We start from the raw sequence: 55376 nt of genomic DNA on the forward strand, positions 1-55376 counted from the left end.
GAGCCCAAAATGCGATAGCGAGGCCGCCTTGGCCAGCGCCGCATGCTCCAGCGGCATGGCAAACAGCGCCAGCAGCAGCAAGCCGCCGAACATGGCCGTGAGCTGCCAGCCGAGCGAGAACTGCATCAGGCCCTTAACCTCTTGCGCGTCGGCCCCAGCGGCGCGCCCAAGGGTGCGCAGCGCCAGCGCCGTGAGCAACAGCCCGCCCATGAACACCGCCAGCGCCGCCCCCCACAGCAACTGCCCCTGCTCCATGCTGATGGCCAGAATGGAGAAAACGAAGAGGTGGCCGATGAAGGGCACGTTGATCATGATCGGGGCGCGCTGCGCCGCCGTGGGCCCCAAGTCGCCGGCGGTGCAGGCCCCGGTGAGCCCGGCGTGCGAGAGTGCACCGGCCATGCCCGGGGCCAGGTTGCGCACCTGATTGGTGCGCCCGAGCCACATCAGCAGCGCAATGCCGCCAAACATCCACAGCATCTGGCCAAAGAAGCCGTAGGCCAGCACGGCGTCCATGCCCTCGATAGCAAAGGCGTCTGCGATGCGCGAGCCGCCAATCACAAAATTGGCCGCCAGCACCACCGGGATGCCGGCAAACAGCAGCGCACGCAGCGTGGGGCCGAACTGCCAGCGCCAAGCCAGTGCGCCCAAGCCACAAGCCAGCAGCATGGCAAAGAAGATGGTGGGCAGCGCGAGCAGCGGGCGCAGCGTGTGCGCCAGCAGCCCCGCCAGCAGCAGCACCAGCGCCAACACCCCGATCTCGACCAGCCCCCGGCCCAGGTACTCGCGCTTGTTGCGCAGCGTGGCCTTGTGGTCGATCAAAATAAAGGCCAGCAGCAGGCCGATGTAGGCGATCAGCGGGTAGTAGGCCACCAGCGGGCCGCTGTCGGCCCCCATCAGCACGCGCCGCGCGGCTTCGATGCCGAGCAGCAAAAACACCGAGCGCAACACAAACATGAGCTGGGTGCGGTTGGTGCCCAGCAGCGTTTCTTCGGTGCAAGGCTGCATTGAGTCATCGGGCGGCACCTGCAGCGCGCCAAAAAGGCGCCGCAACTGCTGCCCACCGGCAAAAAAGGCCGCTGTGAGCACCACCACCGTGGTGCCGCTGAGCAGCGAAAGCAGCGTAAAGCCGGGCAGGCCCGGTTGCGCGGCCCCGGTGGCCACCAGCACATGGCCCAGCGCCAGCCCAAAAATGACGATGATCAGGATGGGCGAGTAGCAACTGCCCGCCACCACGGTGCGCGCAATCAGCACCATGGGGATGACCAGAAACAGCGTCAGCCAGAGCTGGTTGAACAGGTCGAAATGCGGGGCGGTGTGCAGCAGCGGTTCCATGCGGGCATGGTAGCAGCCCGATGCAAGGCCCCGATGACAGCGCGCCGCCTGCCCATCAAGGGCCGGTGCGCGCCCTGGCCAGACGGGAAGCGCGAGCGCTCAAGCCGACGGGCTGCCCCCTCAGGAGACGATGTAGGCCGCCGCGCCGGTGGCCAAGAGCTTGCCGTCGGCAGCATGAAAGCCCATGCGGGTGGAGGCCACGCGCGAGCCCAGGCGCAGCACCTCGGCACGCAACTCGAAGCGCTCGCCGATGCCGGGGCGCAGGTAGTCGATGCGCAAATCGATGGTGCCCAGCTTGCCAAAGCGGTGCAGGCGCGCCAGCGGCGGCTCGTCGAGGTGGCGCGCCCCGATGGCGGCCATCACCGCCAGCCCGCCCATGGCGTCGAGCCCGGCGCTGATCACGCCGCCGTGGATGCGGTTGTGGGCAAAGTGCCCGATCAGGTCGGCGCGCATGGCGATTTGCGCCGTCACGGCCTCGGGGCTGATGTGCGTGATCTGCAAGCCCAACAAGGCGTTGAACAGGATGCGGCGCTCAAAAATTTCGCGCACGCCCTCGATGAATTCGGGTTCGAACACGTGCGCCTGTGGGGCTGCGCTGGCTGGGCTTTTGCTCATGGATGGGTCTGCGCGGCTCAAAGGCGTGAAAAATCGGGCTGGCGTTTTTGCAAAAAGGCGCTGAAGGCCTCTTTGGCGGCGGGCTCGCGCAGCATGCGGCCAAACACCGTGGCCTCTTGCACGATGGTCTGCTGCACCAGCGCCTGCTGGCCCTGCTTCATCAGGCGCTTGGTTTCGAGCAGCGAAGTGGGCGGCTTGGCGGCGAGCTTGCGCGCCACGCTCTGGGCGTAGCCGTTGACCTCGGTTGGGGGCAGCACCTTGTTGAGCAGCCCGGCTTCGAGCGCGGCTTCGGCATAGAAGGGTTCGCCCAACAGCAGCGCCTCGGCGGCGCGCTGGTGCCCCATGAGCTGCGCCAGCAGCAGGCTGGAGGCCCCTTCGGCGCACAGCCCGAGGTTGACAAAGGGCATCGAGAAGGCCGCGTTGTCGCCCGCATAGACCAGATCGCAATGCAGCAGCATCGTGGTGCCGATGCCCACGGCTGGGCCGCACACCGCCGCCAGCAAAGGCTTGGGGAAATCCGCCAGAGCGCGCAGGAAGCGCAGCACCGGCGAATCGGCCCCCATGGGTGGCGAGTTCAGGAAGTCGTTGAGGTCGTTGCCGGCGCAAAACACCGCCACATCGCCTTGCAGCAGCAGCACGCGCACCTTGGGATCGGCTGCCGCCTGCTCCAGCCCATCGGCCAGGCTGGTGTACATGGCGCCGGTGAGCGCGTTTTTGCGCTCAACGCGGTTGATGGTGAGGGTTTGCACCCCGTCTTCGAAGTGGCTCAGAATGTCGGACATGGTTTTAGTCTCCTTGCAATAAAAAAACGGCGCCGTGGTCTACGGCACTCCAATGAAATCGGTGGCCTTCAATCTTGGCCCAGCGTCACAGGCCGCTGCAGCAGTTCGGCCAGGCTTTGCTGCAGCAGCGGCCACAGCCCGGCTTCGTGCTCGGCCTTGAACGGCCCAAAATGCCCAATGCGCCGCACGCCCACATCCGCCGGGACGATGCGGCGCACCTCGCGCGGGGCGTTTTCGTACCAGCCCAGCAAGCTGCGCGTGCCTTGCAGGGTCATCATCTCGTCGTCGCTGATGGAGAGCGCCAGCACCGGAAAGCGCACACCGGCGTAGCGCAGGCGCGCCGCCTCGCCCTCGACCCCCACGCCGTAGCGCGGGTGCAGACACCAGCGCCGCCACTGCCGCATGGCGGCGGCGGGGATGTCACCCACCAGGCGCAGACTGCGCCCAGGAAAGTAGCCGCACAGGCGCGTGGCCAGCGGCACCACGAAAAACCAGAAGTAAGGCACCACGAGGCGCAGCCGCGGCGTGTTTTCGCGCCAGTAGCCGCTGCCCGCAGCCACACAGAGCAGGCCGCTGACCTTGTCGGCATTGGCCAGCAGGCCCGGCAGTTGAGCGCCCAGGCTGTGGCCCAGCAGCAGCAGCGGCAGCTTGGGGCGCTCGGCGTGGGCCAGGTCGATCACGGCCTCGTAGTCGCGCACCCAGTCGTGCAGATCGGCTTGGAAACCACGCAGCCGCACCCCGGCGGGCAGGGAGTCGCCCATGCCCCGGTAGTCGAAGGTGAACACGCGCCAGCCCTGCGCCGCCAGCCACTGGGCCAAGGGGGCGTAGAAATCTTGGCGCACGCCCATGGCCGCGGCGATGACGACGCTGGCGCGCGCCTGCCCCTTGGATTCGAACACCCGCACCCCGAGCTTGTGGCCGTCGCTGGCCTTGATCTGCTGCGTTCTCACCTGGCTGGCACCTCGCGTGAATAAAACAGGCCGCCTGCAAAGGCGAGGCGGCCCGGTGCACCATCTTAAACCGGGCTTAAACCCGCTCGAAGATGCCGGCGGCACCTTGCCCCATGCCCACGCACATGGTCACCATGCCGTAGCGCAGCTGGTGCCGCTGCAAGGCGTGCACCACGGTGGCGGCGCGGATGGCGCCAGTAGCGCCCAGCGGGTGCCCGAGCGCAATCGCCCCGCCCATGGGGTTGACGCGCGCCGGATCCAGCCCGAGCGTGTTGAGCACCGCCAGCGCCTGCGCGGCAAAAGCTTCGTTGAGCTCGATCCAGCCCAAATCGTGCTGGGCGATGCCAACGGCCTTGAGCGCAGCCGGAATGGCCTCGATCGGGCCGATGCCCATCAGGTGCGGCGGCACGCCGCGCGAGGCGTAGCCAACGAAGCGCGCCAGCGGCTTGAGGCCAAAGCGCTGCACCGCGGCACCACTGGCCAGCACCAGCGCCCCCGCACCGTCGGAGGTCTGCGAGCTGTTGCCCGCCGTAACCGAGCCGAGCCCGGTTGGGGTGCCGTCGGCACGGCGTGGCACCGCAAAGGGCGGTTTCAGCTTGGCCAGCCCTTCGAGCGAGGTGTCGGGGCGGGCGCCTTCGTCTTGGCTCACCACGCGCTGCTTTTGTTGCACCTGGCCGCTGGCGAGGTCGAGCGTGCGCTCGGTCACCGTGACCGGGGTGATTTCGGCGCTGAACTCGCCGGCGGCCTGCGCCGCCAGCGCGCGCTGGTGCGATTGCAGCGCAAAGGCGTCTTGGGCCGCGCGGCTCACCTTCCACTGCTGCGCCACTTTCTCGGCCGTGAGGCCCATGCCGTAGGCGATGCCGTAGTCTTCCACGCGCTCGGTGTTGTGAAAAGCGGCGGGCGAGAGGCTGGGCGCATTGCCCATCATGGGCACCATGCTCATGCTCTCGACCCCGGCGGCGATCATCACATCGGACTCGCCCACGCGGATGCGGTCGGCGGCCATTTGCACCGCGCTCAAGCCCGAGGCGCAAAAGCGGTTCACGGTGATGCCGCCCACGCTGTTGGGCAAGCCGGCCAGCACGGCGCCGATGCGCGCCACGTTCAGGCCCTGCTGCGCTTCGGGTATGGCGCAGCCGCAGATCACGTCTTCAATGGCGGCCGGGTCTAGGTTGGGCACCTCGGCCAGCACGGCGCGCAGCACGTGCGCCAGCAGGTCGTCGGGGCGGGTGTGCTTGAAAAAGCCACGGTGCGATTTGCCGATCGGCGTGCGCTTGGCAGCGACGATGTAGGCGTCTTGTAGGGGTTTCATCGGGGAGGGCTCCGGGTTTTTTAGTTGCGCAGCGGTTTGCCGGTTTGCAGCATGCCCATGATGCGCGCCTGCGTTTTGGGGTGCTCGATCAGGCTGCAAAATGCCTGGCGCTCCAGTTGCATCAGGTACTCTTCGTTGACCAGCGTACCGGCTTCGACCTCGCCGCCGCACAGCACGTTGGCAATCAGGCTGGCGATGTGGAAATCGTGCTGGCTGATGAAGCCGCCGTCGCGCATGTTCAGGAGTGAACCCAGAATGGTCGCCTTGGCCGAGCGCCCCGCCACCGGGAACAGGCTCTTGTGCGGCGGCCGGTAACCGGCGCGTTGCAGCGCCTGCGCTTGGCCGATGGCCACATACAACAGCTCGTCTTTGTGCGCCACGAGGGTGTCGCTGGGCAGCAGGTAGCCGAGCTTGCGGCTTTCCAGCGCGCTGGTGCCCACGCTGGCCATGGCGGCGGCCTTGAAGCCTTCGCCGAGGAAGGGCAGCAAGTCGGTGCCGGTGCTGGCGCGGGCATTTTCGGCGGCGCGGCGGGCGATGTAGGTCAGGCCGCCGGCGCCGGGGATCAGGCCCACGCCCACTTCCACCAGCCCTATGTAGCTTTCCAGGTGCACCACCCGGTGCGCGCAGTGAACCAGCAGCTCGCAGCCGCCACCCAGCGCCATGCCGCGCACGGCGGCCACCACCGGCACCTGGGCATAGCGCAGCTTGAGCATGACGCGCTGCAATTCGGCTTCCACATCGTCTATGGCCGACACGCCTGCAGCCAAGAAGGCCGGCATCACGGCCTGCAGATCGGCCCCGACGCTAAAGGGCTCGTCGCCCGACCACAGCACCAGGCCTTGGTAGTCGCTCTCGGCCAGATCGACGGCGCGGCTCAGGCCCTCGGTGACACCGGGGCCAATGGCGTGCATCTTGCTCTTGATGCTGGCGATCAGCACCCCGGCCTGCTCGGGCTGCTCCAGCGTCCAGAGCCGGATGTCGGCGTCTTCAAACACGGTGCGGCCGGCGCGCTCGAAGCGCGTGGCACCCTCGCCGAGCAGGGTTTCGCGGAAAATCTGGCGCCCATACACCGGCAGCTCGCGCCGGGGCTGGAAGCGGCCCTCGGCCGGGTTCCACGAGCCTTCGGGCTGGTGCACCCCGCCGCGCTCGGCCACCGGGCCATGAAACACCCAGTCGGGCAGCGGCGTGCGGCACAGGGCGTGGCCGGCGTCGATGTCGGCTTGCACCATCTGCGCCACTTCGAGCCAGCCGGCCTCTTGCCAGAGCTCGAACGGGCCTTGCTGCATGCCAAAGCCCCAGCGCATGGCCTGGTCCACGTCGCGCGCGCAGTCGGCAATCGTGGCCAGGTGCAGCGCGGCGTAGTGAAAGGCGTTGCGCAAAATGGCCCACAAAAAGCGCCCTTGCGGCCCTTCGGCGTTGCGCAGCAGCTTGAGGCGCTCGGGCGCAGGCTTTTTCAGCATGCGGCCATAGACTTCGTCGGCCTTCTGGCCCTTGCCGTCGGCGCAGGGCACGTAGTCGCGGCTGGCGAGCTCGAAGCGGTAAATGTCGCGCCCAACCTTCTTAAAGAATCCGGCCTTGCTCTTTTGCCCCAGATGCCCCAGCTCCAGCAGCGCCTTGAGCACCTCGGGGGTCTGGAAGCTGGCGTAGAAGGGGTCGGTGGCGGGGCTGAGCGTGTCTTGCAGCGTCTTGATGACGTGCGCCATGGTGTCCAGTCCCACCACGTCGGCGGTGCGGAAGGTGCCGCTGCTGGCGCGCCCCAGGCGCTTGCCGGTGAGGTCATCGACCACATCAAAACCCAGGCCATAGCGCTCGGCCTCGTGCATGGTCGAGAGCATGCCGGCGATGCCGATGCGGTTGGCAATGAAGTTGGGCGTGTCTTTGGCGCGCACCACGCTTTTGCCCAGCACGCGGGTGACGAAGGTTTCGAGCTGGTCCAGCACCTGCGGGCCAGTGGCCGGGGTGGAAATGAGCTCGACCAGCGGCATGTAGCGCGGCGGGTTGAAGAAGTGGATGCCGCAAAAGCGTGCGCGCAACTGCGCTGGCAGCGCATCCGAGAGCGCACCGATCGACAGGCCCGAGGTGTTGGAAGCCAGCAACGCGCCTTCGGCCACAAAGGGCGCGATCTTGGCGTAGAGCTCGCGCTTCCAGTCCATGCGCTCGGCAATCGCCTCGATGATCAGGTCGCAGCCGCGCAGGCGCTCCAGGTGCTGGGCGTAGTTGGCGGGCTCGATCAGATCGGCCTCATCGGCCAGGCCCAGCGGGGCCGGCTTGAGCTTTTTGAGGTTGGCGATGGCGCGCTGGGCGATGCCGCTTTGATCGGCTGCACCGGTTTTGTTTTCCGGCAGGTCGAACAAAATAACGGGCACTTTGCAGTTGACCAGGTGCGCCGCAATCTGCGCCCCCATCACCCCGGCGCCGAGCACGGCGACTTGTTTGACTTGAAATCGGCTCACGGATGTTCCTTGCTTGAATGCGGGGCAGCGTTACTGCACGCGAACCCAGGTCTGGGTGCGGCCAAAGGGGCCGATGGAGCCGCGCACTTGCAGCTTGCGCCCTGCTTCGATCGGCGTCAGGCGCAGGGTGTAGGTGCGTCCATCTTCGGGGTCGAGGATGCGGCCGCTCTCCCACACCGTGCGCCCTTCGGCCTGGCGGGCACCGCGAATGATCTCCAGCCCGACCATGGGTTGGTCTTTGCGGTCGTCGGTGCAGGCGGTGCAGCGCGCGGCCGGATCGGCCCCGGGGCGCAGCAGGCGCGTGATGCGGCCGGTGAGCACGCCAGCGTTGTCGCTGATCACCACTTCGGTGCGCGGCTGGTTGGTCTGTTCATCGATGGTATGCCAGGTGCCGACCGGGCTCATCTGGGCCCAGGCCGAGCCGGCCAGCAGCAGGCCAGCGGCCAGCAGGGTGCTACGCAGTGCGTTTTTCATCGGGTTGCTCCGTAAAGGGTTCAAATGAAGATCAAGCCAGCGCGGCTTCGGTGTCCATCAGGCTGGCGCCGCCGGCGCGCGCGGTGCGCATCAGCATAGCGGTTTCGGGCAGCAGCTTGGCAAAGTAAAAACGCGCCGTTTGCAGCTTGGCGGTGTAGAACGGGTCTTGGCTGCCGGTTGCAATCTGCTTGAGCGCCACCGAGGCCATGCGGGCAAAAAAGTAGGCAAACACCAAGTGTCCGGCCACGCGCAGGTAATCCACCGCGGCTGCGCCCACTTCGTCGGGGTTTTGCATGCCCTTGAAGCCGATTTCGGTGGTGAACTTGTTCATCTGCTCGCCCAGGTAGGCCAGCGGGTTGATGAACTCGGCCATCTTTTCGTTGACGCCCTCTTGCTCCACCAGCGCCGCCACCAGCTTGCCAAACTTTTTCAGCGAAGCGCCGTTGTTGCCCAGCACCTTGCGGCCCAGCAAGTCCAAGCTCTGCACCGTGTTGGTGCCTTCGTAGATCATGTTGATGCGGGCATCGCGCACGTACTGCTCCATGCCCCACTCTTTGATGTAGCCGTGGCCGCCAAAGACCTGCTGGCACATCACGGTGGCGGTCCAGGCGTTGTCCGAGACGAAGGCTTTGGCGATGGGGGTGAGCAGTGCCAGCAGCTCGGCGCTGTCTTTGCGCACCTTCTCGTCCGGGTGGTTGATTTCTTGGTCAAGCAACAAGGCGCAGTAGCTCATCAGTGCGCGCCCACCTTCGGCGTAGGCCTTGGCAGTCAGCAGCATCTTGCGCACATCCGGGTGCACGATGATCGGGTCGGCCGGCTTGTCTTTGGCCTTGGCGCCCGAGAGGCTGCGCATCTGGAGGCGGTCTTTGGCGTAGGCGAGCGCGTTCTGGTAGGCCACCTCGGTCAGGCCCAGCGACTGGTTGCCCACCCCCAAGCGCGCTGCGTTCATCATCACGAACATGGCTTGCAGGCCCTTGTTGGGCTGGCCCACCAGCGTGCCGGTGGCGCCATCGAGCATCAGTTGGGCGGTGGCGTTGCCGTGGATGCCCATCTTGTGCTCGAGTCCAGAGCAGAAAATGGGGTTGCGCGCACCCAGCGAGCCGTCGGCTTGCACGTGGTACTTGGGCACCAAAAACAGGCTGATGCCTTTGCTGCCGGCCGGGGCGTCGGGCAGGCGCGCCAGCACCAGATGCAGGATGTTTTCGGTCAGGTCGTGCTCACCGGCGCTGATGAAAATCTTTTGCCCGGTGATCTTGTAGCTGCCGTCGGCTTGCGGTTCGGCCTTGCTGCGCAGCAGCCCGAGGTCGGTGCCGCAATGCGGCTCGGTCAGGCACATGGTGCCGGTCCACTCGCCGCTCACCAGCTTGGCCAAGTAGGTTTTTTTCTGCTCCGGCGTGCCGTGGGCGTGCAGGCACTCGTAGGCGCCGTGGCTCAGGCCAGGGTACATGGTCCAGGCTTGGTTGGCGCTGTTGAGCATTTCGTAAAAGCACTGGTTGACCACGAAGGGCAGGCCCTGGCCGCCGTATTCGGGGTCGCAGCTCAGGGCAGGCCAGCCGCCGGCCACGTACTGCTGGTAAGCCGCCTTGAAGCCGCTCGGCGCTTGCACCTCGTGGGTGGCTTTGTCGAGCGTGCAGCCCTCGTGGTCGCCGCTGATGTTGAGCGGGAACGCCACCTCGGCGGCAAATTTGCCCCCTTCTTCGAGCACCGCGTTGAGGGTCTCGATATCGGCATCGGCGTGGGCCGGGCAGGCCTTGAGCGCATCAACGGCGTGCAACACTTCGTGCAACACAAATTGCATGTCGCGCAGCGGCGGGGTGTAAGCGGGCATGGGACGGGTCTCCAGTTGAAAAGGACGGTGAAACGAAACGGGTTAGCAAAGGTGGCGCGCCAGCAGATTCTCAAAACCCTGGCGGGCGTGCTGCAGCCCCTGCGGGTTGCGCAAAAAACGGGCGTCGTAGTGCAAGGCCAAAATCAAGCCATGAATTTCAAAGGCAATCTGGTGCGGGTCGGCCTCGGGCCGCAGATGGCCTTGCGCGACCGCGGCCTGGACCGCGCGCCGCATGGCCGCCTGCCAGGTGTTGACGGTCTGCACCAGCTCGTCGCGCACCGGGCCGGGGCGGTCGTCGAATTCGACCGCGCCGCTGATGTAGACGCAACCCGAATCGATTTCGAGCGCGGTCTGGTGCATCCACAGATCGAACAAGGCGCGCAAGCGCGGCAGCCCGCGCGGCTGCTGGAGCGCCGGATAGAACACGTCGCGCTCGAAGCGCCGGTGGTATTCCCGCACCACCGCTATCTGCAAGTCTTCGCGCGAACCGAAATGGGCAAACACGCCCGACTTGCTCATGCCCAAGACCTCGGCAATGGCCCCAATGCTCAGACCCTCAAGCCCAACCGGCGCCGCCAAGGAGAGCGCCGCATCCAAAATGGCGGCGCGCGTTTGCTGGCCTTTTTGCAAGGCCCGCACGGCGCGCGTGCCCGCATTGGGCGCCACACGGGTGCGGCGCCTTTCCTCGGGCGGGACAGGCTGGGTGGAGTGGGCAAGCGTCATGGCAAAAAATACGAACGATCGTGCTATTTTATGCCGATGCGGCGGCCTGTCAAGTCGCCGAGTGCGCCCCGCGACATCGGGGTTTACCCTGATTCGAGCCGCCCGGTCAGCCCCTTGCGGGGCCAGGGTTCAATCGACGCAGATCGTGGTGCCGCAGGCTTGCTGACCCAGAGCTTCGAGCAGCATCGCATGCGGCACCCGGCCATCGATGATGTGCACCGCCTTGACACCACTTTTGGCGGCTTCCAGCGCCCCCGCAATTTTGGGGATCATGCCGCCGCTGATGGTGCCGTCGAGCACCAAAGCCTCGATTTGCGCCATGCTCAGGCGCGCCAGCAACTGGCCTTGGCGGTCGAGCACGCCGGGGATGTTGGTGAGCATGAGCAGCTTATCGGCCTGCAAAGTGGTGGCCAAGCGGGCCGCCACCACGTCGGCGTTGATGTTGAAGCTCTGATTGCCCGCGCCACAACCGATCGGACTCACCACCGGGATGTAGCCCTGGGCCTGCACGGTGTGCAGCAAGGCCGGGTCAATGGCCACGATGTCGCCCACCTGGCCGATGTCGTGCAGCACCGAGGGGTCGGAGGCGTCGGGCAGGCGCAGGGCCTGGGCCCGGATCAGGCCGCCGTCGCGCCCCGTCAGCCCCAGCGCACGGCCGCCGGCTTGGTTGATCAGGCCCACGATTTCTTGCTGCACCTGACCGGCCAGCACCCATTCCACCACCTGCATGGTTTCGGCGTCGGTGACGCGCATGCCCTGCACGAAGCGGCCCTGCTTGCCCAGGCGCTGCAACAGGCTCTCGATCTGCGGCCCGCCCCCGTGCACCACCACCGGGCGCAGGCCCAGCAGTTGCAGCAGCACCACGTCTTGGGCAAAAGCCTGCTGCAACGTGGGGTCGGTCATGGCGTTGCCGCCGTACTTGATGACCAGCGTTTGGCCTTGTTGCTGGCGCAGACTGGGCAACAAGCTGGCCAGCACGGCGGCGCGATCGGCGCTGGTGATCGGATGGGATGTGGATGCGCTGGGATTCATGGTGGATGGGACGGCGGCTACAAAGGGCTACAGGGGGCAACAGTGCGTTGTCATTGTGCCGCAATTGCCCCTTGCGCCGCGGTCGGTAGCGACCCATAATGGGCGCGCTGAGTCGGGGCGGCGGTTTTTTTCTGATCCCGAGCAGGAACCCGCAACCTTGACCGGATTCACATTGCCATGCGCGCTCCTCAAGAAATCGAACTCAAGCTGCTGGTGCCGGGCCTGTCGGCCGAAGCCGCCTTGCAAATCATGCGCCGCTCGCCCAGCTTGGCTCGGCGCAAGCTGCGCCAGCAGCAACTGGTGAGCCGCTACTTCGACACGCCCGAGGGCTTGCTGCAACAGCAGCGCTGCGCCTTGCGCGTGCGCCACTGCAGCGATGCGCTGGCGCCCACCGACGCCGAAGGGCCCCAAGGGTGGATTCAAACCCTCAAAACCGCTGGCCAGTCGCGCGGCGGCTTGAGCCAGCGCGGCGAGTGGGAGTGCAGCGTGGCCGGTGACCGCCCCGAGCGCGAGGGGCTGCGCGGCACCGCCTGGGACGCACTCGACCCGGTTGACGCGCTGTTCGAGCGCTTGCAGCCCTGCCACGAGACGCGCTGCCTGCGCAGCAGTTGGCTCATCACGCGCCGCGACGGCACGCTGCTCGAGGTCACGCTCGATGCCGGCCATGTGCTCGCCAACGGGCAGTCGCAGGCGCTGCTTGAAATCGAGCTCGAGCTGCTGGCCGGCTCACCGCAGGCCCTGTTTGACTTGGCCGACGAACTGGCGCAGCGCCTGCCCTGCCTGCCTTCCAACGTGAGCAAAGCCGAGCGCGCCGCCTTGTTGGCGGCACAGCGGCTGCACCTGCCCGTGCGGGCGCGCCAGACCGAACGCCAGCCCGGCGAAGGGTTGCATGCCCTGGCGCTGCGCGTGCTGGGTGAGATGCTCGACCAATTCATGCGCAACCTTGAGGGCCTGCTGCACAGCGACGCCCCCGAATGGGTGCATCAGGCGCGGGTGGGCTGGCGCCGCTGGCGCAGCCTGCAGCGCCTGTTGCGCCCCTTGATGGGCCCGGGCCCCGATTTCGCGGCCCTGCGCCCCCTGCTCGATGCGCTGGGTCAGCAGCGCAACCTCGACGTGGCCTGCACCGAAACCCTGCCCGCCTGGGCCGGTGCTTGGGCTTGTGCACAGGCCGGTGCAGCCGCCAACGCGGCCAGCGCGACGGCGCAGCCGGTCCAAGCCGAGGCCCCGCCCAACGCCTGGGAACAGGCCGAACAGCGGCTGCAAGCGGCGCGCACGGCGCAGCGCGAGCAGTTGCGTCAAACCTTGCTCAAGCCAGCCACGGGGCAAGCCCTGCTGGTGCTGGCGCGCCATCTGTGGCAACTGGGCCAACAGCCCGTGGCCATCAAAAAAAGCTGGGCCGGTGGGCGGCTGGCGCGCTGGCACCGCCGCCTGCACACCCTGTTGCAGGGCGAGCAGGCCCAGTTGCTCGATGTGGCCACGCTGCACGAAGCGCGCTTGTTGGCCAAACGTTTGCGCTACGGCAGCGAGGCCCTAGCCAGCGCCCTGCCCGCCAAACGGCTGCGCCAAAGCCAGCAATGGGTCAAAGACGCCACCCTGTGGCAAACCCGCATCGGCCAAGCGCGCGACGCCTGGCAACTGGCCCTGCTGCTGCAAGAACACACCGACGCACCGGCTGCCTTGTTTGGGTTCATGCAGGGTGTGGCCGCGGCCATGGAGCGCGCCGCCCAAGAGGCGGCCAGCCCGGGCTAAAATCCGCAACCCTGACCCCCCAGCCAGCCTCTGGATCTACACCACGAACCGCTGCGTCCCCATGAGCAAAAAAGTCTTTATCAAAACCTTCGGCTGCCAGATGAACGAGTACGACTCGGACAAAATGGCCGATGTGCTGGCCGCCGCCCAAGGCTACGAACCCACCACCGACGTGGAGCAGGCCGACCTGATTTTGTTCAACACCTGCTCGGTGCGCGAAAAAGCGCAAGAAAAGGTGTTCTCCGACCTCGGGCGCGTGCGGCACCTGAAAAAAAAGGGCGTGCTGATCGGCGTCGGCGGCTGCGTGGCCAGCCAAGAGGGCGAGGAAATCATCCGCCGCGCGCCCTACGTCGATCTGGTGTTTGGCCCGCAGACCCTGCACCGCCTGCCCGAGCTGCTGAATGCGCGCGCGGCGCAGCAGCGGCCGCAGGTGGACATCAGCTTTCCCGAAATCGAAAAGTTCGACCACCTGCCACCGGCCAAGGTTGAAGGGGTGAGCGCCTTTGTGAGCATCATGGAAGGCTGCAGCAAGTATTGCAGCTACTGCGTGGTGCCCTACACCCGCGGCGAGGAGTTCAGCCGCCCGCTCGACGAGGTGCTGCTAGAAGTTGCCACGCTGGCCGAACAGGGCGTGAAAGAAGTCACGCTGCTGGGCCAAAACGTCAACGCCTACCAAGCCCGCATGGGGCCAGACGGCGAGCTGGCCGACTTTGCCCTGCTGCTTGAATGCGTGCACGAAATTCCCGGCATCGAACGCATCCGCTACACCACCAGCCACCCCAAAGAGTTCACGCCGCGCCTGATCGAGGCCTACGCGCGCCTGCCCAAACTCGTGAGCCACCTGCACCTGCCGGTGCAGCACGGCAGCGACCGCATCTTGGCGGCCATGAAACGCGGCTACACCGCGCTCGAATACAAAAGCACGGTGCGCAAGCTGCGCGCAGTGCGGCCGGGGCTGTCGCTGTCGAGCGATTTCATCGTCGGCTTCCCCGGCGAGACCGAGGCCGACTTTGCCCAACTCATGAAGCTGGTGCAAGACTTGGGTTTTGACAACAGCTTCAGCTTTGTCTTCAGCCCGCGCCCCGGCACCCCAGCCGCCAACTTGGCCGACGACACGCCCGCCCCGCTCAAACTGCAACGCCTGCACGCGCTGCAAGCGCTGCTCGATGCGCAGGTGCAGGCCATCGCCGAGCGCTTGGTGGGCAGCGTGCAGCGCATACTGGTCGAAGGCCCGTCGCGCAAACACGCGCACGAACTCACCGGCCGCACCGAGTGCAACCGCAGCGTCAACTTCGACGCCGGTGCACAAGGCGCGCGCCTGATCGGGCAGATGCTGGAGCTGCGCATCACCGAGGCGCGCTCGCATTCGCTGCGCGGCGAGCTGTGCCTGAACGAGGCGGTGCTGGCAGCCTGATCCGCGGCCCGCAGCGGGGTCTTATAGCCCCGTCATCCCCAGCGCAAGGGCAGCCGCACCAGCACCACGTGCTCGCGGTCGGTGTGGTAGCGCTTGATCTGCGCGTCGGCGTCGAAATGCAGTTGCAGGCGCTCGCGGATATTGCCCAGCGCCATGTGGTTGCCCCCTGACGGTGCAGGGGCTGCTGCGCCATGCGGGACCAGCGAGTTGCGCACAAACAGGCGCAGCTCGGCACCCTCCAGATACGCCTCCAGCGACACATCCGCCCCCTCGGGCGCGGGCTCGACCCCGTAGCGCACCGCATTCTCCAGCAGCGGCTGCAGCAGCAGCGGCGGCACCAGCGCGTGCAGCGGCGCGTGCTCGGTGCGCCACTGCATGCGCAGCCGCTGCGGCCCTAGGCGCACGGTTTCGATCTCGATGTAAGCGCGCGCCAGCGCCAGCTCCTGCGCCAGCGGCACCAGGGTGCGCGCATCGCTGAGCAGCGCCCGGTACAAATCGGCCAGATCCTGCAGCACCGCCTCGGCCTGCTGCGGCTGGGTGCGCAGCAAGGCCAGCACGCTGTTGAGGCTGTTGAACAAAAAATGCGGCCGTATGCGCGCCTGCAAGGCCGCCAGCCGCGCATCGGCCAGCGCGGGTGACAGGCGCTGCTGGCGCCAGTCAAAATAAAACAGCAGCGCCCCCGCCAGCAGCAGCGCCACGCTGGCGCTGTGCGCCACCGAACCCGCCAGCGCCAGCCCCAAGCCCTGCTCCACCGCCACGTGCCAGAGCGCCGCCACCAGCGCCGCCAGACACAGCACCAGCACCAGCCCGCGCCGGTAGCGGGTGCGCGCCAGCAGCGGCTGCAGCAGGTACAGCAGCAACACCGTGGCCAGCAAGGGCGGATCAAAACGCACCGACTGCTGCACCAGTTGCTCCCACCAGGGCTGGGCGCTGGGCCAGTCGAGCACGGCATGCACCAGCCGCAGCGCCTGCGCCAGCAGCAACACCCGCAACCACACCCCCAGGTTGCGAAAGTCGGGCAAGGTGGAGGCGGTCGTCATGCGTGTCGATGGGTGGGTCGGGCTCCATTGTGGCGCATGGCGCGCATAGGGCTGTGCGCCGCGCCAGATCCGGGGTGCCCTACACTTGGCATCCATGAAAATCGCCACTTGGAACGTGAACTCGCTCACCGTGCGGCTGCCGCAGGTGCTGGACTGGCTGGGGGCGCAAGAGGCGGCCGGGGCGCCGGTGGATGTGCTGGCGCTGCAGGAGCTCAAGCTCAGCGACGACAAATTCCCCGCCGCTGCGCTGGAGCAGGCCGGTTACCACGCGGTCTGGCTGGGCCAAAAAACCTACAACGGGGTGGCGCTGCTGGCACGCCAGCCAGCGGCCGAGGTGCAGCGCAACCTGCCCGGCTTGGCCGACGAGCAAGCGCGCCTGATCGCCGCCACCTACCTCACCGGCGGCACCGAGCCCCAACCGGTGCGCGTGGTGGGCGCCTACTTCCCCAACGGGCAGGCGCTGGGCAGCGACAAGTTTGCTTACAAGCTTCGCTGGCTGGAGGCGCTGCGCACCTGGCTGGCGGCCGAGCTGGCGCGCCACCCACGGCTGCTGCTGCTGGGCGACTTCAACATCACCTTCGACGACGCCGACGTCTGGGACCCGGTGGGCCTGCACGAGTCCATCCACTGCAGCAGCGTGGAGCGCGCGCACCTGCAAGCGCTGCTGGAGCTGGGCCTGCACGACGCGCACCGGCTGTTTCCGCAGCCGCCCAAGAGCTACACGTGGTGGGACTACCGCCAGCTTGGCTTTCAAAAAAACCGCGGCCTGCGCATCGACCACATCCTGCTCAGCGACGCGCTCAAGACCCGTGCCCGCGCCTGCCAGATCGACCGCGCCCCGCGCAAAAACCCCCAGCCCAGCGACCACGCGCCGCTGTGGGTGGAGTTGGGGTGAGGAATCGACAACGTGTGACTGACGAACCTAGGCTCTGGCCGGTATCAGGCGCCCGAGCCACCCCCAACTAGGAAGGCTGGGGCCGGGCGGGGCCGGGGTGAGGAATCGGAACGTGTGACTGACGAACCCCGGCACCGCCCGGCTCCAGCCGAGGCCGCCCGCGCGACGCCGGCTGCAGCCGCCGCGCCGTTTGCTGTTGCAACTGGGCCACAAAATCCGGGCTGCCCAGCGCCCAGCCCTTGAGCGCGGCCTGCTCCAGCCGCTGCTGCGCCGCCTCGCTCAGGCCCCGCGCCGCCAGCGCCGCGTAGGCGGCCTCGCGCTCAAACGGGGTGTTGCCCAATTGCCAATAGACCGCCGGAACGCTCAAAGCCGGCTCGTGGCGCAGGCCGGCGTAATGGCCATGGCTGCTCCAGGCGTACTCGGCGGTCGTGCGCGCCAAGCCCAGCCGCACCGGCTGCGTGTCCAGGCTCAGCAGCGCCGGCAACAGCTCGGTTTCGGGCTGCAACACCGTGCCCCGAAAACGCCCCTCCCACAGCGTGCCCACTTGGCCGTGGCGCAGGTTGTAGCGGCGCACATAACTGCGCCCGAGTGCTTGCATGGCACGCGAAACAGCCCCCTCGGCCAGCGGCGTCAGCAGCAGGCGCACCTGCTGCGCTAGCAGCACGTAGCCGTGCCAGTGCAGCGGCTGCAGGCGCACGGCTTCGGTCAGCAGCTCCAAAAACGCCAAGCGGTCGCTGGCATCGGCAAACAGCTCGCCCCCGTGGTGAGCACGCCAGATCAGCAGGTGCGGCAAGCCTGGTACGCTCAGTCGGGGCAGTCGCGCCATCGGTCAGTGGCTCAGGCGTCGAACAGGCTCTGGCCGGTCAGCCGCTGGTGCTCGCGCAGGGCGTAGCGGTCGGTCATGCCGGCAATGTGATCGGCCACGCGGCGGCGCAGGCTCAGGGGCGTGGCACCCTCTGCCAGCGCGGGCAGCTCAGCCGGTCGCTCGTGGTAGATCAGGTACAACTCGGTCACCACCTGGCGCGCGCGCCCGGTTTGCTCCAGCACCTGCGGGTGGCGGTACAGGTTGTGCATCAGAAAGCGCTTGAGGGCGCTGGCTTGCTCGCGCATCGGGGCCGAAAACCGCAACAGCACCGGGCTGCACCGCACCTCGTCGACCGACTGCACACCGGCCAGCAGGATGGCGCTGCGGCTGGCCTCGATCACATCGTAGACCTGCTCCGTGAGCATGCGCCGGATCGACTCGTAGAGCAGGCGCTTGCCGCGCAGCGCCGGGTAGGCCCGCAGCACGTCGCGGCGCTGGCGCTCAAACAGCTCCAGCGCTTCGAGCTGCTCCAGGCGCAAAAGGCCAGAGCGCACGCCGTCGTCGATGTCGTGCGCGTTGTAGGCAATCTCGTCGGCCAGGTTGGCCAGTTGCGCCTCCAGCGAGGGCGATCGACCCAGCAAGAAGCGCGCCCCCACGCCGCCCGGCTCGCGCCCTTCGAGCCACAGCGCATTGGCGCGCGAGCAGTGCTTGAGTATGCCCTCGCGGGTCTCGAAACACAGGTTGATGCCGTCGTGCTCGGGGTAGCGCTGCTCCAGCTCATCGACCACGCGCAGGCTTTGCAGGTTGTGCTCAAAGCCGCCATCGGGCTCGTTGGGGGTGGGCGCATCGTGTGACGGCCCGGGATCGGGCGGCAGTTGGTGCAGGCAGGCGTTGAGCGCGTCTTGTCCGGCGTGGCCGAAGGGGGTGTGGCCCAGGTCGTGCGCGAGCGCGATCGCCTCCACCAAGTCCTCGTGCAGCCCCAAGCTGCGCGCAATGCTGCGCCCCAATTGCGCCACTTCCAGCGAGTGTGTCAGGCGGGTGCGAAACAAATCGCCCTCGTGATTCAGGAACACCTGCGTTTTATAGACTAGGCGCCGGAAGGCGCTGCTGTGGATGACGCGGTCGCGGTCGCGCTGGAATTCGTTGCGCGTGGGGGCCGCGGCTTGCGGGTGGCGGCGGCCCCGGCTGCGCTCGGGCCAGCAGGCATAGGGCTGCAAGGGGCTAATCATGGCAGATTCGGTTCTTGGAAAGCCACGGCGCTGGAGTGGCGCACTTAGGCACAGCCCGCCGCTATCACTTCGCGCACCAAGGCATCGGGCACCGGCTGCAGGTGGGGCGCTCCGGCGTCATCGACCAGCACAAAACGAAGCTGGCCCGCGTCGGATTTTTTGTCGATGCGCATCAAATCGAGGTAGCGGCTGGCATTGGCAAGCGGGTCAGGCTCCAGCATGGGGGCGCGCACGGGGAGACCGGCTCGGCCAATCAGGTCGCTTAAGCGCTGCGCCCGCTGCGCCGACAAAAGGCCCAGCCGCTGCGACAGCCGCGCCGCCAGCACCATGCCGCAGCCCACGGCCTCGCCGTGCAACCACTGGCCGTAGCCCAGCCCGGCCTCGATGGCGTGACCAAAGGTGTGGCCAAAATTGAGGATGGCGCGCAGCCCCGTTTCACGCTCGTCTTGCCCCACCACAGCGGCCTTGATTTCGCAACTGCGCCGCACCGCGTAGGCCAGGACGGCGGGGTCGAGCTGGCGCAGCGCCTTCAAGTTGGCGTCGATCCAGTCGAGAAAAGCCAAGTCGCAAATCGGGCCGTATTTGATGACTTCGGCCAGCCCGGCACTGACCTCGCGCGCCGGCAGGGTGCGCAAGGTGTCGAGGTCGCAAACCACGCGCAGGGGCTGGTAAAAGGCCCCGATCATGTTTTTGCCCAGCGGATGGTTGATGGCGGTTTTGCCGCCCACCGACGAATCCACCTGCGCCAGCAAGGTGGTGGGCACTTGCACGAAGGGCACGCCGCGCATGTAGCAGGCGGCCGCAAAACCGGTCAGGTCGCCCACCACGCCGCCGCCCAAAGCGAACAACACGGTTTTGCGGTCGCAGGCGCGGCCGAGCAAGGCATCAAAAACCTGGTTCAGCGAATCCCAGCTTTTATAGCCCTCGCCATCGGGCAGTTGCAGCACGTGGACCTGGCCAAAACGCCCGGCCAAGGACTGCTGCAGCCGGGCGGCATACAGCGGCGCCACCGTGGTGTTGGTCACGATCAGTGCCTGCGTGGCGGCAGGCAGACCATCCCACGAGGCGCCGTCGTCGAGCAAGCCGGTGCCGATCAGGATCGGGTAGCTGCGTGCACCGAGTTCAATTTGTAGGGAGATGGTCACAGCGAAGCCTCGGATGTGTGTATGGGCTTGGGGGGGGAGCGTTGCAACTCCAGTTGGGCGGCAATCCAGTTGACCAGCGACGCCACCGAGGGCCGGCCGGTCTCGACCACGTGGTGCGCGGTCTCGCGGTAGAGCGGGTCGCGTTGGGCGTACAGCTCGCGCAATTTTTGCAGCGGGTCGGCCACTTGCAGCAGCGGCCGGCTGCGGTCGTGCTGCACCCGGCGAAACACCTCTTCGGGGCTGGAGCGCAAATAAAAGACGCGGCCGCGCTCACGCAGGCACTGCCGGTTGGCAGGCCGCAGCACCGCACCCCCACCGGTGGACAGCACGCACGGGGCGGCCTGCGTCAACTCATCGATCAGCGCCTGCTCCTCGTCCCGGAAGCGGGCCTCGCCCTCGCGCTCGAAAAACTCGCGGATGCTGCAACCCAAGCGCTGCTCGATGGCGCTGTCGGAATCCACAAAAGGCAGTTGCAAGCGCCGCGCCAGCAAGCGCCCGACCGTGGACTTTCCCGATCCGGGCAGGCCGATGAGGATGATCAAAGGCCTTACCTTCTGGGCCCCAAGGCAGTGATCTCGGTCAGCACGCGGGGCGTAATAAACACCAGCAGCTCGGTGCGCCGGGTTGTGTTCTGGTTGCTGCGGAACAAATTGCCCAGCACCGGCAGCTCACCCAAGACCGGCACCCGAGCCTGGTTGTTGGTTTCCTCTTGGGTGTAGATGCCACCGATCACCACCGTGCCGCCGTTTTCCACCAGCACCTGGGTTTGCACGCTCTTGGTCTGCACCGCCGTTTGGCCGTTGAAAACGATCGGGGTGTCGTTGTTGACGCGCAACTGCATGATCACGTCGCCGTCCGGGGTGATTTGGGGCGTGACCACGAGCTTGAGCGAGGCGTCGATGAACTCGATCGTGGTGTTGCCATCGGCGTCGCGGCGCAGGAAGGGGATTTTGCGCCCGTCTTCGATGGTGGCCTCGCGCTGGTCGGCCGTCACCACGCGTGGGCTGGCGATGGTCTTGAGGCGTCGATCGGATTCGCTGGCCTCGATTTCGAGATTCAGCAGCCGCGTCACGCTGGGGTTAAAGAGCGAGAAGGCAAACGTGCCGGAGCCGATGGTGGGCGCGGGGATATTGGTCACGTTGCTGTTACCCGCGCCGGTGGCTCCGATGGAGCCAAAGCCGAGGGTGGTCTGCAACTCGTTGCCGCGATGACGCGCCAGCATCACCGGGTCGGCGATGCGCCCGCCAAAGCGCACCCCGAGGTTGCGTCCGAAGCTGTCTTCGGCTTCCACGATGCGCGCCTCGATCAACACCTGGCGCATCGGCACATCCAGGGCCTGGATCAGGGTCTGGATTTCTTCCAGTTTGGACGCAATATCGGTGACGAACAACTGGTTGGTGCGCGGCTCGGCAAACACCGAACCCTGAGAACTCAGAATGCGCACCTCGTTCTCACCCGAGCCCACGGCGGTCGTCAGGTGTTCGGCCACCTCTTGGGCGCGGGCAAAGTTGAGCCTGAAGCTCTGGGTTCGCACCGGCTCCAAGCCACGGATGGCCTGCTCGGCTTCGAGCACTTCGCGCTCCTTGGCCAAAATTTCGGCCTGAGGCGCAATCCAGATCACGTTGCCGGTGCGCCGCATGCCCAGATTTTTGGCTTGCAACACGATGTCCAACGCTTGGTCCCATGGCACATCGCGCAGGCGCAGGGTGAGGCTGCCCGTCACGGTGTCAGAGGTGATGATGTTGAAATTGCTGAAATCGGCGATCACCTGCAGCAAGGCGCGCACTTCGATATTTTGAAAGTTGAGCGAAATCTTATCGCCCGTGTAGCTGGGCTCTTGCGTCAAGCGGTTTTGGTCTTGGCGCACTTCGCGCACTTCGAGCACAAACTGGTTATCGGTCTGGAACGCGCTGTGTTCCCAGTTGCCGGTGGGTTCGACCAGCAAGCGCACGCGGTCGCCGACCTGGGTGGCGGTGACGGTTTGCACCGGCGTACCAAAGTCGCTCACATCGAGGCGGCGGCGCAGGCCTTCGGGCAACGAGCTTTGCTGAAACTCCACCACCAGGTTGCGCCCTTGTTGCCGCACATCAACCCCCACTTGGCTATTGGGCAGCTCCACCAGCACCCGCCCCGCGTTTTGCGCACCGCGGCGAAAATCGATGTCGGCCAGCGCTTGCGTGCGCACAGGACTGGCGGCCGGTGCAAAGGCCGCCCCCAGCGCACCACCAGCAACCGGCGCCGCCTGCGTGCTTGGCTGCAACTGCACCAGCAAGGTATTGCCTTCGATGCGCATCTCGTACCCAACCGATTGGTTGAGATTGAGCACGATGCGGGTGCGGTCCCCCGCCTGCACCACGTTGGCGGAACGCACATTGCCAAGGTTGAGGGCCAACAGATTCTGGCCGGTGGCGTTGCTCGCCCCCGCAATGTCGAGCGCGATGCGCGCCGGTGCCTGCATGCTAAAGCCGGCCGGCAACTGGCGCAGCGGTTCGCTGGTCTGGATGCGTATGAGCTCGCCACCCCCTTGTGCCGCCACCGTCAAAGACTGAATGGCCAATTGCGCTTGCGCCCACCCGGCCAGCACAAAGGTGCTGGCCAGCAAGGCGTAGCGGCTAAAGCGCGACAAGGTGTGTAGGGATGGGGTGGTGTGTGGGGTCGGATTCATTGGCCGGTGCCTTCCTGCAACTGCAATGTGGTGGTGCGCTCGACCCAGTCACCGATCGGGTCTTGCGCGATTTCGCGCAGGGTGATCTGGGTTTCACTGATGGCGGTGATGCGGCCATAGTTCTGGCCTAGGTGGTTGCCCCGCCGCACCTGGTGGACCAAGCCCTCGGATCGAACCAGCGCCACCGTCTCGTTGCCGCGCTGCAACAAGCCCACCATGGTGATGGTGTCGAGCGGCACCGCCTCCAGTGGCTCTTTGCGGCGGCGCAATTCGGCCGCCAACAAACCCGACACCATGGGCGAAGCGGCCTCGGCGCGCAGCAGCACCGTGAGTTTGTCGGCGCTGAAGGGCGAGACTGCACCCAAGCCTTGGTAGGCTTGGGGAACATGGGGTTGCGGCGCTTGCACCGGGGTCACGCGGGGTTGTGCAGCCGCCCGCTGCTGCTCCATCCACGCCGACAGATCGTCACCCCCGTCGGCGCAGGCTGTCAGCGCTAAGGCCGCTGCCAGCAGCAGGCCCGCTGTTGAAATGCCGGATTTCTTCATCGCTGCCCCCCGGCTGCCCGCTGCTGTTGTTGTTGCTCGCGCTGACGCTGCAAAACCTCTTCGGGATCGAGGTAGCGAAAGGTTTTGGCGGTGGTATCCAAGGTCAGAATGTCGGGCCGGTTGGCCGCAGGCGCAAGGGACAGGTTGTTTAAGGTCACGATGCGCGACAAATGCGCCACGTCGGAGACAAACATGCCAATGTCGTGGTAGCTGCCACTCACGCGCACCGCAATCGGCAGCTCGGCGTAGTGGTCGCGCAACTCGACTTCGCCGGGGCGAAACAGCTCAAACTGCAAGCCACGACCGATACCGGCTTGGTTGATGTCGGACAACAAGGCGTCCATTTCAGCCCGACTGGGCAACTGGCGCTCGAGCTGCGTGACGTACTGGCGCACCTGCTCGAGTTGCGCCCGCAGCGCCTCCAAATTGACCGCCTGCGCCACCTTGCTGGTGTACTCGGTGCGCAACTGCGCCTCGCGCTGGCGCTCGGTCTCTAACTGGGTGCGCATGCCGCTGAGCACCGCATACCACAGGCCCGCCAGCACCGCCAGCGCCACCACCAGCAGCAGCAACTGGCGCGGCAAAGCGGGCCAGCGCGAGGGGTCGTTGGGGTCGAGCCCACTGAACTGGGCCCGCGCATCTTGTTGCCAGCGGGCAAAGTCAAAAGATGCGGCTTTGGTTTTTTTAGACATGATCAGGTCAGGCCCCCGAATGTACTGGCACTCAAACCCGGCCACCCGCTGCGGGCGCCGCCGGTTGCGCAGCCGGTTGCGCTGCGGGCTGGGCTGGCGCTGGGCCTTGCGGGTTGGGAGTAGGGCTAGGCGCAAGGGTCACGCGCACAGAAAAATTGAATACGCGGCGCTGATCGCGCGGCCCCAGCGTCAGCGTGGCGGCGGTGATCTCGACCAGATGCGGTTGCGTCAGCCAAGGGCTGCGGTTGCCAAGGTTGCGCAGCAACTCCGACACCCGCTCTTGCGACTGCGCTACGCCAGTGAGCGTGATGGCCTTGTCTTCTTGGCGCAGCGCCGTCAGGTGCACCCCCTCGGGCAACTGGCGCACCATTTCGTCTAGCAAATGCACCGGCAGGTTGCGCCCAGCTTGCAAGCTCTCGACCGCCGCCTGGCGCGACTTGAGGGCATCGAGCTCTTGCTGCAAGGTCGCGACATCGCGAATCTGGATGTCAAGCTTTTGAATCTCGGCTTGGATGAACTGGTTGCGCCCCTGCTGGGCCTCGATCTGCACCTGGTAAAAACCGTAGACCAGCGCCGCCGCCAACAGGCCCACCCCCACCGCAAGCCCGAGGTTGACGAAAAACTGCTCGCGCTTTTTCTTGCGTGCGATTTCGCGGTGTGGCAATAAATTGATGGCAATCATAGGGAGTACCTGCGCATGGCCAAACCGGTCGCCACCAAGAACGAGGTGCCGCTGTCGGCCCCCTTGATCGACGCCACCGAGGACGACATGGCCATGCCCTCAAACGGGTTGACCACCTTGCACGGAAAGGAGGTTTGACTCATCACCGCCACCTCCAAGCCCGGCAGCGCAGCCGCCCCACCTGAGAGCAGCACATGATCGACCTTGTTGTGCGGAGTGCTGGTAAAAAAGAACTGCAAGGCGCGACCGATATCTTGCCCCAGATGGCTCAAGTAGGGCGTCAGCACGGCCTCGCGGTAGTCGGCCGCCAGCGTGCCGGCTTTTTTCTTGCTTTCAGCCTCTTCGAGGGACAGCGAGTAATGGCGCGCCACCAAAGCGGTGAGCTGGCTGCCACCAAAGTTTTGGTCGCGCTCGTAGACCATTTCCTCGTTGCGGATCACCTGCAAGGTCGAGTTTTTAGAGCCCAGCTCGAACAAGGCGATGAGCATGTTGCGACCGCGGTTGGGCAGCGCCTCGATGACCCGCGCCGCCGCCAGCCTGGATGCGAAGGATTCCACATCGAGCACCACCGGCTGCAAACCGGCTGCTTCGGCCAAGCCCTGCCGGTCCGAGACTTTCTCTTTGCGCGAGGCCACCAGCAACACCTCGACAAAATCGGGCAGGTTGGGCGCCGGGCCGACGACGCAAAAATCGAGGCTCACTTCGGCCAAAGGAAAGGGGATGTACTGCGCCGCCTCGGACTCGACTTGCAGCTCGAGCTCGGCCTCGCTCAAGCCGGCTGGAAGGTTGATCTTCTTGGTGATCACGGCCGAACTGGGCAAGGCCAAGGCGACGTTGCGGGTTTTGCTGCCGGTTTTCTTCACCAAACGCCTAAGGGCTGCGGCCAACTCATCGAACTGCTCGAGGTTGCCGTCCTTGATCCAACCCGGCTCCAACGGCTCCATGGCGCAGTGCAGCAGCCCCCACTGACCCGCGCGGTCGCGTTGCAACTCGACCAGCTTGAGCGAAGTGGTGCTGACGTCGATGCCCAGCAAAGGAGCCGGTTCCCGACGAAGTAGCGTTGCTAGAGAGACCAAATTACCCCCATATGCAGTTGAAGTTGGGCGCAAGGAACTTGCGCGTATCAATCCTATCAGCAAGTAGCCGCTTTGGCCAGCCTGCGGGGGCGGCTGAGCAAAATATTGTGTGATTTCATCCCCCACGCGCAACAAGTTTACAAACTTTCACAGACTCTTGCGCAGCCGGCTGCACGATCGGGGCCCTTTTTTTATAATCGTTGCGCTGTTGCAAAGGAATTCATGTCCGCCTCCACGCCTCGCGCCCCTGCGACCGGCCCCGGTCAGGGCGCCTCCACCGGCTCCAAGCCACCCACTTTGTCACACCGTCTGAAGTCGATCGCCTTCACCGCCTTCATCGCTGCGGCGGTGGCTGCGCTGGTGGGCGCTTTGTTGCTCGGCGTTGCCATTGCCTTGGCCTACCCCAAGCTGCCCGATGTCACCAGCCTGAGCGACTACCGCCCCAAATTGCCCTTGCGCGTCTATGCCCAAGGCGGCGAACTGATCGGGGAGTTTGGCGAGGAGCGGCGCAACCTCACGCCCTACGCCAACATCCCGCCGCTGATGATCCACGCCGTGCTGGCGATCGAAGATGAGCGCTTCTTTGAACACGGCGGGGTGGACTTTCGCGGGGTGGCGCGCGCCGCGCTGGCCAATGTGTTCGATCCGCTCAGCCAAGGGGCCTCGACCATCACCATGCAGGTGGCGCGCAACATGTTCCTGACCAAGGACCGCACGTTTTTGCGCAAGTTCTACGAGGTGCTGCTCACCTTTAAGCTCGAGCGGCTGCTGAGCAAGGAAGAAATTCTGGAAATCTACATGAACCAGATCTTCCTTGGGCACCGCTCCTACGGTTTTGCAGCGGCGGCGCAAACCTATTTTGGCAAGTCACTGGCCCAGCTCACGGTGGCCGAAGCCGCCATGCTGGCCGGTCTGCCCAAAGCGCCCTCGGCCTTCAACCCGATCAGCAACCCGCGCCGCGCCCGCATTCGCCAACTGCACATCATCGACCAGATGTTGGCCAATGGCTTTATCAGCGCCGAGCAGGCACAAGCTGCACGCGACGAGCCGCTGCAATTGCGCCGCATCGACCCGGAGCAGTTCATCAACGCCAACCACGTCGCCGAAATGGTGCGCCAGCAGGTGTTTGCCCAATATGGGGAAGCCGCTTACGCGCGCGGGCTGCGGGTGCACACCACCATCGATGCCAATCAGCAACGCGCAGCGGTGCGCGCCGTGCGCCAAGGCGTGATCAATTTTGAGCGGCGCCAGCACTACCGCGGCCCCGAGCGCTTCATCGAACTCCCTGCCGATGCCGCTGCCCGCGAAACCGCCATCGATGCCGCGCTCACCGCCATCCCCGACGACAACGGTTTTGTTACCGCCGTGGTGCTCGAAGCCAGCCCACGTCGCGTGCTGCTCAGCCGCGGCGAGATAGAACCGATCGAGATCACCGGTACTGGCTTGGACTCCGTGCGCTCGGGGCTGGCTGCGAATGCACCGCCCCACTTGGCCTTGCGCCCGGGCGCCGTGGTGCGGCTGGTGCGCGACGCCCAGCAGCGCTGGGCCATCACCCAAAAACCCGTGGTTGAAGCCGCTTTTGTGGCCATGGACCCGCGCAATGGGGAAATCCGGGCCTTGGTCGGTGGTTTTGATTTTGAACGCAACCAATTCAACCGCGTTATCCAGGCACAGCGCCAGCCTGGCTCCAGCCTCAAGCCCTTCATTTACTCGGCCGCGCTGGAGCACGGCGTCATGGCCTCGACCCTGGTCAACGACGCGCCCTTGTTTTTCAGCGCCGCCGCAACCGGGGGGCGCCCTTGGGAGCCGCGCAACTACGATGGCCAGTTTGAAGGCCCCATGTCCGTGCGCACGGCCTTGGCGCGTTCGCGCAACATGCCCTCCATCAACGTGCTCAAGGCAGTGGGCCCCAGCAACGCCCAGCAGTGGTTGACCCGCTTTGGCTTTGAGGCCGAAAAACATCCGCCTTTTCTGGCCATGGCGCTGGGAGCCGGCACCGTCACGCCGCTGCAACTGGCCAGCGCCTATGGCGTGTTTGCCAACGGCGGTTTTTACACCCCGCCGCAACTCATCACGCGCATCACCGACCACGATGGCCGGGTGCTGATGCAAGCAGCGCCGCAATCGCTGGCCACGGCGCAACGCGTGATACCTGAACGCAACGCCTTTATCATGACGCAGTTGATGGGCGAAATCACCCGCAGCGGCACCGCGGCAAGGGTGCAATCCACCCTGCGCCGCCCCGACCTCTACGGCAAAACCGGCACCACCAACGACGCGGTGGACGTGTGGTTCGCTGGCTTTCACCCCACCCTATCGGCGGTGGCTTGGATGGGGCACGACAACCCGCGCAACCTGGGTCGCAACGCCACCGGCGGCTCGCTGGCACTGCCGATCTGGATCGACTTCATGCGCGAGGCGCTCAACGGTGTGCCGGTGCAACAGCCCAGCGCGCCCGCCGGCGTGATGTTGACCGGGGGCGAGTGGTACTACGAGGAATTTGGCCCGGGTCAGGGTGTGGCAACCTTGGGCATGGCCAGCGAAGAAGTCGCCGCAGACGGATCAACCGAAGTGGCGCCGCCCATGGCCACCGAGGACCGACGCAACATCCTCGACTTGTTCACCCGGCCAAACTAAAACGCAGCCCGGCCCGCGCCTGCGCGCTGGCCTCCTGCGAGAGACGCTCAAAAAACTCCCCCGCCCCCTTGGTGTCGAGCCACTGCTGGCCGTCAAAGCGGTAGTGGGTGCCACCGCTGCGCGCCGCCATCCAAACCTCGTGCAAGGGTTTTTGCAGGTTGATGACGATCTGGCTGCCATCACGAAACACCAGCGTCACCATCGAGCCGACGCGCTGGTTGTCGATGTCCACCTCGGATTCGTCGTTGATGCGGTCGCAGCTGCGCTCGACCGCTTGCAGCAGCGCCTCGGCGCGGTTCAAATACTCGGTATCGTTCATTACAATCGGGCCATGCATGATTCAGATGGCATTGTAGGCCTGAGGCCGCTTTCCCGCGTGGGGGTGCCTCATCCTGCCTCATGGGCTTCATGGGGGGCCGCTAAAGCTGGTGTGCGCGTTCTGGGTCTGTCCCTTTGCCTGTGCATGGTGTTGCTGAGCCTGGCGGGTTGTGGTCAAAAAGGCCCCCTGTTCTTGCCCAGCTCCACCGTTGCGGGCACCAGCACCTAAGCGCGCCCAGTGCAACCCTTTTCATACGACAACCCCTTTATGTCAGCCCCCTGCCCTGCGGCACCCTTGGTGCCGGGACACCCGTTTTTCCACTATGCCGACGGTCACCTGATGGTCGAAGGCTTGGCGCTGACCGATTTGGCACGGCAGCACGGCACGCCCCTGTTTGTCTATTCCCAAGCCGCCCTGCTCGATGCGCTGGCGGCCTACCAGCGTGGCCTAGCCGGACGCAACGCCTTGATCTGCTACGCCATGAAGGCCAATTCCACCTTGGCGCTGCTGCAAACCTTGGTGCAGGCTGGTTGCGGTCTCGACATCGTTTCGGGCGGTGAACTGGTGCGCGCGCTGCGCAGCGGCGTCGATCCGAACCACATCGTTTTTTCGGGCGTGGGCAAAACCCGGCTTGAGATGCGTCAGGCCATGCAGGCGGGCATCGGCTGCTTCAACGTAGAAAGCCTGGCCGAACTCGAGGTCTTGAACCACGAGGCACTGGCCCTAGGGCGGCAGGCGCCGGTGAGCCTGCGCGTGAACCCGGATGTGGACGCGCGCACCCACCCCTATATTTCCACCGGCCTCAAGGCCAATAAATTTGGCATTGCGCACGAGCAGGCACTGGCCGCCTACCGCCGTGCGGTGGCGCTGCCGGGGCTCAAGGTGCTGGGCATCGACTGCCACATCGGCTCGCAGATCACCGACAGCGCTCCCTACCTCGACGCGCTGGAGCGGGTGCTCGACCTGGTGCAGGCGCTGGCGCAAGAAGGCATTGCGCTGGAGCACATCGACCTCGGCGGTGGCTTAGGGATCACCTACCAAGACGAAACCCCGCCGGCCGCCGATCATCTGCTGGCCCAGGTGCTGCAAAGGCTCGATGCGCGTGGCTTTGGAGCGCACCGGCTGCTGCTCGAACCCGGGCGCTCGCTGGTGGGCAACGCCGGGGTCTGCCTGACCGAGGTGCTGTACCGCAAGCCAGGCACCGAGAAGAATTTTCTGATCGTCGATGCGGCTATGAATGACTTGCCGCGCCCAGCCCTCTACGAAGCCTGGCAAGCCATCGTGCCGCTGCAAGGGCACAGCGACGCCGCACCCGAGCCTTACGAGGTGGTGGGCCCGGTGTGCGAGAGCGGCGACTGGCTGGGCCGCGCGCGCACGCTGGCGGTGCGCGAAGGCGACTATTTGGCGGTGTGCTCGGCCGGCGCCTACTGCATGAGCATGGCCAGCAACTACAACAGCCGTGGCCGCGCTGCCGAGGTGCTGGTAACGGGCCAGAGCGCGCAACTGATCCGACAGCGCGAAAACCCGGACGATGCGCTCCAGCTGGAGCGCGACCTGACCCTTTGATTGCTTGGGTTGGTTTAACCCAAGCTGGACCGAAGCGCACGCGTGGCTGGGAGGTGGCCTTGCGCCACCCCCTTGTCCGAACGGGTTTTACAGCGCCCCGTAGCTGTGCAAGCCGCTCAGGAAGATGTTGACGCCCAAGAAGGTGAAGGTGGTCACCACCAAGCCGCCTATCGCCCACCAGGCCGCCACGGTGCCACGCAGGCCATTGACCAAGCGCATGTGCAGCCAAGCGGCGTAGGTGAGCCAAGAAATGAGCGACCAAGTTTCTTTCGGGTCCCAGCTCCAGTAGGCGCCCCAAGCCTCGGCCGCCCACAACGCACCCAAAATGGTGGCGATGGTAAAGAACACCAGCCCGATGGCGATGTTCTTGTACATGATGTCGTCGAGCACTTCGAGCGAGGGCATTTTGTCCACAATGCGGTCGCGCACGGCGATGATGCCGCCGATGATCAGGATCGCCACGCCCACATAAACCGCCCAGAAGTCGCTCATGCCGGCGGCGGCGGCGTAGTTGGTCTCGCCGGGCGCCACGGTGTAGACGCCAAACAGGTAGGGCTCCAGCAAAAACAGCACCCCCAGCAGCCACACCGGGGCCAGCGTGTACCAGCGCAGGGTAAAGGTGCTTTGCTTGAGCAGGTAGGCAAACGCCAGCATGGCGGCGATGGTCCAGGTGCCATAGCTGACAAAGTTGGCTGGCACGTGCAGCTTCATCCACCAGCTTTGCAGCGCGGGAATCAGGGGCTGGATTTCGTGCGCCTCGCGCGAGACCATGTACCAGAGCAAAAACACCACCGAAGCGCTCACCACCAGCATGGCAAACGCGCCGATGCGCCGCGTCTGGTAGCGGTCTTCGTAGTAGAGGATGTAGAGCGTGGTCATCCACGCAAACATGATGAACACCTCGAACAGGTTGCTGATCGGGATGTAGCCCATGCCGGTGTTGTGCAGGTAGGTTTCGTACCAGCGCACGCAAAACGCCACCAGCCCCATGGTGACCGCGGCCCAAGCCAGCTTGGCACCGACGGTCTCAAAGCCTGCGGCCCCAGACTGGCTGCGTGTGAGCATACCGACCCAGTAAAAGAAGGTGCTCAGGAGCAGCAGCAGCGACATGTGCAGCACCGCCGTCTGGCTCGACAGCAGGTACTTGAGCAGGAACACCTCCTCGGCCCGCATGTAGTTGCCCACCCCATCAACCTGATACAGCCAAATACCCGTGAGCGAGAGCGCCGCCACCACCACACTCAGGTAGCCAAACGGGCGCCAAAACCAAGCCAGCGCAATCCAGCTCGGAGCAGTCAGGATCAGGACAAACAACTCGTATTGATCGAGGTGCTCGGCAAACAAAAAGTAGTTGTAGGTCAGACCCCCCAACACCATGGCGGCGAAGATCCAGTCCCACGCGTTGCGCGCCGCCCAGATACCGGGCTTCATGCGCATCGAGGAATCGGCCTTTTTCAGGTCGATGGTGTGCGTGCTAGCGTTCATGAGTTCGCCTTTGGAGGTTGGAGGAGCAGGTGCTGGCGCAGCAGCACAAAGTCGCGATCATTGTCAGAAATTTTACGGTTGGACGACATCGCCATGGTGGCATCCAGACCATCGCCCTCGGGTTTAGGGGCCAGCCAGACCCAGACCCGGCGCTCGCGCACGTAGAGCATGGCGATCATGCCCAGCGTGAGCAAGAAACAGCCAAAGTAAACGATGTTGCGCCCCGGAGCGCGCGCCACCTGGAACACGCTGGCCTCGACCTGCTCGAAGTCGCTCATCATGAAGGTCAGGGGGGCTGGGTAGAAGAAGGAGTCGCTCAGGCTGAGCACCGACTGCGTCATGAAAGTGGCGGTTTGCTCGTTGCGCGGAGCCGGCGCCAAGTTGGCCTGCTCGCGGCTGAGTTGGTAGAGCTCGAACAGGCCGCCGTTGAGGATGCGCAGCAGCACCTCACCGGCGCGCTCACGCTCGGCCTCGGGCACGTTGACTTCCATAAAGGCCGATACCGCCTGCAAGCCCGCCAGCACCGGCATGTCGCGCTGGGGCAGGTTGGGGATTTCTGGGTCTTGACCGGCGAACAGATCGAGCGCGCGCTGCGCCGACACCGCGAGCGCCTGCTGCAACTCGGGGCGCTGGCCGGCGGCGGCTTCGGCCACGTAGCGGCGCACGGCCTCGCGCCGCATGGCCGGGTCCGCCAGCGCGGCGCGCAGGCGCAAAAAGCCATCTACTTGGTCTTGGTCATCGACCGGGATGCGCAGGTAGCGAAAATCTTCGGCCTGGGTCTCGCGCACCCCCAGCACAAACACGCGCTGGCCGTCGAGCTCGACCGGGAACATAAAGTTGTGAAACTCGCGCGCCTGACCGGCCGCGTCGCGCAGCTTATAGGTGACGCTGGGGCCGACGTTGCGCATATCGGTCTCGGACACGGTGCGGTGCGCCGAACCTAGGCGACGCTGGATTTCGCTGCCCAAGTTGAAGCCCTCACCCCCCTCAACCGCCGCCGTGGCATCGGGGGTGTTGGCAAAATTCTCGACGTTGTAAAGGTTGAAGTCGGTGAACTCGAGTGTGAAGGTCTCGCCGCCGCGGGTTAAGGTGGTGGACTGGCCAATGCGCCCCGAAATATCAAAGGGTGCCGCACCGTCGCCCATGGGCAGGCCGCGCAGGCGCACCAGCGAGCCGCCGTCGTCGTAGCTAGCCTGGAAGATGGTGACGCCACGGTGATAAGCCGGGTGGTTGACCATCACGCGCTTGGGGATCACCTCGCCGGTGTAAAGGTCGTGGATCAGGATCTCGCTGGCAAAGAGCTTGGGTTGGCCGGTCTCGTAGTATTCAACGATGAAATCTTTGAGTTCGATGCGAAACGGCAGCTCTTGCAGCAGCACACCGCCCGGCTGCGGCAGGATGGCAGTGCCAGTGGTGGCCCCTTCGGTGACCAAGATGCTGCCGCGAAAGCTCGGGTTCCAGTCGCTCAGGCGGTGCTCATCGGGCACCTCAGAGATCAGGCCGCCGCCCTCGAAGGTGGTTTTGCCCAGAAACAGGGTCTGCACCTGAACCATCAGGCGCCCGTCGAGCAGGGCGCCGGCGCAAATCACGACTATGGCCGAGTGGGTCAGGATGTAGCCCAGTTTGTTCCAGGCGCCAGCCTTGGCGGCCACCATCCAGCCTTGGCCGGTTGGGGTTTCGCGGCGCTGCAAGCGCACCTTCCAGCCCGAGGCCACCAAGGTCTGACCCATGCGCTGGGCCGCCGCCTCAGCCCCTTCGGCGAGCACAGCTTGCGCCCGCAGCGGAAAGGCCTTGAGGCTTTGTTCGCGCACGTTTTCTTTGAACTGGCGAATGTCGGCCAGCATTTTGGGCGAAGTGCGCACCACGCACAGGGTGGTGCTGAGCACCAGGAAGGCCAGCATGAGCGCAAACCACCAGGCGCTGAACACGGTGTAGAGGCCCATGACCTCGAACACGCGGTACCAAAACGGGCCAAACTGGTTGATGTAGCTGTTGATGGCCTCGTTTTGCAGGATCACGGTGCCGATTACCGAGGCGATGCTGATGATGGTCAGCAAGGCGATGGCAAAGCGCATCGAAGACAACAACTCAACCAACTGTCGCACCGCCTCAGAGCCACGCTGAAGCTGAATACCTGCAGTAGAAACACTCATCTGTTGTGCGCCAATTGTGTGATGTGACCAAGCTTGGCCTTTGGAGCGCCCAACCGCTGCCAGGTTCCCAAACCGGTTGAGATTGTCCGGCAAATATCAGGATTCGCTAATATTTTTGCAAAAACCACTCACCTGAGTGGGGTCTCGGGCGCAAGGCGGCTGGGCTCAACGCAAGCCAGCGATGAAATCGGCCACGGCCTCGATCTCGCGGTCGGTCATGTGGCGGGCGATGCGGTGCATTTCGGGGCTGTTGCCTCGGGCACCGGTGCGGAACTGCTTCATCTGGTCCACCGTGTAGCGCGCGTGCTGGCCCGCCAAGCGCGGATACAGGGCCGGCATGCCGCGCCCAGCGGGGCCGTGGCAGGCCATGCAGGAAGCGATGTTGCGATCGGCCAAGCCACCGCGCCAAATGCGCTCACCGGCGCGCACCAGTTCGGGGTCGCGGGCAAAGTTGGGGGCCGGAGTCTGGGCTGCCAGCCAGTGCGAGACATCGATCTTGTCTTGGTCGGTGAGCGCGGCCGAAAACCCCGTCATGATGGCGTTTTGGCGCTTGCCCGACTTGTAGTCGCGCAACTGCTTGACGAGGTACTCGGGCAACTGACCCGCCAACGAGGGGTTCTCGGGCATGGTCGAGTTGCCCAGCGCGCCGTGGCAGGCCATGCACATCTGCATGTAAACCTGCTCCCCGCGCGCCTTGTTGGGAACCGTGTCGGTGCGGGTCGTTTGAGCGTGCACCAGCATAGAGGAAGAAGCCAGTGCAAGGGCAGCGATGAGCGTGGCGATGGGTTTCATGTCGAGTGCGAGGGACTGTGGAATCAACTGCGAAGCCAAAGCCACGCCCGCCGTGTGCGGGAGCGGCCCAAAGAACTTTGCTGATTCTACAATGCGGCCTTAAACTTGACCAAATAACCCCGGGGCCCACTCTTTGACCGAATCCACCGACCCCGCTCAGGCCGCCATGGCCTGGCTGCACACCGCCCGCTTCTTGACCGAAGCGCCGCAGCTGCAGCATTTGCCTGACCACGACCTGCCCGAAATCGCCTTCGTGGGCCGCTCCAACGCCGGCAAATCCACCTGCATCAACACCCTGACGCAGCAAAAACGCCTGGCCTTTGCCTCCAAAACCCCGGGGCGCACGCAGAGCATCAACCTGTTTGCGCTCGGCCGCCAGGGCCAGACCGACGCCATCTTGGCCGACCTGCCCGGCTACGGCTACGCGGCGGTGCCACAGCAAGCCAAGCGGCGCTGGCAAGAGGTGATGGCCAACTACCTAGTGAGCCGCCCCAACCTGCGCGGGGTGGTGCTGCTGTGCGACCCGCGCCTAGGGCTGACCGATCTCGATGACGCGCTGCTGGAGCTGATCCGGCCCCGGGTGCAACAGGGGCTGCACTTTTTGCTGCTGCTGACCAAGGCCGACAAGCTCAACCGCCAAGAGGCCCAGAAGGCGCTCTCAATTGCGCGCCTGAACAGCGCCGGCGGCACGGCGCTGCTGTTTTCGGCGCTCAAGCGCCAGGGCATAGAGGACGTGGCGCTGACCCTGCGCCGCTGGGCCTACCCCGAGGAGGCTGTACCGGAGGCCGCTGCACCGGAGGCCGCCGAGCCCGCCGAGCCGCCCCCCGCACCCTCCCCACGCGGCCCTTTGTAGCGCGCATAGCCCCACAGGTACTGGGCTGGGCAGTGCCCAATCACCGCCTGCATGGCTTGGTTGATCTGCGCTGCGGCGGCCAGCGGCTCGGGCGCCAGCGGCGCATCCACCAGATCCAGCCATGGGCGCACGCGCACCACGTAACCCCGGCCCCAACTGAGCCGTTCCGCCCAGATCAGCAGCACCTGGGTGCCCGGCACCTGCGCCAGCCGCGCCGCCAGCGTCATGGTGTAGGCGCTGCGGCCAAAAAAAGGCGCCCACACCCCCATGCCAGCGGGCGGCACCTGGTCGGGCAGCAGGCCCACCGCCTGCCCTTGTTTGAGCGCCTTGAGCAACAGACGCACGCCGCTCAGATCGGTGGGCGCCGTGCGCAGGCCGGGGCGCTGGCGCGCCGCTTGCAGCACCGGGTGCAGCGCGGCCACACGCGGAGGGCGGTAGAGCGCCGTCAGCGGCTGGGCCGGGGAGCCGTCGGCTAGCGCCTGCGAACCAAAACGCTGCGCATAGGCCTGCGCCGTGAGCTCGAAGCAGCCCAGGTGCGGGGTTAAAAACAACAGCCCGTGGCGCTGGCGCAACACCGCCTCGATGTGCTCGGCCCCGTCCCAGCGCAGCGGCACCGGCGCGCCAAACCAGATGCGCGCCAGCTCGGCCATTTGCTGCCCGGCCGCGCCCACCGAGGCCCAGCGCGCCCTCGGCCCGAGTTGCGCCTGCGCCGTGTGCTCGCGCCAGCGCCGGCGGTAGGTGGCGCCCAGCAGCCAAATCAGCCAGCCCAGGCCCCAGCCCAGAGCATGCAGCAGCGGCAGCGGCAGCCGCCCCATGAGCTTAAAAAAGGTCAACATCTTCAGATTACAATGCCGTTCCATCGCCGAGTTACTGAACAACTTGCGGGCGATTCATAAATCCTGCTAAAGCGTTCGCCGCAGCACTCCAAGCGCCGGGCGAAACGCCCTTAGCTCAACCCTTGGAGTGTAGGCAACAAATGTCAAACGACTTTCTCTTTACTTCCGAATCGGTCTCCGAAGGCCACCCCGACAAGGTCGCCGACCAAATCTCGGACGCCATCCTCGACGCCATTTTTGAGCAAGACTCGCGCTCACGCGTGGCCGCCGAGACGCTGTGCAACACCGGTCTGGTGGTGCTGGCCGGTGAGATCACCACCAACGCGCATGTGGATTACATCCAGGTGGCGCGCGACACCATCCGCCGCATCGGCTACGACAACACCGAGTACGGCATCGACTACAAGGGCTGCGCCGTCATGGTCTGCTACGACAAGCAGAGCAACGACATCGCCCAGGGCGTGGATCACGCCAGCGACGACTACCTCAACACCGGCGCTGGCGACCAGGGCCTGATGTTTGGCTACGCCTGCGACGAAACGCCCGAGCTCATGCCGGCCCCGATCTACTACGCGCACCGCATTGTCGAGCGCCAAGCGCAACTGCGCAAAGACGGCCGCCTGCCCTTTTTGCGCCCCGACGCCAAAAGCCAAGTCACCATGCGCTACGTCGATGGCCGCCCGCACAGCATCGACACCATCGTGCTCTCGAGCCAGCACGCGCCCGAGATGAGCGACGGCAAGCACATGCTGCCCGCCTTCGTCGAAGCCTGCGTAGAAGAGATCATCAAGCCGGTGCTGCCGCGCGAGTGGCTGCAAAACACGCGCTACCTGATCAACCCGACCGGGCGCTTCGTGATCGGCGGCCCGCAAGGTGACTGCGGCCTGACCGGGCGCAAGATCATTGTGGACACCTACGGCGGCGCCTGCCCGCACGGCGGCGGCGCCTTCAGCGGCAAGGACCCAACCAAGGTCGATCGCTCGGCCGCCTACGCCGCGCGCTACGTGGCCAAAAACATCGTCGCCGCCGGGCTGGCGCGCCAGTGCCAAATCCAAGTGGCCTACGCCATCGGGGTGGCGCGGCCCATGAACGTAACCGTCTATACCGAAGGCACCGGCGTGCTGCCGGACGACAAGCTGGCCCACATCATCGGCGAGGTGTTTGACCTGCGCCCGCGCGGCATCATCCAGATGCTGGACCTGCTGCGCCCCATCTACACCAAAACCGCCGCCTACGGCCACTTCGGCCGCGACGAGCCCGAGTTCACTTGGGAGCGCACCGACAAGGTGCAGGTGCTGCGCGAGCTGGCGGGTTTGAAGTAAGCGCGCTGCCGCCGGCCCTCAGGCAAAGCCATCCGCCTGCGCCAGCAGCGGGGCGGCGGCGTCTTTGGCGGCCAGCAGGGGCTGCGCCACCCCGGCCTGGGCCAACGGCCAGACTATGCCCAGCGCCGGGTCGTTCCAGAGCAGGCAGCGCTCGTGCGCGGGGCTGTAGTAGTCGGTGGTTTTGTAGAGGAACTCGGCCGACTCGCTTAGGGTAAGAAAGCCGTGCGCAAAGCCGGGCGGCACCCAGAGTTGGCGGCAGTTGCTGGCCGACAGCTCCACCCCCTCCCAGCGCCCGAAGGTGGGCGAGCTGCGGCGCATATCGACCACCACGTCGAACACGGCACCGTGGCTGACGCGCACCAGCTTGCCCTGGGCCTTGGGTGGCATTTGATAGTGCAGGCCGCGCAGCACGCCTTGGGCGGAGCGGCTGTGGTTGTCTTGCACAAACTGCAAGCCGGCGAGGCCGGTGGCGGCTTCGAAGTCGAGCTGGTTGAAGCTCTCGTAAAAAAAGCCGCGCGCGTCGCCAAATACCTTGGGGGTGAGCACGAGCACGCCGGGCAAGGCGGTGGGGGTGACGGTGTAAGGCATGGGGCTTTTGCTGGCTGGCTTGGGGCTGGGGCGGGCTGCGGGCTGCTTGGCTTTGGGCGGGCGGTTTTAGCCCAGCAGGCCGAGCAGGTATTGGCCGTAGCCGCTTTTTTGCAAGGGGGCAGCGAGGCGCTGGAGCTGGGCCGAGTCGATCCAGCCGTTGCGCCAAGCGATTTCTTCGGGGCAGGCGATTTTCAGGCCTTGGCGGCGCTCCAGCGTGGCGATGAAGTGGCTGGCTTCGAGCAGGCTGTCGTGGGTGCCGGTATCGAGCCAGGCGTAGCCGCGCCCCATGGTCTGCACATTGAGCTGGCCAAGCTCCAAGTAGGCCTGGTTGACGGCGGTGATTTCGAGCTCGCCGCGTGCGCTCGGGCGCACCGCCTTGGCGATTTCGACCACTTGCGAATCGTAAAAATACAGGCCGGTGACGGCAAAGCGGCTTTTGGGCTGGGCCGGCTTTTCTTCGATGCTGACGGCGCGGCCTTGCGCGTCGAACTCGACCACGCCGTAGCGCTGCGGGTCGTGCACATGGTAGGCAAAGACGGTGGCGCCCTGGGGCTGGGCATCGGCGGCGCGCAGCAGCGGCTGCAGATCGTGCCCGTGGTAGATGTTGTCGCCCAGCACCAGCGCGCTGTGGGCCTTGCCGATGAAGCCTTCGCCGATCAGGAAGGCCTGCGCCAGCCCGTCGGGGCTGGGCTGCACGGCGTAGTGCAGGCTCATGCCCCACTGCGAGCCGTCGCCCAGCAGTTGGGCAAAGCGCGGTGTGTCTTGCGGGGTGCTGATGACGAGCACGTCTCGGATACCCGCCAGCATCAGCGTGCTCAAGGGGTAGTAGACCATGGGTTTGTCATAGACCGGCAGCAACTGCTTGCTGATGGCCAGGGTGGCCGGGTGCAGCCGGGTGCCGGAACCGCCGGCGAGGAGCAGGCCTTTGCGTGAGGTCATGGGGTGGGTGTGGGTTGGGTTGGAAGCTCGGCCAGCATGCGCTCCACCCCGTGCTGCCACGGCGGCAGGCGCAGGCCAAAGGTGCTTTGCAGCAGGCTGCAAGCCAGGCGCGAGTTGTGTGGGCGCTGCGCCGGGCTGGGGAAGGCGCTGCTGGGCACGGCGGCTATGGCTTGCACGCGCCAGTCCAGCGCCGGCTGCATTTGGCGCGCGCGCTCGATCACGTGGCGGGCGTAGCCGTGCCAGGTGGTTTCGCCGGCGGCGGCGAGGTGGTAGGTGCCGGGCTCGGCGGCGCCGCGCAGCACCTGGGCCAGGGCGTGCGCGCTCACGTCGGCAATCAGCTCGGCGCCGGTGGGGGCACCGTACTGGTCATCGACCACGCTCAGGTGCTCGCGCTGCTGCGCCAGCCGCAGCATGGTCTTGGCAAAGTTGCCGCCGCGCGCGGCATAGACCCAACTGGTGCGAAAAATCAGATGCTGGCGCCCGGCCGCGACAATGGCCGCCTCCCCCGCCAGCTTGCTGTGGCCATAGGCGTTGAGCGGGCCAACTGGGTCGCCCTCGTGCCAGGGCCGGTGACCGCTGCCGTTGAACACGTAATCGGTGCTGTAGTGCAGCAGCCAGGCCCCGCTCTGGTGCGCCAGTTGCGCCAGCAGGCCCGGCGCGTCGGCGTTGATGCGCTGCGCCAGCGCGGGCTCGCTCTCGGCTTTGTCCACTGCGGTGTAGGCGGCGGCGTTGACGATCACCTGTGGGCGCAGTTGCTGCACCGTGCGCGCCAAGCCGGCTAGGTCGGCTAGGTCGCCGCACAGGGGCGGGGCGTGGGGGTTGCAGGGGTCGGGGCTGGGGTGGCGATCGAGCGCGATCAGCTCGCCCAGCGGGGCCAGGCTGCGTTGCAGCTCCCAACCCACTTGGCCGTTTTTGCCCAGCAGCAAAATGCGCGGTGTGGTGTGGCTCATGTGGACCCTTGTGCTTGCATGGCTGTGGCTGGCGTGGCTGCGGTGGCTGGCGTGGCACCGGCTGTGGCCCCATCCCCGTAGTGCTGGCTGAGCCACTCGCGGTAGCTGCCGCTTTGCACATGCGCCACCCAATCGGGGTGCGCCAGATACCACTGCACGGTTTTGCGGATGCCGCTCTCGAAGGTTTCGGCCGGCCGCCAGCCGAGTTCGCGCTCGATTTTGCTGGCGTCGATGGCGTAGCGGCGGTCGTGGCCGGGGCGGTCTTGCACGTGGGTGATTTGCGCCTTGTAGCTGTGGCCGTCGGCACGCGGGCGCAGCTCGTCGAGCAGGGCGCACACGGTGTGCACGATGTCGAGGTTGGGTTTTTCGTTCCAGCCGCCCACGTTATAGACCTCGCCCACTTGCCCGGCTGCCAGCACGCGGCGGATGGCGCTGCAATGATCCTGCACATAGAGCCAGTCGCGGATTTGCTGCCCATCGCCGTACACGGGCAGCGGCTTGCCGGCCAGTGCGTTGACGATCATCAGCGGGATCAGCTTTTCGGGGAAGTGGTAGGGGCCGTAGTTGTTGGAGCAGTTGGTGGTGAGCACCGGCAGGCCGTAGCTGTGGTGCCAGGCGCGCACCAGGTGGTCGCTGGCGGCTTTGCTGGCGCTGTAGGGGCTGTTGGGCTGGTAGGGGTGCTGCTCGGTGAAGGCGGGCGCGCCGGGCTTTAGGCTGCCATAGACTTCGTCGGTGCTGACGTGCAGGAAGCGAAATGCTGCCCGTTCGGAAGCGGGCAGCGCCGCCCAGTGGCCGCGCACGGCTTCGAGAAGTTCGTAGGTGCCCAGCACATTGGTCTGGATGAAGGCACCGGGGCCGTGCAGGGAGCGATCTACATGGCTTTCGGCGGCGAAGTTGAGCACCGCGCGCGGCCGGTGCTCGGCCAGCAGGCGCTGCACCAAGGCCCGATCGGCTATGCTGCCGTGCACGAAGCGGTGCCGCGCATCGCCTTCCAGGCTGGCGAGGTTTTCTAGGTTGCCGGCGTAGGTGAGCAGATCGAGGTTGATGACCGGCTCATCTGTCTGGGCCAACCAGTCGAGCACGAAGTTGCTGCCGATGAAGCCGGCGCCGCCGGTGACGAGGATGGACATGGTACTTTCAACGATAAGATGTAGCGGCAAATCATAGCGGCAAAGCCCCCCGCGCCAAGCGCTTCATGGCTTGGATTTGACGGCCCGATTTGGCCCGGCCACGGGGCTGCGACCTTGGCCCATGGAGCCCGGTTTTTTGTCCCCACCGCGTTGACAAAAAGCACGAACGGTCGTACTATTAAGGGCATGAACACCTCCCTGCAATCCGCCTTCGAAGCCGCCGTAGCCGCCAGCAAAGAGCTGACGCAACGGCCCGACAACGCCACTTTGCTCAAGCTCTACGCGCTCTACAAGCAGGGCAGCGAGGGCGACAACGGCACCGTCAAGCCCGGCTTTGCCGATCTGGTGGGCCGCGCCAAATGGGACGCTTGGGCAGCGCTCAAGGGCACCGACCCTGAAGAGGCCAAGCAGCGCTACATCGAGCTGATCGAGAGCTTGGAATAAACCCCGCAGCCTAGGGCAGGCACCCAAGCCCTGCGCCGCCATGGCAAGCGCGACACTGCGGCACGAAGGCCGAGCAACACGGCGGCGGCACGGTGGGTTCGGATTGGCTACCATAGGCCCATTGTGTAAAGCCCGAAGGCAGGCCATGAGCAAACTCCACCCCTACATACTTGCCCGCGCAGCAGAACTGAGCGCCTTGCGCCGGGATCTGCACGCCCACCCCGAGCTGTGTTTTGCCGAGCACCGCAGCGCCGACGTGGTGGCCGACTGCCTGCAGCAGTGGGGCATCGCGGTGCACCGCGGTTTGGGGCGCACTGGCGTGGTGGGGGTGCTGCATGGGCGCGATGGCGGGGCTTGTGGCCGCGCCGTGGGCCTGCGCGCCGACCTCGACGCGCTGCCCATGACCGAGCTCAACACCTTTGCCCACACCAGCGTGTACCCGGGCAAGATGCACGCCTGCGGGCACGACGGCCACACCGCCATGCTGCTGGCCGCGGCCCAGTGCCTGGCGGCCGAGCCCGACTTCGAGGGCACGGTGGTGTTCATCTTTCAGCCAGCCGAAGAAGGTGGCGGCGGCGCACGCGAGATGATCGCCGACGGACTGTTTGAGCGCTTCCCGGTGCAGGCGGTGTTTGGGCTGCACAACTGGCCCGGCTTGCCGGTGGGCACGCTGGCGCTGAGCCCGGGGCCGGTGATGGCCTCGTCCAACGAATTCAAGATCACCGTGCACGGCAAGGGTTGCCACGCCGCCATGCCGCACTTGGGCACCGACCCGGTGCTGCTGGCGTGCCAGTTGGTGCAGGGTTTTCAGAGCATCGTGGCACGCAACCTCAAACCGGTGCAGGCCGGGGTGATCAGCGTGACCATGATCAATGCCGGCGAGGCCACCAACGTGATCCCGGACCACTGCGTGCTGCAGGGCACGGTGCGCACCTTCAGCCTCGAGGTGCTGGACCTGATCGAGCGCCGCATGCGCGAGCTCTGCACCCACACCGCAGCGGCTTTTGGCGCGCGCACCGATTTCGAGTTCCACCGCAACTACCCGCCCACCGTCAACAACCCAGACGAAGCGGCTTTTGCCCGCAGCGTGATGCAAGACCTGGTGGGCGCCGATCAGGTGCTGGACCAAGAGCCCACCATGGGCGCCGAAGATTTTGCCTACATGCTGCAAGCCAAACCCGGCGCCTATGCCTTCATAGGCAACGGCGACGGCGCGCACCGGGGCCAACACGACGCCGGCGGCGGCCTTGCCGGCAGCCACGACGTGGGGCCCTGCACCCTGCACAACCCGCGCTACGACTTCAACGACGCGCTGATTCCGCTCGGCGGCAGCTATTGGGTGGAGTTGGCCAAACGCTGGCTGGCGCGCTCGGCCAGCCGGTGATGCGCGATGGCCAATAGGCCATCAAAAATGAGCGTATCCACCAGCTCGAAGGGCACCGTCATGCTGGGGGCCATTTTCCAAGCCGCGCCACCGGTCATCAGGCAGACCGGCTCTTGGCCGCTGTGCTGGCGCAACTGATCGACCATGCGCTGCACCGCCCCGGCGATGGCAAAGGTGCCGCCGCTGGTGAGGGCGTCGCTGGTGTTGGTGGGAAAGGGCCGCACCACGCCGGTGGGCACGTGCAGACCGGCGGTGCCGGATTCGAGCGCGCGCAGCATGATGCCGTGCCCGGGCAAGATGCAGCCGCCCAAAAAATGCCCTTCGGCATCGATGGCCTCGACCGTGACCGCCGTGCCGACCATCACCACCACGCAGGGCTGCCGTTGCTGGCGCGCCAGCAGGCGCTGGCGAGCACCGATCATGGCCACCCAGCGATCGGCCCCTAGGCGCGCCGGGTGGTCGTAGCCGTTGACCAAGCCGGCTTCGGCGGCGCTCGCCACCACCCACTCGGGGGCGGCGTCCCAGATTTCGAGTTGCGCCTCGACCCGGCGCTTGATGGCGTCGGAGGCCACCACGCTGCCCAGCACCATGCGCGGCGGGCGCAGGTTGATCCAATCGCCTTCGGTGAGCTTGTCGATGTTTTCCAGAAACTGCACCCCGTGCGCGACCATGCGCGCACCCATGGCAGGGCGCTCGTACAGCGCCCACTTTAGGCGGGTGTTTCCTACATCGAGTGCCAGCAAGCTCATGCGCATCGATGATACGCCAATGCGCTCACTGCCCCTCAAGGCGCCGCCGTGGCCCAGCCCATGGCGTCGGTGATGATGCCATCGACCCCCAGCGCGCGCAGGCGCTGCACGTCGGCAGCGCTGTTGGCGGTGTAGCACAGCACGCGCCAGCCTTGGGCGCGCGCCTGCTGCATCAGATCGGCGTCGAGCCGGCGCTGCTGGAACACGATGGCCACGCACTGCAACTCGGCCGCCACAGTGGCCCAACCCGCCCAAGGGGTTTCGAGCAGCAGCGCGCGCGGCAACTCGGGCGCGGCCTGCTGCGCCGCTTGCAGGGCGGCGGGCTGGAAGGAGCTAAGCAATGGCGGCACAGCCTGGCCCTGCCAGAGCTGGCGCGCCGCCAGCGCCACAGCGTGCCCGGTGGCGGCGTCTTGGCCCGGCATGGGCTTGATTTCGATGTTGAGCGCCGCGCCCTGTTGCTGGCAATAGGAAGCGATGGTGGCCAGCGTGGGCAGCGGTTCGCCCGCGCAGGCGTCTGAGTGCCAGCCACCGGCGTCGAGCTGCGCCAGTTCGGCCCAAGCCAGTGCATCGGCTGGGCCGCGGCCTCTGGTGGTGCGGTCCAGCGTGTCGTCGTGCAGCAAAAAGGGCACGCCGTCGGCGCTGAGCTTGACGTCGCACTCAAACATGGCATAGCCGCAGGCGCTGCCGTGCTCGAAAGCAATCAGCGTGTTTTCGGGCCGCTCCTTGCCCGCGCCGCGGTGCGCGATCCAGAACGGGTAGGGCCAAGCGGGAGTGGCGGGGGTGGGGTTCATGGCTTGGGCTGGTGCGGTTGCAAATGCAGCTTCAAGTGCGGCGCAACCCGGTGTCGGCGTCGAATGTCATGATGAACCCGGGCTGCGGTTGCACGCGCAGCGCTTGGCCCAGGTCGGGGATGGCGCGCTGCGCCGAGACGCGGATGGTGAGCAACTCCTCGCCCAAGCGGGCGTGGATCAGGCGCTCGGCCCCGAGCAGCTCGACCGAATCGACCACTGTGTCCCAGCCCTGCTCACCGATCTGCAAATGCTCGGGGCGTATCCCCAGCACCGTGCCGGGACGCACCCCGCTGGCATGGCGCAGCAGGTTCATGGGCGGCGCCCCCATGAAACCGGCCACAAACAGGCTGGCCGGGTTTTCATAAACCTCGGTCGGGGTGCCCATTTGCTCCACCCGGCCCGCGTTCATCACCATCATGCGCTGCGCCAGCGTCATGGCCTCGACCTGGTCGTGCGTCACGAACAGCGAGGTGATGCCGAGCTCGCGGTGCAGCTTCTGGATTTCGAGCCGGGTTTGGGCGCGCAGCTTGGCGTCGAGGTTGGAGAGCGGTTCGTCGAACAAAAACACCTGCGGCTGGCGCACGATGGCGCGCCCCATGGCCACGCGCTGGCGCTGCCCGCCCGAGAGGTGGCCGGGTTTGCGCTCCAGCAGGTGCGAGAGCTCCAGTATGCGCGCCGCCTGGTCCACACGCTGGCGGATCTCGGCTGCGGGCAGGCCGCGGATGCGCAAGCCATACGACATGTTGTCGAACACGCTCATGTGCGGATAGAGGGCGTAGTTCTGGAACACCATGGCGATGTCGCGCTGGGCCGGCTCCACCTGGTTGACCACGCGCGGGCCAATGGCGATCTCGCCTGCGGTGATCGACTCCAGCCCGGCCACCATGCGCAGCAGCGTGCTCTTGCCGCAGCCCGAGGGGCCGACGATGACGACAAACTCGCCGTCGGCAATCTGGGCATCGACGCCATGGATCACGGGCACCGCCGTGGGACCGATGCCGTAGGTTTTTTTGACTTGTTTGAGGGTCAGCGCAGCCATATGAATTGCATTTTTAAGGTTATTTTTCGCTGTCCACCAGCCCTTTGACGAACCACTTCTGCATCAGCAGCACCACCAGCGCGGGCGGCAGCAGCGCCATCAAGGTGGTGGCCATGACCACGTTCCAGTCGGTGGCGGCGTCGCCGCTGCCGATCTGCTTGGCGATGCCGACCACGATGGTGTCGAGGTTTTGGTCGGTGACGATGAGCAGCGGCCACAGGTACTGGTTCCAGCCATAAACGAACATGATCACAAACAGGGCCGCGAGCTGGGTGCGCGTGAGCGGCAGCACCACGTCCCAGAAAAAGCGCAGCGGCCCGGCGCCGTCCATCTTGGCCGCCTCTACCAGCTCGTCGGGCAGGGTGAGGAAGAACTGGCGCAGCAGCAAGGTGGCGGTAGCCGAGGCGATCAGAGGCAGCGTCAGGCCGGCGTAGGTGTTGAGCAGGCCCAGATTGGTGACAACTTCGTAGGTGGGCAAAATGCGCACCTCCACCGGCAGCATGAGCGTGATAAAAATCAGCCAGAAGCAAAAGGTGCGCCCAGGGAAGCGGAAAAACACCACGGCGTAGGCAGAAATGAGCGAGACCGCGATCTTGCCGACCGCGATCACCAGCGCCATGATCAGGCTGTTGAGCAACATCACCCACACCGGCGGCGAGAGGAAATTGCCCTGCATGCCCTCGATCAGCACGCGGCTGTAGTTCTCCCAAGCCTGGTCGCCGGGCAGCATGGGCATGGGGGCTTGGGCGATTTCGGGGTTGCTGAGGGTGGAGGCCACGAAAGCGATGTAGAGCGGCAAGGCCGTGATGGCCAAGCCGATCCAGATCACGGCATGGGCCAGAAACTGGCCCGGCATAGCGTGCGAGGGGCTGTGGTTCATGCTCGGCTTTTAGGAGTAGTGCACCCGGCGCTCAAGGAAGCGAAACTGCAGCAGCGTCAGGCCGATCACCATGAGCATGAGCAGCACCGACTGCGCCGCCGAACCGCCGAGGTCGAGCGCGATCATGCCGTCGGTATAGACCTTATAGACCAGTGTTTCGGTGGCCGCCGCCGGGCCGCCCTGCGTGACGGCGTGGATCACGCCAAAGGTGTCGAAAAAGGCATACACGAGGCCGACCACGAGCAAAAAGAAGGTGGTGGGCGAGAGCAGCGGGAACACGATGGTGCGAAAGCGCCGCCACGGCCCGGCGCCGTCGATGGCGGCGGCCTCCAGCAGCGATTTTGGAATCGACTGCAAACCGGCCAAAAAGAACAAGAAGTTGTAGGCCACCTGCTTCCAAGCCGAGGCCAGGATGACCAGCAGCATGGCGTCGCTGCCGTCGAGCGTGGGGTTCCAGTCCACCCCCAGCGCCTGCACCCAGTAGGCCACCACGCCGATGGCCGGGTTGAACATGAACAACCACAGCACCCCGGCGATGGCCGGCGCAATGGCGTAGGGAATCATGAGCGCGGTGGTGTAGGTGGCGCGCGCGCGCAGCAGGGCGTCGGCGGCCAAGGCCAGCAGCAGCGCGGGCACCATGGCCAGCAGCGTCACGGCGCTGGCAAACAGCAGCGTGCGCCAGAGCGACTCGTAATAGGCCGGATCGGTGAGCACGGTGTGAAAGTTGTCGAACCCGACAAAACGCACCGACAGGCCGAAGGGGTCCTGCTCCTGAAAGGCCATCAACAGCGCCTGCAGGCTGGGCCAGATAAAGAAGATCAGCGTGACGACCAGTTGCGGGGCCAGCAAGGCGTAGGGCAACCAGCGGTTGGGAAATATGACTTTTCTTTGCATAAGCAAACCCGCCTCCGTAAAGGAGGCGGGTTATCAGGTGGCAACCCGGAAAGGGCTATTAGTTGACCGAGCGCTCAAAGGCGCGCAGTTGGGCGTTGCCACGGCGCTCGAAGTTCATCAGCGCCTGGGCGGCGGTCTGGCGGCCTTGCAGCGCGCGCTCGACTTCTTCGTGGTAGATGTCGCGGATCTCGGTCCAGCGGCCAAAGCGGTAGCCTTGGGTGAACTGGCCTTGGCGCGCTTCGATGAGCGAGAGGATGGGCACGTCGCGGCCCGGGTTCTGGGTGAAGAACCCCGCCTGCTGCATGGCGCGGAAGGAGCTGTTGGTGGCGGGCAGGAAGCCGGTGGTGCGCGCCCATTCGGTCATCACGCGGTCGGAGCGCAGGAAGTCGAGGAACATGGCCACGCCGCGCAGCTCGTTGGCGCTGCGGTTGGGGGCGTTGAACACCCACAGCGAGGCGCCGCCGATGGTGGTGGCAAAGGGTGCGCCCTGCACATCGGGCCAATGCGGCAACTGGGCGGTGGCGAGCTGGAAGCGGCCGTCGCGCTGGATCGCGGCCAAACCGCCGGAGGACTGCAACAGCATGGCGCACTGGCCGCTGATGAACTTGGCCGCTGCGTCATTCGAGCGCCCGCCGTAGGAGAAGGCGCGTGTGGCTTGCAAGTCCACCAGGGTCTGGATCATGCGCTGGTTGAGCGGGTTGTTGACCGTCAGGCTGGCGCCTGCACCGGCGCGGCCGTTGTCAAGCGTGCCGATCTGCTGGTTGTGGCGGGCGTTGAACTGCTCCAGCATGATCCAGGCCAGCCAGGTGGTGGTGAAGCCGCATTCGGCGGCGCCGCTGCTGCGAATCTGGTTGGCGGCAGCGATCATTTCGGGCCAGGTGCGCGGTGGCCGGTTCGGGTCAAGGCCGGCGCGGCGGAAGGCGTCTTGGTTGTAGAACAGCACCGCAGTCGAGACGTTGAAGGGCATCGAGAGCAGGTTGCCGTTGGGCAGGCCGTAGTAGCCACGCGCCGGCGGGATGAAGTCGGCCGGATTGAAGGCAATGCCAGCGCGCTGGAACACCTCGGAAACCGGAATGATGGCGCCACGCGACTGGACCATGTCGCCCGAACCGGCGTCGAACATCTGCATGATGTGGGGCGGGTTGCCGGCGCGGAAAGCGGCCATGGCAGCGGCGCGCTGCTCGGGGTACTGGCCACGGAACGAGACCACCACGCGGTACTCGGTCTGGCTGCGGTTGAAGTCTTCACCAAAGCGGCTTAACAACTCGCCGTTGGGGCCGGTCAGGCCCATCCACATCTGGATTTCGGTGCGCGCCGGTGCTGCTGCAGGTGCCTGCGCTTGCGCAACCACGGCGCTGGAGGCCGCGGCAAAGGCCAGCGTCAGCGCCAGCAGGTTTTTTTTGAAGGCCATGCGGATGTGCTCCTGTAACAAGGACGGTATGAACGCAGCCGATCCCAACGACCGGCTTGTTCTTCGAATTCTGCCAGCCCAATATGGCAATCTGATGACTCTAGCATGACACTTGCTTTGCCGCACTTGTCGCAAACCCGTAGCCAACCCTTCACAGCTTCTTCATGAATTTGTCACGCCGATGTTATGCAGGCGTTCGATCATGGGAGGCATGAACGCCCTGGACCCCTTCCCGCTTCTGATCGACGACTTTCCGCGCACCCCGCGCTCGTTGCGGGTGGCGCTGGTGAGCGAAACCTACCCGCCCGAAATCAACGGCGTGGCGCTGACCATGGAGCGGCTGGTGCTGGGCTTGCAAGCGCGCCAGCACGACCTGCAAGTGGTGCGCCCACGCCAAGCCCGATCTGAACAACCTGCTGCACAAACGGGCCTGGAGCAGGTGCTGATGCGCAGCCTGCCAATTCCCAACTACCCCCAGATCCGCTTTGGGCTGCCCGCCAAGAGCGCCCTGCTGCGGCTGTGGTCGCTGCGTCGGCCCGACTTGGTGCACATTGCCACCGAGGGGCCGCTGGGCTGGTCGGCGCTGCAGGCGGCGCGCAAGCTCAAGCTGCCGGTCAGCACCGACTTTCACACCAACTTTCACGCCTACAGCCGCCACTACGGCGTGGGCTGGCTGCAAAAGCCGATTGCGGCCTATTTGCGCAAGTTCCACAACTCTGCCGACTGCACCCTGGTGCCCACCACCGAACTGCAAGCGCAACTGCAAGCGCTGGGTTTTGAGCGCCTGCTGGTGATCGGGCGCGGCGTCGAGACGCAGCGCTTTCATCCGGCCAAACGCAGCGCGGCCTTGCGCGCCCAGTGGGGCGTGGGCGAGCGCGACTGCGTGGCCCTGTTCGTGAGCCGCTTGGCCCCCGAAAAAAACCTGGTCTTGCTGGCGCAGGCCCATGCGGCCATGCAGCAGGCCCAGCCCGCTTGCAAATTGGTGGTGGTGGGCGACGGGCCGGCGCGCGGCCAGTTGCAGGCGCTGGCCCCGGCGGCGCTGCTGTGCGGCATGCAAACCGGCGAGGAACTGGCCACCCACTATGCCAGCGCCGACGTGTTCTTGTTCCCCAGCCAGACCGAAACCTATGGCAACGTCATCCCCGAGGCCATGGCCAGCGGACTGGCGGTGCTGGCCTACCGCTACGCCGCCCCGGCCGAGCTGATCGATTCGGGCCACAACGGCGTGCTGGTTCCCTTTGGCGACACGGCCGTTTTCATCGAACAGGCGCGGCAACTGGCGGCGCAGCCCGAGCGCGTGCAGGCCTTGCGGCTGGCGGCGCGCGAACGGGCCAAGGCCCTCGACTGGGGCCAGATCGTGCAGCAAACCGAGGCCTTGTGGCTGCAAATGGTCAGCACGGGCCCGGGCAGCGCCTAAGCGCGCTGCGCCGCCAAACTTTAAGCGCTACATCCCGTCGGTTGCGCCGTGCGATGCCGCTTAGGCAGCGCACCGGCGCTGCTGTAAGCCAATGAAAGATTGATGGATTCTGATTTTGTGCGCTTGTCACGATTTATTCATGCGACTGCCATTGGGGGGACACACAGCGAGCGAAAAATCGAGCCACGAAGGAGCTACACCCATGACCGATTTGTCTGTGCTGGAAAAACTGCGTCAGCCCCAGGGGCTTGGCCTACAGCCGGTGGCGCCGCGCTCTGCGGCTTGCCTGCCTGCCCCCATCAGCGTGGGCTGGGCCCGCCACACCGACGAGGTGCGCGCCGCGCAGCGCTTGCGCTACCTGGTTTTTGCCGAAGAAATGGGCGCCCGCCTGCCGCAGACCCTACCCGGCCACGACATCGATTTGTTCGACGATTTTTGCGAACACCTGCTGGTGCGCGACGCCGCCAGCGAGCAGGTGATCGGCACCTACCGCGTGCTCACCCCCACCCAAGCCCAGCGCGTGGGCGGTTTTTACAGCGAGACCGAATTCGACCTGACGCGGCTGCGCCTGCTGCGCGAGCAGATGGTGGAGCTGGGCCGCAGTTGCGTGCACCCGCAGCACCGCCACGGCGGCGTGATTTTGGCGCTGTGGGGCGCGCTGGCCGAGTTCATGACGCGCAACCGCCTGCACACCATGATCGGCTGCGCCAGCATCCCCATGAACCCCGAGTCCGGCGGCGGCCACGCCGCAGCCAGCATCTGGCGCCAGTTGAGCGCCAAGCACCTGGCTTCGGTCGAATTTCATGTGCGCCCGCGCCTGCCGCTGCCGATCGAGCAGCTTGATGCCTCGCTGCAAGTCGAACCGCCGGCGCTCATCAAAGGCTACCTGCGCCTGGGCACCAAGGTGCTGGGTCCGCCAGCTTGGGACCCAGACTTCAATTCCGCCGATCTGCCCATGATGATGCGCCTAGCCGACCTACCACCGCGCTACCGCAAGCACTGGCTGGGGGCCTGATGCGCAGCGGCTTTGCCCCCGACACCCACCTGCAAGGGCTGTTGGCGGCCGGGGTGGCCACGGCTCCGGCTGCGGCTGCACCGGACGACCCGCGTTCCACCGACGACGACGGCGACGGCGACGACGCGCTGCATGCCTCGGGGCGGCGCTTGCGCACGGTGTTCATCTCTGATATCCATCTGGGCACGGCGGGCTGCCAGGCCAAGGCGCTGCTGGCTTTTTTGAAGGCGCACCCGAGCGAGAAGCTGTATCTGGTGGGCGACATCATCGACGGCTGGCAGTTGCGCCGCAAGTGGTTCTGGCCGCAGAGCCACAACGACGTGGTGCAAAAAATTCTGCGCCGCGCCCGCAAGGGCTGCAAGGTGATTTACGTGCCGGGCAACCACGACGAGTTTGCGCGCCATTTCATCGGCCACCAGTTTGGCGGCGTGGAGGTGGTGGAAGACGCCCTGCACCTGACGGCCGACGGCAAAAAGCTGTGGGTCATCCATGGCGACCACTTCGACGGCGTGATCCAGTACGCCAAGTGGCTGGCCTACCTGGCCGACAACCTGTACGAGCTGGCGCTGCGCCTGAATACGCGCTTCAACTCGCTGCGCGCGCGGCTGGGGCTGCCGTACTGGTCGTTGTCGCAGTATTTGAAGTACAGCGTCAAGGGCGCGGTCAAATACATTCAGCAGTTCGAGCGCGCCGTGGCCCACGAGGCGCGCAAACGCGGCTTCGACGGCGTGATCTGCGGCCACATCCACCACGCCGAAATCCGCGACATCGACGGCATCTTGTACTGCAACGACGGCGACTGGGTCGAGAGCCTGACGGCGCTGGTCGAGCACCACGACGGGCGGCTGGAGATCGTGCACTGGCCCAGCGGGCACAAAACCCTTGGCACGGCGGAGAAGGCGCGCAGCAACGCCAACGCCCGCGCCACCAACCACGCCGTCAGCGGATGAACCTGCGCAGCAACTGCCGCAGCAGCCAGCCGCCGCCCGCAGGCGCGTAGGGCGGATAGACCAGCTCGCCGCTGTTGAAGCGCCCCTTGGCGTGCACGCCCTTGGCCTTGGAGAAGGTGAGGAAGCCCTCGTGGCCGTGGTACTGCCCCATGCCGGAGGCGCCCACGCCGCCAAAAGGCAGCTCGTCTTGCGCCACGTGCATGAGGGTGTCGTTGATGGTCACGCCGCCGCTGTGGGTGCGCTCCAGCACCTGCTGCTGCACCCGGCGGTCGTGGCTAAACAGGTACAGCGCCAGCGGGCGCGGGCCGCGCCGGATCTGCGCCATGGCCTCCTCTAGGCTGGTGTAGCCCAGCACCGGCAGCAGCGGGCCAAAGATTTCTTCTTCCAGCACGGTGGCCCCCTCGGGCACCCCGAGCAGCAGGTGCAGCGGCATTTTGCGCGTGCCCTCGAACGATTCACCGGCCGGGTTGCAGGCGATCACCTCGGCCCCGCCGGCGCGCGCCTGCTCCAGCCAGGCTTGCAGGCGCTGGTGCTGGCGCTCGTTGACGATGGCGCTGTAATCGGGGTTGTCGCGCAAAGTGGGGTAGAGCTGCGCCACCGCGGCTTGCATGGCTCGCGCAAAGGCTTGCTCCTGCCCGGCGGGCAGCAGCACGTAGTCGGGCGCGATGCAGGTTTGGCCGGCGTTGAGCAGCTTGCCAAAGGCAATGCGGCGCGCGGCCACGGCCAGATCGGCATCCGGGGCCACGAGCGCGGGGGACTTGCCACCCAGCTCCAGCGTGACCGGCGTCAGGTGGCGCGCCGCCGCCGCCATCACGATCTTGCCCACAGCGGTGGAGCCGGTGAACAGCAGGTGGTCCCAAGGTTGCTGGGCAAAGGCGCTGGAAATGTCCAGCGCGCCTTCCACCACCGCCACCGTGTCGTCCTCAAAGGCCTCGGCCAGCAAGGTGCGCAGGGCCTGGTTGGTGGCCGGGGTGAACTCCGAGAGCTTGAGCACGACCCGATTGCCCGCCGCCAGCGCCCCCACCAGCGGCAGCAAGGCGAGCTGGATGGGGTAGTTCCACGGCACCATCACCCCCACCACGCCGAGCGGCTGAAAATAGACCCGGTTGCTGGCCGGCGCAAACAGCACGTTTACGCCGCGCCGCTGCGGCTTCATCCAGCCGCGCAAGTGGCGCGCCGTGTGCGCAATGCCTTGCAAGGTGGTGAGGATTTCGGCCAGCAGGGTTTCGTGGCGCGAACGGGCCGAAAAATCGGCGTTCACGGCCGCAATCAGCGCCTCTTGATGCCGCACGAGGGCGCTGCGCAGCGCGTGCAGGCCGGCCAGACGCTGCTGCAAGGTGGGCATGGGGGCGCGCTCGAAGGCGGCGCGCTGCAGGGCAAACAGGGCCTGCAGGTGTTCGACAGAAGACGAATCGGGGTTCATGGGGTGCGGGGCTGAATGGGCTCGGAGGCCCGATTGTCCCAGCAAAGGCGCGGCACGGGCATTAAGGCGGCAGCAGGCGCAGCAACTGGCCGTTGCGCTCGTCGGTGAGCACATAGAGCAGGCCGTCGGGGCCTTCGCGCACATCGCGAATGCGCTGCTGCAGGCCTTCGAGCAGGCGCTGCTGACCCACCACGCGCGCGCCTTCGAGCTGCAGGCGCAGCAGGTGCTGGCCGCGCAGCGCACCCACGAACAAATTGCCCTGCCACTGCGGCCCGTAGCGCTGGCTGCGCAAAAACGCCATGCCCGACGGGGCGATGGAGGGCGTCCAGTGCAGCAGCGGCTGCTCCATGCCGGCGCGTTCGGTGATGCCCTCGCCGATGCGGGTGCCGATGTAGTTGACCCCGTGCGTGATCACCGGCCAGCCGTAGTTGCGCCCGGGCAGCACGCGGTTGATCTCGTCGCCGCCGCGCGGGCCATGGTCGTGGATCCAGAGCTGACCGTCCGGGCCCCAGGCCGCGCCTTGGGGGTTGCGGTGGCCCCAGCTCCAGATCTCGGGCAAGGCCCCGGCGCGGCCGACCAGCGGGTTGTCGCGCGGCGCCGCGCCGTCTTTGGCCACGCGCACCACCTTGCCGTGGTGGTTGTCCAGCGTTTGCGCGTCGTCCATGCGGCTGAAACGGTCGCCTAGCGTCAGGAACAGGTGCCCATCGGGCGCCTCGACGATGCGGCAGCCAAAATGGTGCCGGCTGCCCACCTTGGGGCTTTGGCGAAAAATCACGCGCACCTGCTCGATGCGGCGCGCGTCGGCCGCCAGGCGCGCGCTGGCCAGCGCGGTGGAGTTGCCGCCGCCCGCGGGTGCAGGTTCAGAAAAGCAAAAATAAATGGTGCGGTTGCTGGCAAAGGCGCTGTCGGTGATGAGGTCGAGCAAACCGCCCTGCCCGCCTTCGTCGATCTCGGGCAAGCCCGCCAGCGGCGCGCTCACGCGGCCATCGGCCTGCACCACGCGCAAGCGCCCGGCGCGTTCGGTCACCAGCATCTGGCCGCCGTCGATAAAGGCCAGCGCCCACGGGTGCTCCAGCCCCTGCGCCAGCACCTCGGTGCGCACTTGGCTGGCTTGGGCGGTGGCACTGCCCAGCAGCAGGGCCCACACACCCAAGCAGAGCCCCACCACCGCCCCGGGCCACCGCAAGCGGGTTAGCCCACGCATGCATCCTGCCGCAGCCGCCTTGGGCGCCACGGCTGCGCGCACGGTCGCCCATTGAACGTCAAACATGTGCATCACTCCTGCGGTTTCAAATTTCGACTGCCCATAGGCACTGCAGCCTAAACCGGGCTTGGTTGCGCTGCATCAAATGGCCCAACGCTTTGCGTAGAATAATCCAAAGCCAGACCTTCGGAGGACGCGCACCATGATTTCCCCTCGCACCCAAATCGATCTGTTTGATTTTCTGGATGAGACGCACCGCCAGTTGCAACGCCACTTGGTGCTGCTGCGCGCGGTCGTGGAGGCAAGCCAAGTCGGCGACCTCGACGCGTCGGGTCGCAAGCAAGCGCGCCAAGTGCTGGATTTTTTTAACGGCGAAGCGCGTCAGCACCACCTCGACGAAGAAAACCACATCTTCCCGGTGCTGGCGGCCAGCAGCGACGAAGCGCTGGTGGCTGCCGCGCGTCGCCTGCGCCAAGACCACGGCTGGCTGGAAGAAAACTGGCTGCACATTGAGCCTGCCGTGGCCGCCATGAGCGCGGGCAACCAGTGGTTCGATAGCGCCGAATTGCAGCACGCGCTGGAGGTGTTCGAGGCGCTCTACCTCGATCACCTGCTGCTCGAAGAATCGCTGGCCTACCCAGAAGCCCATAAGCGCCTACAAGCCTACGACCGGGCCGGCATGGGCCGTGAAATGGCGCAACGCCGCTCGGCGCGCCACGCCACCGCGTCGCCGACTTGAAAACCGCTCGCGCTGGTGCGGGCCGTGC

General features: G+C 66.0%; 51 protein-coding genes (1 of these 51 cut by a window edge). 14 read left to right on the top strand and 37 right to left on the bottom strand.

Annotated elements, in window-relative coordinates; all coding sequences use genetic code 11:
• From SRAH_RS07140 to argB, 10 genes are all read right to left on the bottom strand, one after another.
• Positions 1-1332: the 5' portion of a hypothetical protein gene (locus SRAH_RS07140; protein ID WP_029462663.1), read on the bottom strand. 207 nt of this gene lie to the left of the window's left edge; the window shows 1332 of its 1539 coding nt (coding positions 1-1332); it begins with the start codon at positions 1330-1332; its stop codon lies off the left edge, out of view.
• Positions 1333-1452: 120 nt separating this feature from the next.
• Positions 1453-1947, bottom strand: coding sequence for a thioesterase family protein (locus tag SRAH_RS07145; RefSeq protein WP_029462664.1), 495 nt, complete (start codon positions 1945-1947; stop codon positions 1453-1455).
• A gap of 17 nt (positions 1948-1964) precedes the next feature.
• Complete coding sequence (locus SRAH_RS07150) at positions 1965-2729, bottom strand: enoyl-CoA hydratase (protein WP_029462665.1); 765 nt, start codon at positions 2727-2729, stop codon at positions 1965-1967.
• A gap of 68 nt (positions 2730-2797) precedes the next feature.
• Positions 2798-3679: an alpha/beta hydrolase family protein gene (locus tag SRAH_RS07155; RefSeq protein ID WP_045476586.1), complete on the bottom strand. Its 882-nt coding sequence runs from the start codon at positions 3677-3679 to the stop codon at positions 2798-2800.
• Positions 3680-3755: 76 nt separating this feature from the next.
• Positions 3756-4991 carry an acetyl-CoA C-acyltransferase gene (locus SRAH_RS07160; protein ID WP_029462667.1) on the bottom strand — a complete coding sequence of 412 codons (1236 nt, stop codon included), beginning with the start codon at positions 4989-4991 and terminating at the stop codon, positions 3756-3758.
• 20 nt (positions 4992-5011) lie between these two features.
• Positions 5012-7444, bottom strand: a complete 2433-nt coding sequence (locus tag SRAH_RS07165) for a 3-hydroxyacyl-CoA dehydrogenase/enoyl-CoA hydratase family protein (RefSeq protein ID WP_029462668.1) — start codon at positions 7442-7444, stop codon at positions 5012-5014.
• A gap of 30 nt (positions 7445-7474) precedes the next feature.
• On the bottom strand, positions 7475-7918 hold the full coding sequence (locus tag SRAH_RS07170) for a DUF2147 domain-containing protein (protein WP_029462669.1): 444 nt from the start codon (positions 7916-7918) through the stop codon (positions 7475-7477).
• 31 nt (positions 7919-7949) lie between these two features.
• The gene (locus SRAH_RS07175; RefSeq protein WP_029462670.1) at positions 7950-9746 is read right to left on the bottom strand and encodes an acyl-CoA dehydrogenase C-terminal domain-containing protein; all 1797 of its coding nucleotides are present in this window, start codon (positions 9744-9746) and stop codon (positions 7950-7952) included.
• A 42-nt stretch (positions 9747-9788) separates the two neighbouring features.
• Positions 9789-10469 (bottom strand): TetR/AcrR family transcriptional regulator, encoded by a 681-nt coding sequence (locus SRAH_RS07180; protein WP_082210111.1) that lies wholly within the window; start codon positions 10467-10469, stop codon positions 9789-9791.
• Between the two features lie 129 nt (positions 10470-10598).
• The gene (gene argB, locus SRAH_RS07185) at positions 10599-11501 is read right to left on the bottom strand and encodes an acetylglutamate kinase (RefSeq protein ID WP_029462672.1); all 903 of its coding nucleotides are present in this window, start codon (positions 11499-11501) and stop codon (positions 10599-10601) included.
• 177 nt (positions 11502-11678) lie between these two features.
• On the opposite strand from argB, the gene SRAH_RS07190 reads away from it, so the two are divergent.
• Together SRAH_RS07190 and miaB are read left to right on the top strand one after the other, a co-directional pair.
• Entirely contained in the window at positions 11679-13250 is a 1572-nt protein-coding gene (locus SRAH_RS07190) for a CYTH and CHAD domain-containing protein (RefSeq protein WP_052369126.1), read from the top strand.
• Between the two features lie 61 nt (positions 13251-13311).
• On the top strand, positions 13312-14664 hold the full coding sequence (gene miaB, locus SRAH_RS07195; RefSeq protein ID WP_029462674.1) for a tRNA (N6-isopentenyl adenosine(37)-C2)-methylthiotransferase MiaB: 1353 nt from the start codon (positions 13312-13314) through the stop codon (positions 14662-14664).
• A gap of 32 nt (positions 14665-14696) precedes the next feature.
• Here the strand turns inward: miaB and SRAH_RS07200 are convergent, their stop codons facing one another.
• Positions 14697-15704, bottom strand: coding sequence for a sensor histidine kinase (locus SRAH_RS07200; protein WP_029462675.1), 1008 nt, complete (start codon positions 15702-15704; stop codon positions 14697-14699).
• A 94-nt stretch (positions 15705-15798) separates the two neighbouring features.
• On the opposite strand from SRAH_RS07200, the gene xth reads away from it, so the two are divergent.
• The gene (gene xth, locus SRAH_RS07205; RefSeq protein WP_029462676.1) at positions 15799-16599 is read left to right on the top strand and encodes an exodeoxyribonuclease III; all 801 of its coding nucleotides are present in this window, start codon (positions 15799-15801) and stop codon (positions 16597-16599) included.
• 67 nt (positions 16600-16666) lie between these two features.
• Here the strand turns inward: xth and SRAH_RS07210 are convergent, their stop codons facing one another.
• The 9 genes from SRAH_RS07210 to SRAH_RS07250 are packed head-to-tail and all read right to left on the bottom strand — an operon-like array spanning position 16667 to position 25438.
• A complete protein-coding gene (locus SRAH_RS07210) occupies positions 16667-17425 on the bottom strand; it encodes a transposase (protein ID WP_197537862.1) in 759 nt (252 codons plus the stop codon).
• Positions 17426-17436: 11 nt separating this feature from the next.
• Complete coding sequence (locus tag SRAH_RS07215) at positions 17437-18633, bottom strand: deoxyguanosinetriphosphate triphosphohydrolase (RefSeq protein WP_029462678.1); 1197 nt, start codon at positions 18631-18633, stop codon at positions 17437-17439.
• Between the two features lie 44 nt (positions 18634-18677).
• Positions 18678-19778, bottom strand: coding sequence for a 3-dehydroquinate synthase (gene aroB / locus SRAH_RS07220; protein ID WP_029462679.1), 1101 nt, complete (start codon positions 19776-19778; stop codon positions 18678-18680).
• Positions 19775-20320 carry a shikimate kinase gene (locus SRAH_RS07225; RefSeq protein ID WP_029462680.1) on the bottom strand — a complete coding sequence of 182 codons (546 nt, stop codon included), beginning with the start codon at positions 20318-20320 and terminating at the stop codon, positions 19775-19777. Before SRAH_RS07225 ends, aroB begins: the two co-directional genes overlap by 4 nt.
• Before the next feature lie 5 nt (positions 20321-20325).
• The gene (locus tag SRAH_RS07230; protein ID WP_029462681.1) at positions 20326-22443 is read right to left on the bottom strand and encodes a type IV pilus secretin PilQ; all 2118 of its coding nucleotides are present in this window, start codon (positions 22441-22443) and stop codon (positions 20326-20328) included.
• On the bottom strand, positions 22440-22988 hold the full coding sequence (locus SRAH_RS07235) for a pilus assembly protein PilP (RefSeq protein WP_029462682.1): 549 nt from the start codon (positions 22986-22988) through the stop codon (positions 22440-22442). Before SRAH_RS07235 ends, SRAH_RS07230 begins: the two co-directional genes overlap by 4 nt.
• Positions 22985-23680 (bottom strand): type IV pilus inner membrane component PilO, encoded by a 696-nt coding sequence (locus tag SRAH_RS07240; protein WP_029462683.1) that lies wholly within the window; start codon positions 23678-23680, stop codon positions 22985-22987. The genes SRAH_RS07235 and SRAH_RS07240 overlap by 4 nt, the downstream gene beginning before the upstream one ends.
• Positions 23681-23711: 31 nt before the next feature.
• The gene (locus SRAH_RS07245; protein ID WP_029462684.1) at positions 23712-24362 is read right to left on the bottom strand and encodes a PilN domain-containing protein; all 651 of its coding nucleotides are present in this window, start codon (positions 24360-24362) and stop codon (positions 23712-23714) included.
• Positions 24359-25438, bottom strand: a complete 1080-nt coding sequence (locus SRAH_RS07250) for a pilus assembly protein PilM (protein WP_029462685.1) — start codon at positions 25436-25438, stop codon at positions 24359-24361. The genes SRAH_RS07245 and SRAH_RS07250 overlap by 4 nt, the downstream gene beginning before the upstream one ends.
• Positions 25439-25660: 222 nt before the next feature.
• On the opposite strand from SRAH_RS07250, the gene SRAH_RS07255 reads away from it, so the two are divergent.
• The gene (locus tag SRAH_RS07255) at positions 25661-28075 is read left to right on the top strand and encodes a penicillin-binding protein 1A (RefSeq protein WP_082210113.1); all 2415 of its coding nucleotides are present in this window, start codon (positions 25661-25663) and stop codon (positions 28073-28075) included.
• Here SRAH_RS07255 and cyaY read toward each other — a convergent pair.
• The gene (gene cyaY, locus SRAH_RS07260; protein WP_029462687.1) at positions 28059-28394 is read right to left on the bottom strand and encodes an iron donor protein CyaY; all 336 of its coding nucleotides are present in this window, start codon (positions 28392-28394) and stop codon (positions 28059-28061) included. The genes SRAH_RS07255 and cyaY overlap by 17 nt on opposite strands.
• 12 nt (positions 28395-28406) lie before the next feature.
• On the opposite strand from cyaY, the gene lptM reads away from it, so the two are divergent.
• Both lptM and lysA read left to right on the top strand, forming a co-directional pair.
• Complete coding sequence (gene lptM / locus SRAH_RS13200; RefSeq protein WP_149028947.1) at positions 28407-28622, top strand: LPS translocon maturation chaperone LptM; 216 nt, start codon at positions 28407-28409, stop codon at positions 28620-28622.
• A gap of 39 nt (positions 28623-28661) precedes the next feature.
• The gene (gene lysA, locus SRAH_RS07270) at positions 28662-29960 is read left to right on the top strand and encodes a diaminopimelate decarboxylase (RefSeq protein ID WP_029462688.1); all 1299 of its coding nucleotides are present in this window, start codon (positions 28662-28664) and stop codon (positions 29958-29960) included.
• 87 nt (positions 29961-30047) lie between these two features.
• Here the strand turns inward: lysA and ccsB are convergent, their stop codons facing one another.
• The 3 genes from ccsB to SRAH_RS07285 all read right to left on the bottom strand — a co-directional run bounded on the left by ccsB (position 30048) and on the right by SRAH_RS07285 (position 34390).
• Entirely contained in the window at positions 30048-31445 is a 1398-nt protein-coding gene (gene ccsB / locus SRAH_RS07275) for a c-type cytochrome biogenesis protein CcsB (RefSeq protein ID WP_029462689.1), read from the bottom strand.
• Positions 31442-33598: a cytochrome c biogenesis protein ResB gene (locus SRAH_RS07280; protein ID WP_029462690.1), complete on the bottom strand. Its 2157-nt coding sequence runs from the start codon at positions 33596-33598 to the stop codon at positions 31442-31444. The genes ccsB and SRAH_RS07280 overlap by 4 nt, the downstream gene beginning before the upstream one ends.
• 165 nt (positions 33599-33763) lie before the next feature.
• Positions 33764-34390, bottom strand: a complete 627-nt coding sequence (locus SRAH_RS07285) for a c-type cytochrome (protein WP_029462691.1) — start codon at positions 34388-34390, stop codon at positions 33764-33766.
• A 166-nt stretch (positions 34391-34556) separates the two neighbouring features.
• Here SRAH_RS07285 and yihA point away from each other — a divergent pair, with 166 nt between their 5' ends.
• On the top strand, positions 34557-35243 hold the full coding sequence (gene yihA / locus SRAH_RS07290; protein WP_045476636.1) for a ribosome biogenesis GTP-binding protein YihA/YsxC: 687 nt from the start codon (positions 34557-34559) through the stop codon (positions 35241-35243).
• Here the strand turns inward: yihA and SRAH_RS07295 are convergent.
• Positions 35150-36079, bottom strand: coding sequence for a lysophospholipid acyltransferase family protein (locus SRAH_RS07295; protein WP_045476600.1), 930 nt, complete (start codon positions 36077-36079; stop codon positions 35150-35152). The two genes, yihA and SRAH_RS07295, sit on opposite strands and share 94 nt — an antisense overlap.
• Before the next feature lie 140 nt (positions 36080-36219).
• Between SRAH_RS07295 and metK the strand changes: the two genes are divergently transcribed.
• The gene (gene metK / locus SRAH_RS07300) at positions 36220-37401 is read left to right on the top strand and encodes a methionine adenosyltransferase (protein ID WP_029462694.1); all 1182 of its coding nucleotides are present in this window, start codon (positions 36220-36222) and stop codon (positions 37399-37401) included.
• 18 nt (positions 37402-37419) lie between these two features.
• Here metK and rfbC read toward each other — a convergent pair whose 3' ends face one another.
• From rfbC to rfbB, 4 genes are all read right to left on the bottom strand, one after another.
• Positions 37420-37989, bottom strand: a complete 570-nt coding sequence (gene rfbC / locus SRAH_RS07305) for a dTDP-4-dehydrorhamnose 3,5-epimerase (RefSeq protein WP_029462695.1) — start codon at positions 37987-37989, stop codon at positions 37420-37422.
• Positions 37990-38055: 66 nt separating this feature from the next.
• Positions 38056-38928 (bottom strand): glucose-1-phosphate thymidylyltransferase RfbA, encoded by an 873-nt coding sequence (rfbA, locus tag SRAH_RS07310; RefSeq protein WP_029462696.1) that lies wholly within the window; start codon positions 38926-38928, stop codon positions 38056-38058.
• Positions 38925-39878: a dTDP-4-dehydrorhamnose reductase gene (rfbD, locus tag SRAH_RS07315; protein ID WP_029462697.1), complete on the bottom strand. Its 954-nt coding sequence runs from the start codon at positions 39876-39878 to the stop codon at positions 38925-38927. The genes rfbA and rfbD overlap by 4 nt, the downstream gene beginning before the upstream one ends.
• The gene (gene rfbB, locus SRAH_RS07320; RefSeq protein WP_082210114.1) at positions 39875-41008 is read right to left on the bottom strand and encodes a dTDP-glucose 4,6-dehydratase; all 1134 of its coding nucleotides are present in this window, start codon (positions 41006-41008) and stop codon (positions 39875-39877) included. The genes rfbD and rfbB overlap by 4 nt, the downstream gene beginning before the upstream one ends.
• Before the next feature lie 186 nt (positions 41009-41194).
• On the opposite strand from rfbB, the gene SRAH_RS07325 reads away from it, so the two are divergent.
• Together SRAH_RS07325 and SRAH_RS07330 are read left to right on the top strand one after the other, a co-directional pair.
• Positions 41195-41452, top strand: a complete 258-nt coding sequence (locus tag SRAH_RS07325; protein WP_029462699.1) for an acyl-CoA-binding protein — start codon at positions 41195-41197, stop codon at positions 41450-41452.
• 145 nt (positions 41453-41597) lie between these two features.
• Positions 41598-42836 (top strand): M20 aminoacylase family protein, encoded by a 1239-nt coding sequence (locus tag SRAH_RS07330; RefSeq protein WP_029462700.1) that lies wholly within the window; start codon positions 41598-41600, stop codon positions 42834-42836.
• Here the strand turns inward: SRAH_RS07330 and SRAH_RS07335 are convergent.
• From SRAH_RS07335 to SRAH_RS07360, 6 genes are read right to left on the bottom strand one after another with little or no spacing between them, the layout of a single operon-like run.
• The gene (locus SRAH_RS07335) at positions 42785-43585 is read right to left on the bottom strand and encodes a type III pantothenate kinase (protein WP_045476640.1); all 801 of its coding nucleotides are present in this window, start codon (positions 43583-43585) and stop codon (positions 42785-42787) included. The genes SRAH_RS07330 and SRAH_RS07335 overlap by 52 nt on opposite strands.
• A 35-nt stretch (positions 43586-43620) precedes the next feature.
• Complete coding sequence (ugpQ, locus tag SRAH_RS07340; protein WP_029462702.1) at positions 43621-44376, bottom strand: glycerophosphodiester phosphodiesterase; 756 nt, start codon at positions 44374-44376, stop codon at positions 43621-43623.
• Between the two features lie 31 nt (positions 44377-44407).
• Positions 44408-45415 (bottom strand): sn-glycerol-3-phosphate ABC transporter ATP-binding protein UgpC, encoded by a 1008-nt coding sequence (gene ugpC, locus SRAH_RS07345; protein WP_029462703.1) that lies wholly within the window; start codon positions 45413-45415, stop codon positions 44408-44410.
• Between the two features lie 19 nt (positions 45416-45434).
• Positions 45435-46295, bottom strand: a complete 861-nt coding sequence (gene ugpE / locus SRAH_RS07350; protein ID WP_232841005.1) for a sn-glycerol-3-phosphate ABC transporter permease UgpE — start codon at positions 46293-46295, stop codon at positions 45435-45437.
• A 9-nt stretch (positions 46296-46304) separates the two neighbouring features.
• On the bottom strand, positions 46305-47189 hold the full coding sequence (gene ugpA, locus SRAH_RS07355; RefSeq protein ID WP_029462705.1) for a sn-glycerol-3-phosphate ABC transporter permease UgpA: 885 nt from the start codon (positions 47187-47189) through the stop codon (positions 46305-46307).
• Between the two features lie 58 nt (positions 47190-47247).
• Positions 47248-48600, bottom strand: coding sequence for an extracellular solute-binding protein (locus SRAH_RS07360; protein WP_029462706.1), 1353 nt, complete (start codon positions 48598-48600; stop codon positions 47248-47250).
• Positions 48601-48811: 211 nt separating this feature from the next.
• Here SRAH_RS07360 and SRAH_RS07365 point away from each other — a divergent pair, with 211 nt between their 5' ends.
• The 3 genes from SRAH_RS07365 (at position 48812) to SRAH_RS07380 (ending at position 51982) form a co-directional block, all read left to right on the top strand.
• Entirely contained in the window at positions 48812-50017 is a 1206-nt protein-coding gene (locus SRAH_RS07365; protein WP_045476606.1) for a glycosyltransferase family 4 protein, read from the top strand.
• Positions 50018-50219: 202 nt separating this feature from the next.
• Positions 50220-51032 (top strand): GNAT family N-acetyltransferase, encoded by an 813-nt coding sequence (locus SRAH_RS07375; protein ID WP_029462708.1) that lies wholly within the window; start codon positions 50220-50222, stop codon positions 51030-51032.
• The gene (locus tag SRAH_RS07380; protein ID WP_082210115.1) at positions 51032-51982 is read left to right on the top strand and encodes a UDP-2,3-diacylglucosamine diphosphatase; all 951 of its coding nucleotides are present in this window, start codon (positions 51032-51034) and stop codon (positions 51980-51982) included. Before SRAH_RS07375 ends, SRAH_RS07380 begins: the two co-directional genes overlap by 1 nt.
• Here SRAH_RS07380 and SRAH_RS07385 read toward each other — a convergent pair.
• A complete protein-coding gene (locus SRAH_RS07385; protein ID WP_029462710.1) occupies positions 51972-53405 on the bottom strand; it encodes a coniferyl aldehyde dehydrogenase in 1434 nt (477 codons plus the stop codon). The two genes, SRAH_RS07380 and SRAH_RS07385, sit on opposite strands and share 11 nt — an antisense overlap.
• Positions 53406-53466: 61 nt before the next feature.
• Positions 53467-54609, bottom strand: coding sequence for a PQQ-dependent sugar dehydrogenase (locus SRAH_RS07390; protein ID WP_082210122.1), 1143 nt, complete (start codon positions 54607-54609; stop codon positions 53467-53469).
• A gap of 202 nt (positions 54610-54811) precedes the next feature.
• Between SRAH_RS07390 and SRAH_RS07395 the strand changes: the two genes are divergently transcribed.
• Positions 54812-55348 carry a hemerythrin domain-containing protein gene (locus SRAH_RS07395; protein WP_052369127.1) on the top strand — a complete coding sequence of 179 codons (537 nt, stop codon included), beginning with the start codon at positions 54812-54814 and terminating at the stop codon, positions 55346-55348.
• Positions 55349-55376: the final 28 nt, after the last annotated feature.

Origin of the sequence: Serpentinimonas barnesii, assembly GCF_000696225.1 — a bacterium.
GTDB classification, from domain to species: domain Bacteria; phylum Pseudomonadota; class Gammaproteobacteria; order Burkholderiales; family Burkholderiaceae_C; genus Serpentinimonas; species Serpentinimonas barnesii.

Bases quoted from the DNA above. Each gene is read 5' to 3' on its own strand.
- SRAH_RS07145 (WP_029462664.1), bottom strand. From the start codon at position 1,947: ATGAGCAAAAGCCCAGCCAGCGCAGCCCCACAGGCGCACGTGTTCGAA.
- SRAH_RS07150 (WP_029462665.1), bottom strand. From the start codon at position 2,729: ATGTCCGACATTCTGAGCCACTTCGAAGACGGGGTGCAAACCCTCACC.
- SRAH_RS07160 (WP_029462667.1), bottom strand. From the start codon at position 4,991: ATGAAACCCCTACAAGACGCCTACATCGTCGCTGCCAAGCGCACGCCG.
- SRAH_RS07170 (WP_029462669.1), bottom strand. From the start codon at position 7,918: ATGAAAAACGCACTGCGTAGCACCCTGCTGGCCGCTGGCCTGCTGCTG.
- SRAH_RS07175 (WP_029462670.1), bottom strand. From the start codon at position 9,746: ATGCCCGCTTACACCCCGCCGCTGCGCGACATGCAATTTGTGTTGCAC.
- SRAH_RS07180 (WP_082210111.1), bottom strand. From the start codon at position 10,469: ATGACGCTTGCCCACTCCACCCAGCCTGTCCCGCCCGAGGAAAGGCGC.
- argB (WP_029462672.1), bottom strand. From the start codon at position 11,501: ATGAATCCCAGCGCATCCACATCCCATCCGATCACCAGCGCCGATCGC.
- SRAH_RS07190 (WP_052369126.1), top strand. From the start codon at position 11,679: ATGCGCGCTCCTCAAGAAATCGAACTCAAGCTGCTGGTGCCGGGCCTG.
- miaB (WP_029462674.1), top strand. From the start codon at position 13,312: ATGAGCAAAAAAGTCTTTATCAAAACCTTCGGCTGCCAGATGAACGAG.
- SRAH_RS07200 (WP_029462675.1), bottom strand. From the start codon at position 15,704: ATGACGACCGCCTCCACCTTGCCCGACTTTCGCAACCTGGGGGTGTGG.
- xth (WP_029462676.1), top strand. From the start codon at position 15,799: ATGAAAATCGCCACTTGGAACGTGAACTCGCTCACCGTGCGGCTGCCG.
- SRAH_RS07210 (WP_197537862.1), bottom strand. From the start codon at position 17,425: ATGGCGCGACTGCCCCGACTGAGCGTACCAGGCTTGCCGCACCTGCTG.
- SRAH_RS07215 (WP_029462678.1), bottom strand. From the start codon at position 18,633: ATGATTAGCCCCTTGCAGCCCTATGCCTGCTGGCCCGAGCGCAGCCGG.
- SRAH_RS07230 (WP_029462681.1), bottom strand. From the start codon at position 22,443: ATGAATCCGACCCCACACACCACCCCATCCCTACACACCTTGTCGCGC.
- SRAH_RS07235 (WP_029462682.1), bottom strand. From the start codon at position 22,988: ATGAAGAAATCCGGCATTTCAACAGCGGGCCTGCTGCTGGCAGCGGCC.
- SRAH_RS07240 (WP_029462683.1), bottom strand. From the start codon at position 23,680: ATGTCTAAAAAAACCAAAGCCGCATCTTTTGACTTTGCCCGCTGGCAA.
- SRAH_RS07245 (WP_029462684.1), bottom strand. From the start codon at position 24,362: ATGATTGCCATCAATTTATTGCCACACCGCGAAATCGCACGCAAGAAA.
- SRAH_RS07255 (WP_082210113.1), top strand. From the start codon at position 25,661: ATGTCCGCCTCCACGCCTCGCGCCCCTGCGACCGGCCCCGGTCAGGGC.
- cyaY (WP_029462687.1), bottom strand. From the start codon at position 28,394: ATGAACGATACCGAGTATTTGAACCGCGCCGAGGCGCTGCTGCAAGCG.
- lptM (WP_149028947.1), top strand. From the start codon at position 28,407: ATGCATGATTCAGATGGCATTGTAGGCCTGAGGCCGCTTTCCCGCGTG.
- lysA (WP_029462688.1), top strand. From the start codon at position 28,662: ATGTCAGCCCCCTGCCCTGCGGCACCCTTGGTGCCGGGACACCCGTTT.
- ccsB (WP_029462689.1), bottom strand. From the start codon at position 31,445: ATGAACGCTAGCACGCACACCATCGACCTGAAAAAGGCCGATTCCTCG.
- SRAH_RS07280 (WP_029462690.1), bottom strand. From the start codon at position 33,598: ATGAGTGTTTCTACTGCAGGTATTCAGCTTCAGCGTGGCTCTGAGGCG.
- SRAH_RS07285 (WP_029462691.1), bottom strand. From the start codon at position 34,390: ATGAAACCCATCGCCACGCTCATCGCTGCCCTTGCACTGGCTTCTTCC.
- yihA (WP_045476636.1), top strand. From the start codon at position 34,557: ATGGCCTGGCTGCACACCGCCCGCTTCTTGACCGAAGCGCCGCAGCTG.
- SRAH_RS07295 (WP_045476600.1), bottom strand. From the start codon at position 36,079: ATGTTGACCTTTTTTAAGCTCATGGGGCGGCTGCCGCTGCCGCTGCTG.
- metK (WP_029462694.1), top strand. From the start codon at position 36,220: ATGTCAAACGACTTTCTCTTTACTTCCGAATCGGTCTCCGAAGGCCAC.
- rfbC (WP_029462695.1), bottom strand. From the start codon at position 37,989: ATGCCTTACACCGTCACCCCCACCGCCTTGCCCGGCGTGCTCGTGCTC.
- rfbA (WP_029462696.1), bottom strand. From the start codon at position 38,928: ATGACCTCACGCAAAGGCCTGCTCCTCGCCGGCGGTTCCGGCACCCGG.
- rfbD (WP_029462697.1), bottom strand. From the start codon at position 39,878: ATGAGCCACACCACACCGCGCATTTTGCTGCTGGGCAAAAACGGCCAA.
- rfbB (WP_082210114.1), bottom strand. From the start codon at position 41,008: ATGTCCATCCTCGTCACCGGCGGCGCCGGCTTCATCGGCAGCAACTTC.
- SRAH_RS07325 (WP_029462699.1), top strand. From the start codon at position 41,195: ATGAACACCTCCCTGCAATCCGCCTTCGAAGCCGCCGTAGCCGCCAGC.
- SRAH_RS07330 (WP_029462700.1), top strand. From the start codon at position 41,598: ATGAGCAAACTCCACCCCTACATACTTGCCCGCGCAGCAGAACTGAGC.
- SRAH_RS07335 (WP_045476640.1), bottom strand. From the start codon at position 43,585: ATGAGCTTGCTGGCACTCGATGTAGGAAACACCCGCCTAAAGTGGGCG.
- ugpQ (WP_029462702.1), bottom strand. From the start codon at position 44,376: ATGAACCCCACCCCCGCCACTCCCGCTTGGCCCTACCCGTTCTGGATC.
- ugpC (WP_029462703.1), bottom strand. From the start codon at position 45,415: ATGGCTGCGCTGACCCTCAAACAAGTCAAAAAAACCTACGGCATCGGT.
- ugpE (WP_232841005.1), bottom strand. From the start codon at position 46,295: ATGAACCACAGCCCCTCGCACGCTATGCCGGGCCAGTTTCTGGCCCAT.
- ugpA (WP_029462705.1), bottom strand. From the start codon at position 47,189: ATGCAAAGAAAAGTCATATTTCCCAACCGCTGGTTGCCCTACGCCTTG.
- SRAH_RS07360 (WP_029462706.1), bottom strand. From the start codon at position 48,600: ATGGCCTTCAAAAAAAACCTGCTGGCGCTGACGCTGGCCTTTGCCGCG.
- SRAH_RS07365 (WP_045476606.1), top strand. From the start codon at position 48,812: ATGAACGCCCTGGACCCCTTCCCGCTTCTGATCGACGACTTTCCGCGC.
- SRAH_RS07375 (WP_029462708.1), top strand. From the start codon at position 50,220: ATGACCGATTTGTCTGTGCTGGAAAAACTGCGTCAGCCCCAGGGGCTT.
- SRAH_RS07380 (WP_082210115.1), top strand. From the start codon at position 51,032: ATGCGCAGCGGCTTTGCCCCCGACACCCACCTGCAAGGGCTGTTGGCG.
- SRAH_RS07385 (WP_029462710.1), bottom strand. From the start codon at position 53,405: ATGAACCCCGATTCGTCTTCTGTCGAACACCTGCAGGCCCTGTTTGCC.
- SRAH_RS07390 (WP_082210122.1), bottom strand. From the start codon at position 54,609: ATGCGTGGGCTAACCCGCTTGCGGTGGCCCGGGGCGGTGGTGGGGCTC.
- SRAH_RS07395 (WP_052369127.1), top strand. From the start codon at position 54,812: ATGATTTCCCCTCGCACCCAAATCGATCTGTTTGATTTTCTGGATGAG.